Origin of the sequence: Streptomyces sp. NPDC059443 (assembly GCF_042750105.1) — a bacterium.
In the GTDB taxonomy this organism is placed as follows: Bacteria; Actinomycetota; Actinomycetes; order Streptomycetales; family Streptomycetaceae; genus Streptomyces.
In genome coordinates, this window is record NZ_JBHYVM010000016.1 from 20,445 (window position 1) to 75,139 (window position 54,695).

52 protein-coding genes and 1 tRNA gene (1 of these 53 only partly in view) are annotated in these 54,695 nt (G+C 72.6%); 23 read left to right on the forward strand and 30 right to left on the reverse strand.

Annotated features, from left to right (window positions below):
• Positions 1–108: 108 nt before the first annotated feature.
• Together chpH and ACFXDJ_RS17465 are read right to left on the reverse strand one after the other, a co-directional pair.
• The gene (gene chpH / locus ACFXDJ_RS17460; protein WP_356507660.1) at positions 109–342 is read right to left on the reverse strand and encodes a chaplin ChpH; all 234 of its coding nucleotides are present in this window, start codon (positions 340–342) and stop codon (positions 109–111) included.
• Positions 343–479: 137 nt separating this feature from the next.
• The gene (locus ACFXDJ_RS17465; protein ID WP_384662701.1) at positions 480–1,805 is read right to left on the reverse strand and encodes a M20/M25/M40 family metallo-hydrolase; all 1,326 of its coding nucleotides are present in this window, start codon (positions 1,803–1,805) and stop codon (positions 480–482) included.
• A 175-nt stretch (positions 1,806–1,980) separates the two neighbouring features.
• Between ACFXDJ_RS17465 and ACFXDJ_RS17470 the strand changes: the two genes are divergently transcribed.
• Positions 1,981–2,068 (forward strand) — tRNA-Leu (locus ACFXDJ_RS17470).
• Positions 2,069–2,074: 6 nt separating this feature from the next.
• Here ACFXDJ_RS17470 and ACFXDJ_RS17475 read toward each other — a convergent pair.
• Positions 2,075–3,403 (reverse strand): cation:proton antiporter, encoded by a 1,329-nt coding sequence (locus tag ACFXDJ_RS17475; RefSeq protein ID WP_384849456.1) that lies wholly within the window; start codon positions 3,401–3,403, stop codon positions 2,075–2,077.
• 200 nt (positions 3,404–3,603) lie between these two features.
• On the opposite strand from ACFXDJ_RS17475, the gene ACFXDJ_RS17480 reads away from it, so the two are divergent.
• Positions 3,604–4,761, forward strand: a complete 1,158-nt coding sequence (locus ACFXDJ_RS17480) for an aromatic ring-hydroxylating dioxygenase subunit alpha (RefSeq protein WP_384662695.1) — start codon at positions 3,604–3,606, stop codon at positions 4,759–4,761.
• Here ACFXDJ_RS17480 and ACFXDJ_RS17485 read toward each other — a convergent pair.
• The 6 genes from ACFXDJ_RS17485 to ACFXDJ_RS17510 are packed head-to-tail and all read right to left on the reverse strand — an operon-like array spanning position 4,728 to position 10,770.
• A complete protein-coding gene (locus tag ACFXDJ_RS17485) occupies positions 4,728–6,020 on the reverse strand; it encodes a benzoate/H(+) symporter BenE family transporter (protein WP_384849459.1) in 1,293 nt (430 codons plus the stop codon). The two genes, ACFXDJ_RS17480 and ACFXDJ_RS17485, sit on opposite strands and share 34 nt — an antisense overlap.
• The gene (locus ACFXDJ_RS17490) at positions 6,017–7,189 is read right to left on the reverse strand and encodes an acyl-CoA dehydrogenase family protein (RefSeq protein ID WP_384849462.1); all 1,173 of its coding nucleotides are present in this window, start codon (positions 7,187–7,189) and stop codon (positions 6,017–6,019) included. The genes ACFXDJ_RS17485 and ACFXDJ_RS17490 overlap by 4 nt, the downstream gene beginning before the upstream one ends.
• Positions 7,186–7,947: a thioesterase II family protein gene (locus tag ACFXDJ_RS17495; RefSeq protein ID WP_384849465.1), complete on the reverse strand. Its 762-nt coding sequence runs from the start codon at positions 7,945–7,947 to the stop codon at positions 7,186–7,188. The genes ACFXDJ_RS17490 and ACFXDJ_RS17495 overlap by 4 nt, the downstream gene beginning before the upstream one ends.
• Before the next feature lie 40 nt (positions 7,948–7,987).
• Positions 7,988–8,218: a phosphopantetheine-binding protein gene (locus ACFXDJ_RS17500; RefSeq protein WP_384651660.1), complete on the reverse strand. Its 231-nt coding sequence runs from the start codon at positions 8,216–8,218 to the stop codon at positions 7,988–7,990.
• Positions 8,219–8,230: 12 nt separating this feature from the next.
• Positions 8,231–9,796 (reverse strand): amino acid adenylation domain-containing protein, encoded by a 1,566-nt coding sequence (locus ACFXDJ_RS17505; protein ID WP_384651662.1) that lies wholly within the window; start codon positions 9,794–9,796, stop codon positions 8,231–8,233.
• Positions 9,797–9,807: 11 nt separating this feature from the next.
• Entirely contained in the window at positions 9,808–10,770 is a 963-nt protein-coding gene (locus ACFXDJ_RS17510; RefSeq protein WP_384651664.1) for a chlorinating enzyme, read from the reverse strand.
• A 431-nt stretch (positions 10,771–11,201) separates the two neighbouring features.
• Here ACFXDJ_RS17510 and ACFXDJ_RS17515 point away from each other — a divergent pair, with 431 nt between their 5' ends.
• Positions 11,202–11,561, forward strand: coding sequence for a zinc ribbon domain-containing protein YjdM (locus ACFXDJ_RS17515; protein ID WP_384651666.1), 360 nt, complete (start codon positions 11,202–11,204; stop codon positions 11,559–11,561).
• Between the two features lie 77 nt (positions 11,562–11,638).
• On the opposite strand, the gene ACFXDJ_RS17520 is transcribed toward ACFXDJ_RS17515, so the two are convergent.
• The 3 genes from ACFXDJ_RS17520 to ACFXDJ_RS17530 all read right to left on the reverse strand — a co-directional run bounded on the left by ACFXDJ_RS17520 (position 11,639) and on the right by ACFXDJ_RS17530 (position 16,322).
• Complete coding sequence (locus ACFXDJ_RS17520) at positions 11,639–13,183, reverse strand: APC family permease (RefSeq protein WP_384651668.1); 1,545 nt, start codon at positions 13,181–13,183, stop codon at positions 11,639–11,641.
• A gap of 86 nt (positions 13,184–13,269) precedes the next feature.
• Positions 13,270–14,217, reverse strand: a complete 948-nt coding sequence (locus ACFXDJ_RS17525) for a hypothetical protein (protein ID WP_384849468.1) — start codon at positions 14,215–14,217, stop codon at positions 13,270–13,272.
• 449 nt (positions 14,218–14,666) lie between these two features.
• Positions 14,667–16,322: an FAD-binding dehydrogenase gene (locus tag ACFXDJ_RS17530; RefSeq protein WP_384651672.1), complete on the reverse strand. Its 1,656-nt coding sequence runs from the start codon at positions 16,320–16,322 to the stop codon at positions 14,667–14,669.
• Between the two features lie 82 nt (positions 16,323–16,404).
• Between ACFXDJ_RS17530 and ACFXDJ_RS17535 the strand changes: the two genes are divergently transcribed.
• The 8 genes from ACFXDJ_RS17535 (at position 16,405) to ACFXDJ_RS17570 (ending at position 22,308) form a co-directional block, all read left to right on the forward strand.
• Complete coding sequence (locus ACFXDJ_RS17535) at positions 16,405–16,926, forward strand: NUDIX hydrolase (RefSeq protein WP_384651674.1); 522 nt, start codon at positions 16,405–16,407, stop codon at positions 16,924–16,926.
• A gap of 18 nt (positions 16,927–16,944) precedes the next feature.
• The gene (locus tag ACFXDJ_RS17540) at positions 16,945–17,343 is read left to right on the forward strand and encodes a YidH family protein (protein ID WP_384651676.1); all 399 of its coding nucleotides are present in this window, start codon (positions 16,945–16,947) and stop codon (positions 17,341–17,343) included.
• Positions 17,340–17,681, forward strand: coding sequence for a DUF202 domain-containing protein (locus ACFXDJ_RS17545; RefSeq protein WP_384651678.1), 342 nt, complete (start codon positions 17,340–17,342; stop codon positions 17,679–17,681). The genes ACFXDJ_RS17540 and ACFXDJ_RS17545 overlap by 4 nt, the downstream gene beginning before the upstream one ends.
• A 93-nt stretch (positions 17,682–17,774) precedes the next feature.
• Positions 17,775–18,077 carry a hypothetical protein gene (locus tag ACFXDJ_RS17550; protein WP_384651680.1) on the forward strand — a complete coding sequence of 101 codons (303 nt, stop codon included), beginning with the start codon at positions 17,775–17,777 and terminating at the stop codon, positions 18,075–18,077.
• Positions 18,078–18,208: 131 nt separating this feature from the next.
• Positions 18,209–19,120, forward strand: a complete 912-nt coding sequence (locus tag ACFXDJ_RS17555; protein ID WP_384651682.1) for an MBL fold metallo-hydrolase — start codon at positions 18,209–18,211, stop codon at positions 19,118–19,120.
• 138 nt (positions 19,121–19,258) lie between these two features.
• Positions 19,259–20,320 carry a phosphotransferase family protein gene (locus ACFXDJ_RS17560; RefSeq protein WP_384651684.1) on the forward strand — a complete coding sequence of 354 codons (1,062 nt, stop codon included), beginning with the start codon at positions 19,259–19,261 and terminating at the stop codon, positions 20,318–20,320.
• Between the two features lie 10 nt (positions 20,321–20,330).
• Positions 20,331–21,569: an acyl-CoA dehydrogenase family protein gene (locus tag ACFXDJ_RS17565; RefSeq protein ID WP_384651686.1), complete on the forward strand. Its 1,239-nt coding sequence runs from the start codon at positions 20,331–20,333 to the stop codon at positions 21,567–21,569.
• Positions 21,570–21,684: 115 nt separating this feature from the next.
• On the forward strand, positions 21,685–22,308 hold the full coding sequence (locus ACFXDJ_RS17570) for an acetate uptake transporter (protein ID WP_384651688.1): 624 nt from the start codon (positions 21,685–21,687) through the stop codon (positions 22,306–22,308).
• Here the strand turns inward: ACFXDJ_RS17570 and ACFXDJ_RS17575 are convergent.
• Entirely contained in the window at positions 22,305–22,718 is a 414-nt protein-coding gene (locus ACFXDJ_RS17575) for a MerR family transcriptional regulator (protein WP_384651690.1), read from the reverse strand. The two genes, ACFXDJ_RS17570 and ACFXDJ_RS17575, sit on opposite strands and share 4 nt — an antisense overlap.
• A gap of 96 nt (positions 22,719–22,814) precedes the next feature.
• On the opposite strand from ACFXDJ_RS17575, the gene ACFXDJ_RS17580 reads away from it, so the two are divergent.
• The gene (locus ACFXDJ_RS17580) at positions 22,815–23,951 is read left to right on the forward strand and encodes an alkene reductase (RefSeq protein ID WP_384849471.1); all 1,137 of its coding nucleotides are present in this window, start codon (positions 22,815–22,817) and stop codon (positions 23,949–23,951) included.
• Positions 23,952–23,979: 28 nt separating this feature from the next.
• Here the strand turns inward: ACFXDJ_RS17580 and ACFXDJ_RS17585 are convergent, their stop codons facing one another.
• From ACFXDJ_RS17585 to ACFXDJ_RS17595, 3 genes are read right to left on the reverse strand one after another with little or no spacing between them, the layout of a single operon-like run.
• Positions 23,980–24,588: a TetR/AcrR family transcriptional regulator gene (locus ACFXDJ_RS17585; protein ID WP_384651694.1), complete on the reverse strand. Its 609-nt coding sequence runs from the start codon at positions 24,586–24,588 to the stop codon at positions 23,980–23,982.
• Positions 24,589–24,639: 51 nt separating this feature from the next.
• A complete protein-coding gene (locus ACFXDJ_RS17590; protein ID WP_384849474.1) occupies positions 24,640–26,337 on the reverse strand; it encodes a class I adenylate-forming enzyme family protein in 1,698 nt (565 codons plus the stop codon).
• Positions 26,334–27,107, reverse strand: coding sequence for an SDR family oxidoreductase (locus ACFXDJ_RS17595; protein ID WP_384651698.1), 774 nt, complete (start codon positions 27,105–27,107; stop codon positions 26,334–26,336). The genes ACFXDJ_RS17590 and ACFXDJ_RS17595 overlap by 4 nt, the downstream gene beginning before the upstream one ends.
• Positions 27,108–27,223: 116 nt before the next feature.
• On the opposite strand from ACFXDJ_RS17595, the gene ACFXDJ_RS17600 reads away from it, so the two are divergent.
• The 4 genes from ACFXDJ_RS17600 (at position 27,224) to ACFXDJ_RS17615 (ending at position 31,566) form a co-directional block, all read left to right on the forward strand.
• Complete coding sequence (locus ACFXDJ_RS17600) at positions 27,224–28,483, forward strand: exo-beta-N-acetylmuramidase NamZ domain-containing protein (protein ID WP_384651700.1); 1,260 nt, start codon at positions 27,224–27,226, stop codon at positions 28,481–28,483.
• Between the two features lie 111 nt (positions 28,484–28,594).
• Positions 28,595–29,953, forward strand: coding sequence for a serine-threonine protein kinase (locus ACFXDJ_RS17605; RefSeq protein WP_384651702.1), 1,359 nt, complete (start codon positions 28,595–28,597; stop codon positions 29,951–29,953).
• A gap of 153 nt (positions 29,954–30,106) precedes the next feature.
• Complete coding sequence (locus tag ACFXDJ_RS17610) at positions 30,107–30,697, forward strand: hypothetical protein (protein ID WP_384651704.1); 591 nt, start codon at positions 30,107–30,109, stop codon at positions 30,695–30,697.
• A 74-nt stretch (positions 30,698–30,771) separates the two neighbouring features.
• Complete coding sequence (locus ACFXDJ_RS17615; RefSeq protein ID WP_384849477.1) at positions 30,772–31,566, forward strand: 3-keto-5-aminohexanoate cleavage protein; 795 nt, start codon at positions 30,772–30,774, stop codon at positions 31,564–31,566.
• Between the two features lie 25 nt (positions 31,567–31,591).
• Here the strand turns inward: ACFXDJ_RS17615 and soxR are convergent, their stop codons facing one another.
• Positions 31,592–32,035 (reverse strand): redox-sensitive transcriptional activator SoxR, encoded by a 444-nt coding sequence (gene soxR, locus ACFXDJ_RS17620; protein ID WP_384651708.1) that lies wholly within the window; start codon positions 32,033–32,035, stop codon positions 31,592–31,594.
• A gap of 132 nt (positions 32,036–32,167) precedes the next feature.
• Between soxR and ACFXDJ_RS17625 the strand changes: the two genes are divergently transcribed.
• Complete coding sequence (locus tag ACFXDJ_RS17625; RefSeq protein WP_384651710.1) at positions 32,168–32,629, forward strand: MaoC family dehydratase; 462 nt, start codon at positions 32,168–32,170, stop codon at positions 32,627–32,629.
• Here the strand turns inward: ACFXDJ_RS17625 and ACFXDJ_RS17630 are convergent.
• From ACFXDJ_RS17630 to ACFXDJ_RS17640, 3 genes are all read right to left on the reverse strand, one after another.
• A complete protein-coding gene (locus ACFXDJ_RS17630) occupies positions 32,620–33,255 on the reverse strand; it encodes a TetR/AcrR family transcriptional regulator (RefSeq protein WP_384651712.1) in 636 nt (211 codons plus the stop codon). The genes ACFXDJ_RS17625 and ACFXDJ_RS17630 overlap by 10 nt on opposite strands.
• 140 nt (positions 33,256–33,395) lie before the next feature.
• Positions 33,396–33,683, reverse strand: a complete 288-nt coding sequence (locus tag ACFXDJ_RS17635) for a YiaA/YiaB family inner membrane protein (protein ID WP_384651714.1) — start codon at positions 33,681–33,683, stop codon at positions 33,396–33,398.
• Between the two features lie 81 nt (positions 33,684–33,764).
• Positions 33,765–34,916 carry an acyl-CoA dehydrogenase family protein gene (locus ACFXDJ_RS17640; RefSeq protein ID WP_384651716.1) on the reverse strand — a complete coding sequence of 384 codons (1,152 nt, stop codon included), beginning with the start codon at positions 34,914–34,916 and terminating at the stop codon, positions 33,765–33,767.
• Positions 34,917–35,032: 116 nt separating this feature from the next.
• On the opposite strand from ACFXDJ_RS17640, the gene ACFXDJ_RS17645 reads away from it, so the two are divergent.
• Positions 35,033–35,680, forward strand: a complete 648-nt coding sequence (locus tag ACFXDJ_RS17645) for a TetR/AcrR family transcriptional regulator (protein WP_384651718.1) — start codon at positions 35,033–35,035, stop codon at positions 35,678–35,680.
• A gap of 55 nt (positions 35,681–35,735) precedes the next feature.
• Here the strand turns inward: ACFXDJ_RS17645 and ACFXDJ_RS17650 are convergent, their stop codons facing one another.
• From ACFXDJ_RS17650 to ACFXDJ_RS17685, 8 genes are all read right to left on the reverse strand, one after another.
• The gene (locus ACFXDJ_RS17650) at positions 35,736–36,815 is read right to left on the reverse strand and encodes a Zn-dependent alcohol dehydrogenase (protein WP_384651720.1); all 1,080 of its coding nucleotides are present in this window, start codon (positions 36,813–36,815) and stop codon (positions 35,736–35,738) included.
• A gap of 107 nt (positions 36,816–36,922) precedes the next feature.
• Positions 36,923–38,335 (reverse strand): aldehyde dehydrogenase family protein, encoded by a 1,413-nt coding sequence (locus ACFXDJ_RS17655; protein ID WP_384651722.1) that lies wholly within the window; start codon positions 38,333–38,335, stop codon positions 36,923–36,925.
• A 101-nt stretch (positions 38,336–38,436) separates the two neighbouring features.
• Complete coding sequence (locus tag ACFXDJ_RS17660; RefSeq protein ID WP_384651724.1) at positions 38,437–39,900, reverse strand: CitMHS family transporter; 1,464 nt, start codon at positions 39,898–39,900, stop codon at positions 38,437–38,439.
• 73 nt (positions 39,901–39,973) lie between these two features.
• Entirely contained in the window at positions 39,974–42,433 is a 2,460-nt protein-coding gene (locus ACFXDJ_RS17665) for a molybdopterin-dependent oxidoreductase (protein ID WP_384651726.1), read from the reverse strand.
• Positions 42,434–42,637: 204 nt separating this feature from the next.
• Complete coding sequence (locus ACFXDJ_RS17670) at positions 42,638–43,258, reverse strand: TetR family transcriptional regulator (RefSeq protein WP_384651730.1); 621 nt, start codon at positions 43,256–43,258, stop codon at positions 42,638–42,640.
• Positions 43,259–43,306: 48 nt separating this feature from the next.
• Positions 43,307–44,632: a hypothetical protein gene (locus tag ACFXDJ_RS17675; protein WP_384849539.1), complete on the reverse strand. Its 1,326-nt coding sequence runs from the start codon at positions 44,630–44,632 to the stop codon at positions 43,307–43,309.
• 229 nt (positions 44,633–44,861) lie between these two features.
• On the reverse strand, positions 44,862–45,716 hold the full coding sequence (locus ACFXDJ_RS17680; RefSeq protein WP_384849541.1) for a cupredoxin domain-containing protein: 855 nt from the start codon (positions 45,714–45,716) through the stop codon (positions 44,862–44,864).
• Positions 45,717–45,811: 95 nt separating this feature from the next.
• Entirely contained in the window at positions 45,812–48,016 is a 2,205-nt protein-coding gene (locus ACFXDJ_RS17685) for a right-handed parallel beta-helix repeat-containing protein (RefSeq protein WP_384849480.1), read from the reverse strand.
• 620 nt (positions 48,017–48,636) lie between these two features.
• On the opposite strand from ACFXDJ_RS17685, the gene ACFXDJ_RS17690 reads away from it, so the two are divergent.
• The 3 genes from ACFXDJ_RS17690 to ACFXDJ_RS17700 all read left to right on the forward strand — a co-directional run bounded on the left by ACFXDJ_RS17690 (position 48,637) and on the right by ACFXDJ_RS17700 (position 51,505).
• Positions 48,637–49,260, forward strand: coding sequence for a hypothetical protein (locus tag ACFXDJ_RS17690; protein WP_384849483.1), 624 nt, complete (start codon positions 48,637–48,639; stop codon positions 49,258–49,260).
• A gap of 80 nt (positions 49,261–49,340) precedes the next feature.
• Entirely contained in the window at positions 49,341–50,684 is a 1,344-nt protein-coding gene (gene hmgA / locus ACFXDJ_RS17695) for a homogentisate 1,2-dioxygenase (protein ID WP_384663857.1), read from the forward strand.
• Positions 50,685–50,755: 71 nt separating this feature from the next.
• Positions 50,756–51,505 carry a GntR family transcriptional regulator gene (locus tag ACFXDJ_RS17700; RefSeq protein ID WP_384663859.1) on the forward strand — a complete coding sequence of 250 codons (750 nt, stop codon included), beginning with the start codon at positions 50,756–50,758 and terminating at the stop codon, positions 51,503–51,505.
• 17 nt (positions 51,506–51,522) lie between these two features.
• Here the strand turns inward: ACFXDJ_RS17700 and ACFXDJ_RS17705 are convergent, their stop codons facing one another.
• The gene (locus ACFXDJ_RS17705) at positions 51,523–51,687 is read right to left on the reverse strand and encodes a hypothetical protein (RefSeq protein WP_384663861.1); all 165 of its coding nucleotides are present in this window, start codon (positions 51,685–51,687) and stop codon (positions 51,523–51,525) included.
• A 97-nt stretch (positions 51,688–51,784) separates the two neighbouring features.
• Between ACFXDJ_RS17705 and ACFXDJ_RS17710 the strand changes: the two genes are divergently transcribed.
• On the forward strand, positions 51,785–52,963 hold the full coding sequence (locus tag ACFXDJ_RS17710) for a type ISP restriction/modification enzyme (RefSeq protein WP_384849544.1): 1,179 nt from the start codon (positions 51,785–51,787) through the stop codon (positions 52,961–52,963).
• Positions 52,964–52,987: 24 nt separating this feature from the next.
• Here the strand turns inward: ACFXDJ_RS17710 and ACFXDJ_RS17715 are convergent, their stop codons facing one another.
• Positions 52,988–53,938 (reverse strand): hypothetical protein, encoded by a 951-nt coding sequence (locus tag ACFXDJ_RS17715; RefSeq protein ID WP_384849486.1) that lies wholly within the window; start codon positions 53,936–53,938, stop codon positions 52,988–52,990.
• A gap of 130 nt (positions 53,939–54,068) precedes the next feature.
• Between ACFXDJ_RS17715 and ACFXDJ_RS17720 the strand changes: the two genes are divergently transcribed.
• Positions 54,069–54,695, forward strand: the 5' portion of a protein-coding gene (locus tag ACFXDJ_RS17720) for a CaiB/BaiF CoA transferase family protein (RefSeq protein WP_384661125.1). 585 nt of this gene lie beyond the right edge of the window; 627 of the gene's 1,212 nt are visible here — the first part of the coding sequence; the start codon lies at positions 54,069–54,071; its stop codon lies off the right edge, out of view.

The following is a 54,695-nucleotide window of genomic DNA, read 5'->3' on the forward strand; positions in this document are numbered from 1 at the left end:
CCGCCGCGCCGCGGGGGCGCGGCGGCGAGGGTGGCGGCCGCCCCCCCCCCCCCCCCCCCCCCCCCCGCCCCCCGCGCCCCCCCCCCGGGGCCAGGTACTTCAGAAACTTCAGGCGTTGACGCAGGTGTTGCCGAAAGCCGGGTTCAGCAGGCCGATCACGGAGATCGTGTTGCCGCAGACGTTCACGGGAACGTGGACCGGAACCTGGATGACGTTGCCGGACGCGACACCGGGCGAACCGATGGCCGCACCCTGGGCGCCGGCGTCGGCGACGGCCAGACCCGCACCCGCGAGAACCAGACCACCGGTGACAGCCGCAGCAGCGGCAACCTTCTTGAGCATTGTTCCTCCTAGTAGGCAAGCGCGGTCCCAGCCGCGGACCGCACCACCTGTAACGAGGAGGGATCACCGGGGCTACGAGCGTATGAGCGCATTCACTCTTCTCAGTGGAATCCGCACACCTTCCCGATTCCGAGGCGTTAGCTCTCGTCGATGAACCGGTCGAGCACCCGCACGCCGAACTTCAGGCCCTCCACCGGCACCCGCTCGTCCACCCCGTGGAACATCCCGGCGAAGTCCAGCTCCGGCGGCAGCTGGAGCGGCGCGAAGCCGAAGCAGCGGATGCCGAGGTCGTCGAAGGACTTGGCGTCCGTACCGCCGGAGAGCATGTACGGGACCGCGCGCGCGATCGGGTCGTGCGCCTTCAGGGCGGTCTGCATGGCGTCCACGAGCCTGCCGTCGAAGGAGGTCTCCAGGGCCTTGTCCGCGTGGACGTCCTCCCGCTTCACGCGCGGGCCCAGGATCCGGTCGAGGTCGGCGAAGAACTCCTCCTCGTAGCCCGGCAGGAAGCGGCCGTCCACGTGGGCGGTGGCCTGCCCGGGAATGACGTTGACCTTGTAGCCGGCGCCGAGCATGGTCGGGGCGGCCGAGTTGCGCAGGGTCGCGCCGACCATCTTGGCGATGCCGCCGAGCTTGGCGAGCGTGGCGTCCATGTCGTCCGGGTCGAGCGGGGTGCCCAGCGCGTCCGAGAGCTCGTCCAGGAAGTGCCGTACGGTCTTGGTCACGCGCACCGGCCACTGGTGGCGGCCGAGCCGCCCCACGGCCTCGCACAGCTCCGTGATGGCGTTGTCGTTGTTGGTCATGGAGCCGTGGCCCGCGGTGCCCTCCACCGTGAGCCGCATCCAGTGCATGCCCTTCTGCGCGGTCTCCACCAGGTAGAGCCGCAGGTTCTCGTTCACGGTGAAGGAGAAGCCGCCGACCTCGCCGATGGCCTCGGTGACCCCCTCGAACAGCCCGGGGTGCTTGTCGACGAGGTACCGGGCGCCGTAGGTGCCGCCCGCCTCCTCGTCGGCGAGGAAGGCCAGCACGATGTCGCGCGGGGGCTTGCGGCCGCTGCGCATGCGGTCGCGTACGACGGCCAGCGTCATCGCGTCCATGTCCTTCATGTCGACCGCGCCGCGGCCCCACACGCAGCCGTCGGCGATCTCGCCGGCGAAGGGGTCGTAGGTCCAGTCGGCCGCGTTGGCCGGAACCACGTCGGTGTGCCCGTGGATCAGCAGCGCCGGCCGCGACGGGTCCTCGCCCTCGATGCGCGCCACGGTCGAGGCGCGCCCCTTGTGCGATTCGAAGATCTGCGGCTCCAGCCCGACCTCGGCGAGCTGCTCGGCGACCCACTCGGCGGCCTTGCGCTCGCCGGGGCCGGAGTGGTCTCCGTAGTTGCTGGTGTCGATCCGGATGAGGTCCCGGCAGAGGCCGACGACCTCGTCCTCGCCGGATACGGTCCTGCCCGCGCTCGACTCGCTCACGCTGCTTCCTCCCACTGACCACTGATCGGTACCGAACTGCCTCCCATCCTCCCGCTCCGGGCCGCTCTGCCCAAGGCCGGACCCGGCCGTCGGGGGGTGTGATCGAGGACCCCGGAATGTTTGGTAATGTTTTCCACGTCGGAACGGCCCGCGAGGGACGCGAGACAGACACCTTGTCCGGGTGGCGGAATGGCAGACGCGCTAGCTTGAGGTGCTAGTGCCCTTTATCGGGCGTGGGGGTTCAAGTCCCCCCTCGGACACCATCAAGATCAATCGATCTGAGAGAGCCGGTCGAGGCGACGCGAAGTCGCCTCGGCCGGTTTTTTCGTTTCCGATGGCAGCGGATGGACGCGGTCGAGGAGGGGGCCGGTCATCAGGGTCGTGACCACGGCCATGATGACCATGGCCGTGAACAGCCGGGTGTCGATGACGCCCAGGCCCAGACCGACGTTCAGGATGACGAGCTCGGTGAGGCCCCGGGCGTTCATCAGGACGCCGAGGGCCGCGGCCTCCCGGCCCGTGGCGCGGGTCAGCCGGGCCGCGCCCGCCGCGCCCGCGAACTTTCCGGCGCACGCCACGACGAGCACCGCCCCGGCCATGAGCAGACCCCGCCCCCCGAGTCCCGTCAGGTTCACGGACAGGCCGGCGACGGTGAAGAAGACCGGAAGCAGGAGCAGGCTGGTCTGCTCGATGCGCTCCGGGACCTGGGGCGCGGCTGCGTCGATCCGCCGGCGCGGGACGATCGCGCCGAAGGCGAAGGCGCCGAAGACGGCGTGCAGCCCGATGGCGTCGGTCGCCGCCGCCGCGAGGAGCATCCCGACGACCAGTACCCCGTGGATGAGCGCGGCACTGCCCGCCCATCTCCGCCCCGGGTCGAGCAGCCAGGCCAGACCCGGACGGACGAGCAGGAGCAGCACGGCGAGCAGCAGCGCCGACCACAGGGCCATGCGCGCCACCGGCCAGGGTCCGCTCGCCCGGACGACGACCACCACGACGGCGAGCATGCACCAGGCGAGGAAGTCCTGGACGGCGGCGCAGGCGAGGGCGATGGAGCCCAGCGGATGTTTTTCCAGGCCGCGTTCGTTCAGGATGCGGGCCAGTACGGGCAGGGCCGTGATGGACATGGCGGCGCCCAGGAAGAGGGCGGGCCCGAGCGTCCCCCCGGTCTTCAGCTCGGACTGCCGGAGCCAGGGGTGGATCAATACGGCGAGACCCGCGCCCAGGGCGAAGGGCAGGGCGACGGAACTCAGGGAGACCGCCGCGACCTGCCGCTGGGCGGTCGGGCTGCGCAGATGGGCGGCGTCGAACTGGTAACCGACACCGAACATGAAGAGGACCAGGGCCAGTTGGGCCAGCGCCTGGAGATAGGGGACGGTCCCGGCGGGGATCAGTGCCCTGTCGAGGTGGCCCGGCAGCAGCGACAGGAGGCTGGGGCCGAGCAGGATGCCTCCGATGATCTCCCCCATCACGGCGGGCTGACGTGCGCGCTTGGCGAGGCGGGCCAGTACGGAGGCCACCGCGAGGATGACGGCGAGGGCGAGGAGGATCCGGCCCGCGGGCGGCGCCCCGGATTCGGCGAGTAAGAGGGACGAGGGCACGCGATGTCACTCCTGTGGGTAAGAACGGCCTGCGGGCAAGGAGAACGCGGAGGTGCGTTTCCGGGGAACTTCGGAGGAACGGCATCCGATTTCCTCGGGTGCCCTCGGTACGGAAATCCGACTACCGGTCTCATTGAACGCGGAACCACGGGCATAATACCATCACACTCAACACCGTTTACTTTGATGGGAGTTGACGGATGGATCGCGACGAGGAACTCCGGATCCTTGACCGAGCCCTGGAGCATCTTCGCAACAAGAGACTCCCCCTGACCGACACCGACACCCGGGTCGACGTCGACCGGTATCACTCACCCACGTGGTACCAGGCGGAACTTGACCGCATGTTCACCCGACTTCCCTCCATGCTCGTGCACGGCTCGGAGCTTCCCGGGCCCGGCTCGTTCGTGACCATGGAACATTTCGGCCGGCCGTTGATCGTGAATCGCGATGGCGACGGCGTGGCCCACGCCTTCCTCAACGCCTGCCGCCACCGCGGCGCGCGCCTCGAAAGGGAGGCCTCCGGCCTGCGCAGGCAGTTCACCTGCGGCTACCACGCCTGGCGTTACGACACGGACGGGGCCCTTGCCGCCATTCCCAGCGCCCACTGCTTCCCCGGTGTCGAACCGGGCAAGCGGAACCTGGTGGGGCTGCCCGTGGTCGAGGCGTACGGGTTCGTCTGGCTGCTGCCCGAGGACCGGCCCACCCGGGCCGACCTGGACGGATTCCTCGGGAATTTCCGCCAGGACCTCGCCGATCTCGATCTCGACTCCTTCGAGATCTACGGATCGGAGAGCCAGGAGTGGGACATCAATTGGAAACTGGTCGTCGAAGGCACCCTGGAGGGCTACCACTTCCCGTTCCTGCACGCGAAGAGCGCGAATCCGCTCTTCGAGAACAGCACGTTCTTCTTCGACCGTTTCGGGCCGCACCTCCGGTCAATCCTGCCGAAGCGCTCGATCAACTTCATTTCCAAGGTCGAGCGCAGCGAACGGCGGCTGCTCTCGGTCGCCAATGTCATCCACACCGTCTTCCCCAATGAGACGGTCCTGCATCAGTCCGACCATTTCCTCTGGATCACGAGTCACCCGCTCGGACCGGCCCGGACACTGGTGAAATTGCGGTTGATCATCCCCAGGGGTTCGGCGACCGACAGCGGGGTCGGGCAATGGGAGGAAAACAGGAAGCTCACGTACCAGGTGCAGTACGAGGATCTTGAGATCTACCGGGAGATCCAGCTCGGATTCGCGAGCGGCGCCAATAAGGAACACTGCTTCGGTACGCAGGAGTTCGCCCTGCACACTTACCACGAGACGGTGGGGAACTACGTGTTGGGCGCCGAGCCGACCGACTCCTGAGCGCCGGCGGGCACGGCGGGTGCAGAGGACCCGGCGGGCACGGCAGGCACGGCGGGCGGTTCGTTCGCCGTCGCCCGTCGTGGCCGCCAGTGCCGCAGTGCGTGGACGGCGCCTCCGGCGAGCAGCCCCCAGAACGCCCCGCTGATTCCGAAGAAGTGCACGCCCGACACCGTCACCACGAGCGTGACCACGGCCGCTTCCCGGTCCCCGGGATCGGACACCGCTCCCATGAGCGAGCTGCCGAGGGCGCCGAGGAGCGCGAGTCCGGCCACCGCCTGGATCAGGGAGGGGGGCGAGGCGCTCACGAAAGCGACCGCCGCCCCGGCCCCGAGGCCGAGCAGGATGTACGCGGCGCCCGATATGACGGCCGCCCGGTAGCGCTTGCGGGGGTCGGGGCCGGCTCCCTCGTCGGCGCAGAGTGCGGCGGTGATCGCCGCCAGATTGACGGCGTGCCCCCCGAAGGGCGCGGCGAGCAGGGTGAAGACCCCGGACCAGCTGAAGAGGGGTCCCGGCTCGGGTTCGTAGCCGTTGACGTTGAGGACCGCGATGCCGGGGATGTTCTGTGACGCCATCGTCACGACGTAGAGGGGCAGGGCGATTCCGATCACCGCGGCGGCCGAGAACTCGGGCACGACCAGCACCGGACCCGCCCACAGGGGGCCCAGCGCGTCGGCCGGGACACGGGTCGTGGTGATGATCAGTACGACGGTCACGAGCACCGCGGCGGGTACCGCGTACAGCTTCTTGAAGGCGGCGACGCAGGCCCAGGTGACGACGATGGCGAGCCCCAGGACCGGCTCCGCCTGTACGGCCCGGGCCGGGGCGAGACACAGCGGCAGCAGGATGCCGGCGAGCATGGCGTTGGCCAGCGGCTTGGGGATGGCCGAGACCCAGCGACCGAGCGGCTTCCACAGGCCGGTGACCACGATCAGCGCACCCGTGACGAGGAACGCGCCGACCGCGGCGGCGAATCCGCCGCCGACCGCCGCCGAGCCCGCGAGCAGGGCCGCTCCGGGTGTGGACCAGGCGATGCTGGTGGGCATCCGCGATCGCAGGCTGAGGAAGATCGCGCAGGCGCCCATCGCGAGGGAGAGCGCCATCAGGCCGGACGCCGCCTGCGCGCGGGTCGCCCCGACCTTCGTCAGCCCTTCGAGGACGACCGCGAACGAGCTGGAGAACCCGACGAAGGCGGCCACCAGTCCGGCCGTCGAGGCCCGTACGAGATCGGAGCCCGCGCCGGTCGTGTCACGCCTGCTCAATGGAACTCCTCGTATCCGCTGCGGGCCACGATGTCCCGCATGACCTCACTGGCTCCCGCCGCGACGGTGGCCGCCTGGGCGTCGTGCACGATGTGGACGATGCGCGACCCCTCCCGGTACCCCTCGGCTCCGTACAGGTGCCGGCACTCCTCGGCCACGGTCCTGGCCACTTCGGTGGCCTTCAGTTTCACCATGGAGCAGGCGGTGATGGACAGCGGGTCCCGTGCATAGCTCCAGGCCGCGTGGTAGGCGAGCTGGCGGGCCGCCTCCACCTCGGTGAGCAGGTCGGCCATCCGGTGGCGTACGGCCTGCTTGGCGCTGAGCGTCGACTCGAACATGTCGCGCCCTTTGAGGTGGCGCCAGGTGGTGTCGAGGCAGTTGGCCGCGTCGCCGACGGCTGAGATCCCGGCGGCGAGCCGCTCCAGCTGCATGTTCTTCATGATCTGCATGAAGCCGCTGTTACGGCGGCCGATGACGTTCTCCTTGGGGACCCGGACCTCGCGGAAGCTGATGTCGGCGATGGCGGAGGCGCGCCAGGAAACGCAGTCGTTGGCCACGACGTGGACGCCTTCGCTCCCGCGCTCGATGACGCAGAGCGTCAGATCGCCCTGGCTCGCCGAGCCGCCGTCCGCGCCGGAACCGGTGCGGACGGCGGTCACGATGAAGTCGGCGAACCCGCCGTTGACCACGAAGCGCTTCTCTCCGTCGACGACGAGGTCGTCGCCGTCCTCACGGGCGGTCGCGGCCAGTCGGGACAGGTCGGATCCGGCCTGTGGTTCGGTGATCGCGAGTGCGGCGACGAGCTCGCCCGCGACGGCCGGCCGCAGGTACCGCTCGCGCAGATCGGCCGAGCCGTTGGTGGCGAGGTAGCTCGTCGCCATGTAGGCGTGCAGGGCCACGGCGAAGCGCACTCCTCCGAAGCCCGTCCTGCCCAGCTCTTCGAGGAGGACGACCGAGTGGAAGATGTCCTTCTGGCCTCCGCCGGCGTCGAGCGGGTGGTTGAGACCGAGGAGTCCCTCGGCCCCGAGGGCCCGCCAGGCGGACCGTGGCATCGCACGCCGCCGCTCCCATGTGGCGGCGTGCGGAATGATCTCCTTCTCCAGGAAGGTCCGCACACCGCGGCGGAACTCCTCGTGTTCGGCCGTCAGGTACGGCGACGCCGGGGTCACTCCCCCGCACCCGTCGGGGAGAGGACGGCCGCGACCACGGCCGCGACCACGGCTTCCTCGCTCTCGCGGAGGAGGAAGTGGCCGGCGGGGAACGAGCGGATGGCGAAGCCTCCCGTGGTGTGATGGCTCCAGTCGGCCATGGCTTCGTACGGGTCGATGTCGTCGTGCTCCCCGCAGAGCGCGAGGATCGGTGCGCGGACGCGTCCCGGGGACGCGGGCCAGGTCTCGGCGAGCCGCAGGTCCGCCCGCAGGAGCGGTTCGAGCAGCGCCATCAGGTCGGCGTTGGCCAGGACTTCCTCGGGTACTCCCTTCATCTCGCGGAGCCGTGCGGTCAGAGTCGGGCCGTCCATGGAATGCATGGGCGGGAATCGTGCGGGCACCCCGGGCGCCCGGCAGGCCGAGACGATCAGCGCCCGGGGCGGGCGGTGGCCCGCCGCCTCCAGGCGGTGGGTCAGTTCGTAGGCGAGCCGGGCGCCGAGGCTGTGGCCGAAGAACGCGTACGGTCCGCGTTCCGTCTCCGGGGCGACCGCCTCCACGAGCGTGTCGAGCGCCTGGGGCCAGGAGTCGATGGCCCGTTCGCGAAAGCGCTGTTCGCGCCCGGGGAGGCGGATCGCGGTCACACCGATGCCCGGCGGGACCCGCGTCTGCCAGCCGCGGAACACCTGGGTGCCGCCGCCGGCGTACGGGAAGCAGAGCAGCTGTGTCTCGATGCGGGCTTCGTCCGCGGCGAACCGTGCGAACAGTCGCCGGTCGGGCACCGCGGGACTCGGTGGGCTCGGTGTGGGATGCACGGCGGGGCTACGCCATCGCTTCGTCGACGGCCTTCGCCAGGCTGGCGAGCTTGGCATCCTCGTAGAGGGTCTCGGGCATCAGGACGTCCACGGCGAACCGCTCCTCCAGCCTCGACAGGAACCTGATCGCGGTGAGCGAGTTGCCGCCGAGCTCGAAGAAGTCGTCCCCGACCCCTACCTCGGTGAGCCCGAACAGGCTCCGCCAGATCTCGGCGATCGCTTCTTCGGTGTCGGTCATCGTGCTCTCCATTCATTCTTCGGACGTTGCGGCGAGCAGTGCGTGGCGGTCGACCTTGCCGGTCGCCGTCAGCGGGAGCGCTTCACAGAGGTGGACGCGCGCCGGGACCATGTAGGCGGGGAGCCGGCCACGGAGGTGGTCGCGCAGGGCGGGCCCGTCGGTGCGGCCGTCCGTCACGGCGAAGGCCACCAGTGCCCTGTCGTCGCGGGGGGTCACGGTGACGTAGCTCCGCCTGACCGCCGGATGGAGGTCGAGGTGATGGGCCACCTCGCCGAGTTCGATGCGGAAGCCGTTGACCTTGACCTGGTCGTCCTCACGGCCCCGGAAGACGAGCTCGCCACCGGGCAGCAGGTGTCCGTGGTCGCCGGTGCGGTAGAGGCGCTCGGGTACGCCGTCGATCTCGCGCTCCACGAAACGCTCGGCGGTCAGCTCCGGCATGCCCAGGTATCCCGGGGACAGGCCGTCGCCGGCCAGGCAGATTTCGCCGCTGCGCCCCGGTTCGCAGAGGGTGTCGCCGTCGACGACGTAGAGGCGGGTGTTCTGGATCGGCCGGCCGATGGGCAGCGTGGGCGTGGCCGCGCCTTGTTCCAGCTCGTCGACCGGGTGGTAGGTGGCGAAGGTCGTCGCCTCGGTGGGTCCGTACATGTGGACGATGCGGCCCGGCCCGTGGGCCCGTAACGCGTCGGCCATGTGCCGCATGGAGTGGAGCTCGCCGCCCGTCAGGACGGCGTCGACGCCGGCGAGCGCTTCGGGTGCCTCGTCGACCACTGCGTTGAACAGGGCGGTGGTCAGGAAGAGGACGGTGACGCCGTGGGTCCGGATCACCTGTCCGAGCTGTGACAGGCGGACGAACCCGTCGGGGTACAGGACGCAGGTGCCGCCGCGCAGCAGGGCGCCCCAGATCTCGAAGGTGGCGGCGTCGAAGATGACGGGAGCCAGTTGCAGCAGCCGGCTGGTCTCGTCGAGCGGTGCGAACCGCGCGCCGAAGACGAGCCGGGCGATGGACCTGTGCCGGATGGGCACGCCCTTGGGCCTGCCCGTGGACCCGGAGGTGAAGTTGACGTACGCGATGGCGTCGGCGGCGACCTCGACGGCCGGGCCGTGCTCGCTGCGGTCCAGGTCCGGCCGGTGCACGGGCAGGACCCGGCACCCGTCGAGCCGCCGGGTCAGCTCGTCCGCCCGGTCGGTCAGCACCCAGCCGCAGTCGGCGTCGGCGAACAGGCCGCGGAGCCGTTCGTCGGGCCACGCGGCGTCGAACGGCAGGTAGACGCCACCGCACTTGAGGACCGCGAGGAGGGCGACGATCAGCTCCGGTGAGCGGGGCAGGCAGATCCCGGCGGTGGAACCGGGCCCGAAACCCCGCGCCGTCAGGCGCAGGGCGAGCCCGTTGGCCAGCAGGTCGAGTTCGCGGTAGGTGAGGGTCCGCTCGCCCTGCACGACCGCGGGCGCGTCGGGGTTCCGCGCGACGCAGGCCCCGAAGAGCGCGGGCACGGCGCTGTCGCGCGGATAGTCGGCCCCGGTCTCGTTGATCCGGCGGTGCAGGGCCAGCGCCGCCGGTGAGCCGGTCAGCTGCCGCATGAGCGGGGCGCTCAGTCGGCGGGCCGGAACGGAGTCCCGTTGACGGTCCGGTCCACGAAGCGGTTGTGGCCGTACGTGTCCTTCCCCGAGACCTGTACGCAGCCGAACTTGTCGAGGCTCGCCTCGCCGCCGAACTCCGCGAGCGCGTCCGAGTACGGGTACACCTGCACCTGGTTCGGCAGGTAGCGGGCCGCGTATCCCAGACGCATGTGGTCGGTGAGGCCCGCGTGCGGATGCGAGGCGTGCATGAGCGTCGACCAGAAGATGATGAACTGCCCTTGGCGCATGACCATGGACCGGGCCTTCGACTCGTCGGGGCTCCAGTCCGGGTCCTTCTGCAACTGGCGGTAGTCGTAGCCGAAGAAGCCGCGCCGTACTCCGCCCTTCTCCAGCTTGCCGATGGAGTCCGCGTCGTACCCCATGACCTTGGACTCGTCGTAGTTCATGGTCCGGTGCGAGCCGGGGATGAACTGCAGGGCGCCCATCTCGACGCTGGCCTCGGTGAACGCCGACCACACGGTGATGGTGCCGCCGAACTCGGAGTCCTCCGGCCAGACGATCTGCGGGTGCTTGGAGCCCGCGACATTGGAGAAGTTGTCGGCCTGGTGCCAGTCGGTGCCCTCGTCGCCGGGGTACTTCGGGAAGAACTCGGTGCGCCAGCACAGGACGTCGGGTCCGAGGAGGCTCGCGACGCGGTGGACGATCTCGGGGCGGGTGATGTGCGAGGCGAGGAAGTCGACGTCGAGGTGGCGGTCGTAGTTCGCGAGGTTGGTCACCCCGGAGACGGCCTTCTCCTGCCCGTAGATCGCTCGCTTGGTGTTGAGGAGCTTGGGTCGCAGGGCTCGTAAGTTCTTTTCCATCTCGGCCGCTTCGTACAGATCGAACGGGCCGATGTAGCCGTCCTTGTGGAACTGCTCGATCTGCTGCGGGCTGAGTGCGAAGTCGGTGCTCGTGGTGCGGGCCTGTGGGTCCATGTATCACCTCTGAGTAATCGACGTTTCAAGAAGGTGAATGACTGACGTACGGTCAGATTCAGTCAACTCCCGTCTAACTTCGACGAGTTAGGACCTGTCTAGCACAGCCGAGGGGGCGGACGCGCGGATTCCCGCCGCTCGGCGTCGACGCTCCGGGGATGCGCGATATCCCGCAGGCACGCGGACGCGGCGCCATCGAAACCCCACCCCCTCCCGCGCCGGAAAGCGGAGCGGACCGAGGTCCGGCGCGGGGCGGCGGATCCGGTCCGAATCAGCCGAACGCGGTCCGGGCGGCGAGGGGCGCCGCAGCCCGGGGCCGCACCCTCCCCCACCACCAACCGCCACGGAGTGGTCACGCCCGGTCACGCGGCGTGGGGGCGGTTCGGCGGGACGGCGAACCGGGCGCGGCTGACGCGGGCTACCCTTGACCGGTGAATGAGAACCTTCCCCCTTGCCCTAAATGTTCCTGCGAGTACACCTACGAGATGAACGCGCTCGTGGTGTGCCCCGAGTGCGGTCACGAGTGGGTGCCCGCCGAAGACGAGGCGCAGGCCGCTTCGGGGTCCGGGGAGCAGGTCGTGAAGGACGCCGTGGGCAATGTGCTCAGCGACGGCGACACCGTGACCGTGGTCAAGGCGCTCAAGGTCAAGGGCAGCCCCTCGGGTATCAAGGCCGGCACGAAGGTCCGTAACATCCGGCTCATCGACGGGGTCGACGGCCACGACATCGACTGCAAGATCGACGGCTTCGGCGCGATGCAGCTGAAGTCGAGCGTGGTCAAGAAGGCCTGACCGCGAGCGGACGCAGAAGAGAGGGGCCCTGCCGTGGCGGGGCCCCTCTCTTCGTGTCCGGGCACGGTCTGGCGCGGTCAGTCGGCCGGGATGGCCTCGGCCGCCTGGTCGAGGCGGAAGGCCTCGTTGCCCAGGCCGATGCGGGCGTGGACCTCGGGGCGGGAGGAGCGCAGGAACAGGCCGTACGCCAGGCCGGCCACGGTTGCGGCCCCGATGATGCCGGGCAGCGCCCAACTGAGCGCGGAGCCCTCCTCGGCGGCGACCAGGACGCCGAAGTCCTTGACGGTGTAGACGGCGATGGCGAGCAGGGCGATGCCGGCCAGGCCCGCCGCTGCGAGCCGCCAGATCTGGGCGCCCGCGGTTCCGCGGCGGACGAAGAAGGCGATGACGGCGAAGGAGGCGGCGGCCATCAGCAGGGTCACGCCGAGGGCGCCGACGCTGCCCATCCAGGTGAACAGGTGCAGGACGGGCGTGGTGGGGTCGTCGGTCGGCAGACCGTCGGTGAACGCGAACGCGAGGACGACGACCACGGAGATCACGGTCTGCAGGAGCGAGCCGGTGGCGGGGGCGCCGGTACCGGTGTTGGTGCGGCCGAAGGAGGCCGGGAGCAGGCCTTCGCGGCCCATGGCGAAGGCGTAGCGGGCGACGACGTTGTGGAAGCTGAGCATCGCCGCGAACATGCCGGTCACGAACAGGACGTGCAGGGCGTCGGTGAAGGCGGTGCCCAAGCGGGCCTCGGTGAGCTGGAAGAGCAGGCCGGGGCCGGCCTCGGCGGAGGCCTTGACCACCTCGCCGGGGCCGGTGGCGACGGTGAGGGCCCAGGCGCTGAGGGCGAAGAAGAGGGCGACGAAGCCGACGGCGAGGAACATCACCCGGGAGACGACGATGTGCGGCTTGCTGGTCTCTTCGGCGTAGACCGGGGACTGTTCGAAGCCCACGAAGGCGGCGATGCAGAAGCACAGGGCGGTGCCGAGGCCGGCGCCGGTGAGGGTCGAGGGGTCGAAGGCGTGCAGCGAGAGGCCCTCGGGGCCGGGCTTGCCGAGGGCGGCGGCGTCGAAGACGACGACGAGGAGGACCTCGACGAGCAGGAGGACGCCGAGGACCTTGGCGTTGAGGTCGATCTTCAGCCAGCCGAGGGCTCCGGTGAGGGCGACGGCGGCCAGGGCCGGTATCCACCAGGCGAGTTCGGTGTCGAGGTAGGTGTGGAAGAGGCTGGAGACCTCGAAGCCGAGGATGCCGTAGACGCCGACCTGCATGGCGCTGTACGCGATGAGGGCGACGAACGAGGCGCCGGCGCCGGCGGTGGGGCCGAGCCCGCGCGCGATGTAGGCGTAGAAGGCGCCGGCGTTGTGGACGTGCCGGCTCATCTCGGCGTAGCCGATGCTGAAGAGCGCGAGGACGACGCCGAGGATGACGAACAGCAGGGGCTGTCCGACGATGCCCATCACGCCGAAGGTGGTGGGCATGACACCCGCGACCACCATCAGGGGGGCGCTCGCGGCGAGTACGGAGAGCAGCAGCCCGGCGGTGCCGAGACGGTCGGCGCGCAGGGCGCGGTCCTGGCCCTTGTACGTGCTGATCTCGGCCGGGTCGGTGAGCGTGGTGGATCTGCCCGTCGGCATGGCGGGTGGTCCTTTCGGCGGGGAAGTCTTGCGGGGCGGGGACGAGCGGGGCTGCGAGCTCGACCGGGGGTGGTACCGAGCGGAGGTCAGACGGTGCCCAGCGCGGCGCTGCGCGCGGCGAGGAAGGCCTTGTGCGGGTCGAGGTCCGGGTAGGACCAGGGGGCGCGGGTGGCGTGGCTGCCGATGCGGTGGAAGAGGGCGGCGGCTTCGGCGGGGCGGCCCTCGCAGAGTTTGGCGTGGGCGAGGAAGTTGAGGTCCACCCGGTTGCGGGGGTGGTCCTCGCGCTCCCACTCCAGCCACCAGTCGAAGGCGGAGCGCAGCACCTGGCGGGCGCGGCGGCCGGACCAGTGCGCGGCGATGGCGTCGGGGGTGTGCCCGTGGACGGCGGCGAGGACCCGGTAGCGCTCGGCGTGGGCGATGACGGGGAGCACGGCGAGCGGGGAGTCGGCCGGGGACTCCTCGGCGGCCCAGGCGGCGAAGTCGTAGACCTCGTGGAGCGGGTCGTGGCCGGAGGCGGGGTCGCGCTCGGCCAGCAGGGAGACCATCAGGTGGTGGGCGTGGTGGTGCTCGCGGTGGCGGGCCCGCACCTGGTCGAAGTGGCGGCTGAACTCCTCTTCGGTGCCGAAGGCGCGGCTCAGGAGCAGCAGGCCGAGCCAGGGGGTGGGGTCGGCCGGGAACAGGGCCGCGGCCCGGTGGCAGGCCTCCTCGGCGGCCTCGGGGGTGCCTTTGCGGCGCAGGGCGGTGAAGACGGCCGCGCAGGCGAGGAGGGTGACGGCGTCGGCGCTCTCCGGTTCGGCGAGGAGCCATTCGCGCGCCCAGGCGGTGGCGGCCGGGGTCTCGGCGAGGACGACGAGACGGTGGCCCCGGCGGTCCCAGTCGTCGCCGGTGGTGACCAGGAGGGAGCGTGCCTTCGCCCAGCGGCCCTGGGTGAACTGGGTGCGGACGTCGACGAGTTCGGAGTCGCAGAGCGCCGGGTCGAAGAGCTGGGCGTCCCGCTTGCGGGCGCGGCCGAGGGGCGGCGGAGGCGGAGACATCCGCGGATTCCCTCCAAGGCGCGGGCGGTTGGGCGGCGTTGCCGAATGATCACGCACAGCAAAGCGGTACGCACAGCTCCGCGTCAAGGTCCAGTCCACCGCGTGGCGCGTTTCAACTGGTCCGAAAAGCCCATGAGTTGAGTGGACGGACTCTGTCCGCGACCCGCTCCGCGGCAGCCCGGCGCGGTTCGCGGGCGGGCTCTACGGCGGTACCGGGCCGGGGCGGAGCCCCTGTCGGTGGCGGGCGAAGACCATGCGCCGGTGGCCGAATGGCGCTCGTGCCACGGGGAATTCCGGCAGGACCCGGCGGCCCGGCCGCCTCGGCCCGCCCCGGCCCACCTCGGCCCGCCCCGGCCCCGGCCCCGGCCGGCACCGCTCAGGGCACCGCTCAGGGCGCCGCTCAGGGCGCCGCTCAGGGCGCCGCTCAGGGCCGCCGCTCAGGCCGTCCCTCAGCCCACCGCCCGGCCCGCGGCGCGGCCCGCCGCGCGGCCCGAGAAGATGCAGCCGCCGAGGAAGGTGCCCTCCAGGGCCCGGTAGCCGTGGACGCCGCCGCCGCCGAAGCCCGCGGCCTCGCCCGCCGCGTAGAGGCCCGGCAGGGGTTCGCCCGTGTCCGTCAGGACCCGGGAGGAGAGGTCGGTCTCCAGGCCGCCCAGCGATTTGCGGGTCAGGATCGAGAGCCGGACGGCGATCAGCGGGCCCGCCGCCGGGTCCAGGATCCGGTGCGGGGCGGCGGTGCGGATCAGTTTGTCGCCGAGGTACTTGCGGGCTCCGTGGATCGCCGTGACCTGGAGGTCCTTGGTGAAGGGGTTGGCGATCTCCCGGTCCCGGGCGACGATCTCGCAGCGAACCGTCTCCTCGTCGAGCAGCCCTTCCTTCGTCACCGCGTTCATGCCGCGCACCAGGGCGGCGAGGTCCCTCTCGACGACGAAGTCGGCGCCGTTGTCCATGAAGGCCTTCACCGGGCCGGGTACGGCCTGGCGCGCCCGGTCGATGACCCCGCGGACCGACTTGCCCGTCAGGTCGGGGTTCTGCTCGGAGCCGGAGAGTCCGAACTCCTTGCCGATGATGCGCTGGTTGAGGACGAACCAGGTGTGGTCGTGGCCGGTCTTCATGATGTGGTCGAGCGTGCCGAGGGTGTCGAAGCCCGGGAACAGCGGTACGGGGAGGCGCTTGCCCGTCGCGTCCAGCCAGAGCGAGGACGGGCCGGGCAGGATGCGGATGCCGTGCTTGGCCCAGATCGGGTTCCAGTTCTCGATGCCCTCGGTGTAGTGCCACATCCGGTCCTTGTTGATGTGGCTGGCGCCCGCCTCCTCCGCGATGCCCAGCATCAGGCCGTCCACGTGCGCCGGGACCCCGGAGAGCATCCGTTCGGGCGGGGTGCCGAGCCGGGCCGGCCACTGCTCGCGCACGAGGTCGTGGTTGCCGCCGATGCCGCCGCTGGTCACGATCACGGCCTGGGCGCGCAGGGAGAACTCCCCGGCGCTCTCGCGTCCGCTCGCGGTGCCCCGTACGGCGTCGGAGGGGGTCAGGATCTCGCCCGTCACGGTGTCGAGGGCGCCGCCCGTACGCGCGAGCCCGGTGACCCGGTGGCGGAACCTCAGCTGGACCAGGCCCCGGGCCACCCCGGCGCGGACCCGGCGTTCGAAAGGTGCCACCAGGCCGGGGCCGGTGCCCCAGGTGATGTGGAAGCGGGGTACGGAGTTGCCGTGGCCGTTCGCGTCGTAGCCGCCGCGCTCCGCCCAGCCGACGACGGGGAAGAAGCGGACGCCCTGGGCGTGCAGCCAGGGGCGCTTCTCGCCGGCCGCGAAGTCCACGTAGGCCTCCGCCCAGCGGCGCGGCCAGGCGTCCTCCTCGCGGTCGAAGCCGGCGGTGCCGGCCCAGTCCTGGAGGGCCAGCTCGCGGGTGTCCTTGATCCGCATGCGGCGCTGCTCGGGCGAGTCGACGAAGAACAGGCCGCCGAAGGACCAGTGCGCCTGGCCGCCGATGGACTGTTCGGGCTCCTGGTCGAGCAGGATGACCTTGCGGCCGGCGTCGACGAGCTCGGCGGTGGCCACGAGGCCCGCGAGTCCGGCCCCGATCACGATCACGTCTGCGTCGTACGTCATGCGAAACCCGTCCTCCGTCGGTGGTGGGGCGATCCTTTGCTACGGAGCGGTAACCAGTCAACAGGAGTGAGGGGACGAAGGTATGGGCGCGGCCGACGAGGTACTGGACGTGGTGGACCGGGAGGACCGGGTGACGGGGCGGGCCCGGCGCGGCGAGGTGTACGCGGCCGGGCTGCTCCACCGCTGTGTGTTCGTGCTGGCCAGGGACGGGCGGGGGCGGGTCTTCGTGCACCGGCGGACGGCCTCGAAGCTGGTCTTCCCCTCGCACTACGACATGTTCGTGGGCGGGGTGGTCGGGGCCGGCGAGAGCTACGCCGATGCCGCCCTGCGGGAGGCCGAGGAGGAGCTCGGGGTATCGGGGCTGGCGCGGCCGGAGCCGCTGTTCAAGTTCCTGTACGAGGGTCCGGGCGGGGCCTGGTGGTCCTACGTGCACGAGGTCCGCTGCGAGCTGCCGGTCCGGCCGCAGGCCTCGGAGGTGGCCTGGCACACCTGGCTCCCGGAGGAGGAGGTGGTGCGGCGGGTCGAAGACGGCTCGTGGCCCTGGGTGCCGGACGGGCTGGCGGCGTACCGGCGGCTGCGGGAGTTCCGTGCGGACGGCCGGTAGCACAGTAGATTGGGGCGGGTGATCGACTTCGGCAAGGACGTGCGGCTCTGGTTCGCACCGGAGCGGGTGAAGGACGAGGGCGAGACCCCCGACTACCGCTTCTCGCTGGCCAACGAGCGGACGTTCCTGGCCTGGATCCGGACCGCCCTGGCCCTGGTCGGCGGCGGTTTCGCCGTGGACCAGTTCCTGCCCGACCTGCGGTGGGGGGTCCGCGTCGGCATGGCCTTCGCGCTGCTCGCGGTGGGCGCGGCCTGCGCGCTGCGGGCGGTGAACCACTGGGTGCGGTGCGAGCGGGCGATGCGGCGCGGCGAGGACCTGCCGCTGTCCCGGTTCCCGGTGGTGCTGAGCCTGGGGGTGGGCCTGGTCGCGGTGGCGATGGTCGTGGTCGTGCTGCTGGGCTGGACGACGGGGCGGTGAGCGCCCCGGCCGACGCCGCCGACCGCGACGGACCCGGCGGCCGGGACGCGGGGCTCCAGCCGGAGCGGACCCGGCTCGCGTGGCGGCGTACGACGCTCTCGTGCGCGGTGGCGGCCGTACTGGCGCTGCGCCAGGCCCTGCACAAGCACGGCTCCCCGGTGGAACTGGCCGGGGTGGCGGTGATCGCGCTGGTCATGCTGGCGTTCCTGTGGGTGGCGCACCGGCGGATCCGGGAGCTGGCCGCGGGCCGGCCGGCCGGGCTGACCCCGCGTGCGGCGCTCGCGGCGACGGCGTGCACGGTGGCGCTGGCCGTCTTCGCGATGGCGGTCGTCATCTGAGCCGAAGAACCGATGGTCAGCCTTCCCGCGCCACCCGGGCGCGCAGCGGACACAACGGGCGATCCGGGTCGTTCCCGCACTAGCCTCGGCGCCATGACGACCATGCACCGAGAACACCCCACGCACGAGCACTCCCACGCGCACGGCCCCGGCTGCGGCCACACGGAGGTCGAGCACGGCGACCACGTGGACTACGCGCACGACGGCCATCTGCACCGCGAGCACTCCGGCCACTGGGACGAATGCGAACCGGCCGTGCACACCGAGCACGGCGCGCACGAGCACACGCACGGCTCGGACTGCGGGCACGGCTCCGTCCGGCACGGCGACCACGTCGACTACCTGCACGACGGCCACCGGCACGCCGCGCACGACGGACACTACGACGACCACTGATTGATCCACAGACCGGATCCACAGACCGGATCCACAGGCCGGATCCACAGGCCGAACCCCCGCCCTCCCCCCGCGCCGCCGCGACTGGCAGGATGCCGACAGCCCGTCACAGCGACCCGGGGAGAGCGCAGATGCCCGTAGAAGAGCCGTACCTCGTCCAGCCGGCGGAGGGGGTGTACGCCTACGTGCAGCCCGACGGCGGCTGGTGCCTCAACAACGCGGGTTTCGTGACCGGCGGCGGCCGGACCCTACTGGTGGACACGGCCGCCACCGAGCGGCGGGCGCTGGCCCTGCGCGCGGCGGTGGAGGCCGCCGGTGCGCCGCTCCCCCGTACGGTGGTCAACACCCACCACCACGGCGACCACACCTACGGCAACGGCGTGTTCGCCCCCGAGGCGCTGATCCTGGGGCACGACGACGCGCGGTCCGAGCAGCTCGCCGCGGGGCACCAGCTGGAGATGATCTGGCCGGCGACCGACTTCGGCGCGATAGACATCACCGCCCCCGACCTGACGTACAGCGACCGCATGACGTTGCACGTCGGCGAGACCGAGGTCCAGGTGATCCACCCCGGCGTCGCGCACACCACCGGCGACTCGATCGTGTGGCTGCCCCGGCAGCGGATCGTGTTCACCGGGGACCTGGTCTTCGCGGAGGGCACCCCGTTCCTGGCGATGGGCTCCCTGGCCGGGTCGCTGCGGGCGCTGGAACTGCTGCGCTCGCTGGGAGCGGAGACCGTCGTACCGGGCCACGGGCCGCTGACGGATCCCGGCGCCTACGAGGCCACCGAGCGCTATCTGCGGTACGTGGCCGAGCTCGCCCGGGAGGGCCGGGCGAAGGGGCAGACCCCGCTGGAGGTGGCCCGGCAGGCCGATCTCGGCGAGTTCGCGGCCTGGCGGGAGAGCGAGCGGCTGGTGGCGAACCTGCACCGGGCGTACGCGGAGCTGGCCGGTGAGCCCGAGGGCGTGCCCCTGGACATCCTGACGGTGCTGCGGGACATGACGGTGATGAACGGCGGGGCGCCGATCCTCTGCCACGCCTGATTTCGGGTGGATGGCCGGAGGTGTCCTCCGGCCATCCGGAGGTGTTCCTCCGTCCACCCACTGGACGGCATACCGACTGGTCGGCATGATGGGTCGCGTTCGTTCCGTCGTCGTCAACTCCGTACGGAGGTGCGCACCATGACCTCAGCCCCGGGACCTTCCCCGTCCCACCCGCGAGGCCTCGATCTGGAGCAGCTGCGGGGTCATCTCGACCGGGCGCGGCCGGGGCTCGTGACCGGGCCGCTGACCGGCCGGCTGATCGAGGGCGGCCGCTCGAACCTGACCTACGAGGTCGGCGACGGGACCTCCCGCTGGGTGGTGCGCCGGCCGCCGCTGGGGCACGTACTGGCCACCGCGCACGACATGCGGCGCGAGCACCGGGTGATCGCGGCGCTGCACGGCACGGCGGTGCCGGTGCCCGAACCGCTGCTGCTCTGCGAGGACGAGGCCGTGCTGGGCGCGCCGTTCTACGTCATGGAGTTCGTGGACGGGGTGCCGTTCCGGACGGCCGGCCAGCTGGCCGCGCTCGGCCCCGAACGGACCCGGCGGGCGGTACTGGGCCTCGTGGACACCCTGGTCGACCTGCACGCGGTGGACCCGGACGCGGTGGGGCTGGGCGACTTCGGCCGGCCCGAGGGCTTCCTGGACCGGCAGCTGCGCCGCTGGGGCAAGCAGCTCGCGGCCTCCCGGGGGCGGGAGCTGGCGGGGATCGACGAACTGCACGGCTTCCTCGGGCGGACCCTGCCCCGCTCCCCCGCGGCCACGGTGGTGCACGGGGACTTCCGGCTCGACAACGTGCTGATCGGCGGATCCCCTTCCGGCACCGACACGATCCGGGCGGTGCTGGACTGGGAGATGTCCACGCTCGGCGATCCGCTGACGGACCTCGGACTGCTGGTGATGTACAGCTCCGACCTGGGCCTGACCGAGTCCCCGGTCAGTACGACCAGCGGGGCTCCGGGCCATCCGTCGCCCGCCGAGCTCATCGAGCGGTACGCGGCCCGTTCGGGCCGCGACACCTCGGAGATCGCCTGGTACACGGCCTTCGCGTGGTTCAAGCTCGCGGTGATCCTCGAAGGCATCCACTACCGCTTCACGCTCGGGCAGACCGTCGGAGCCGGCTTCGACCGGATCGGCGAGCTGGTCCCGGTCTTCATCGAGCACGGCCTGACCACCCTGACCACCCTCCAGGAAGGCTGAGGAGCCCACGATGGATTTCGCATTCGACGCCCGGACCGAGGAACTCCGCGGACGGCTGCTGACGTTCATGGAGGAGTACGTCTACCCGGCGGAACCCGTCGCCGCCGAGCAGCGCGCACGGCTGGCCTCGCCCTGGGACACCCCGGCCGTGTTCGGTGAACTGAAGGCCGAGGCGCGCCGTCAGGGGCTGTGGAATCTTTTCTTTGTAAATCAGCACAGCTCGCCCGATGCGGAGTACGGCGCCGGGCTGACCAACCTCCAGTACGCCCCGCTCGCCGAGATCACCGGCCGCAGCCCCCACCTGGCGCCGATGGCGACGAACTGCGCGGCTCCGGACACCGGGAACATGGAGCTGCTCGCGCAGTTCGGGAACGAGGCGCAGAAGAAGCAGTGGCTGGAGCCGTTGCTGGCCGGGGAGATCCGGTCGGCCTTCGCGATGACCGAGCCCGAGGTGGCCTCCTCGGACGCGACGAACATCGAGACGCGGATCGAGCGCTCCGCGGACGGCGGCGAGTACGTGGTCACCGGCCGCAAGTGGTTCATCTCCGGTGCCATGAACCCCGACTGCAAGATCTTCATCGTCATGGGCAAGACGGACCCCGACGGGTCCGACCCGCGCCGCCAACAGTCCATGATCCTGGTCCCGAGGGACACCCCGGGGGTCGAGGTCCGGCGCGCGATGACGGTGTACGGGTACGAGGACCACGACCACGGCGGTCACGCCGAGGTGGTCTTCGACGGGGCCCGCGTCCCGGCGGCGAACCTGATCGGCGAGGAGGGCGGCGGCTTCGCCATCGCCCAGGCCCGGCTCGGACCCGGCCGGATCCACCACTGCATGCGGCTCATCGGGATGGCGGAGCGGGCCATCGAGCTGATGTGCCGGCGCGCGATCGGACGCAGCGCCTTCGGCAAGGAGCTGGCCGCGCAGGGCGTCGTACAGAACTGGATCGCGGACGCCCGGGTCACCGTGGAGCAGCTGCGGCTGCTGGTGCTGAAGACGGCCTGGCTGATGGACACGGTCGGGAACCGGGGCGCGCACACCGAGATCCAGGCCATCAAGATCGCGACTCCGCGGGCGGTCGTCGGCATCCTCGACCAGGCGGTGCAGCTGCACGGTGCGGGCGGGGTGAGCCAGGACTTCCCGCTGGCGGAGCTGTGGGCGGCGGCGCGCACGCTGCGGCTGGCGGACGGGCCGGACGAGGTGCACCAGCGCTCACTGGCACACCGGGAGCTCAAGCGGTACCGGTAGCCACCGGCGGGCGTGGCGCGGGACTTCGGTCCTGTGACGGTGGACCTTTGATGGTCCAGACCACCCGGGAAGTCCGATATATTCGGGATATCCCCCCACCGAAAGTGCCTTCGCCATGCCCAGCTCCACCCTGGCCCCCACCGCCGCGCCGCACGCCACGGCCTCTCCCGTCACCGCGCCGCGGGCCATGGCCAATCCGGGCCCGCTCGGCCTGGCGGCGTTCGCCCTCACCACCTTCGTGCTCAGCCTCTTCAACTCGGGCCTGATCTCGAACGCCGCGCTCAGCGCCGTCGTGCTGCCGCTGGCGCTGTTCTACGGCGGGCTCGCGCAGTTCGTCGCGGGCCTGCTGGAGTTCCGCCGCGGCAACACCTTCGGGACCACGGCGTTCGTCTCGTACGGCGCGTTCTGGATGTCCTTCGCGGCCTACGTGAAGTTCGTCGTCTCGACGCTGCCCGCCGACCAGGCCCACGTGGCGACCGGCTGGTTCCTCGTGGCCTGGTTCGTCTTCACCGCGTACATGTCGATCGCCGCGATGAAGCTGGACGTCGCGCACCGCGTGCTGTTCGTCTCGCTGGCGCTGACCTTCCTCTTCCTCGCCCTCGGCGATCTGGCGCAGAGCACGGCGATCGGCCACACCGGCGGCTTCCTCGGCCTGTTCACGGCGGGCGTCGCCTGGTACATCTCCTTCGCCGTCGTGGCCAAGGAGACCTGGGGGCGCGAGGTCGCCCCGCTCGGCTAGGACCTTTCGACGGCTGCGGCTACGGAGGCGGATGCGGCCATCGGCCCGGCGGTGCGGCCCGCCGCCGTGTCGATGACCTCGTCCAGCACCTCGCGGGACCGGATCAGATCGGCGATCAGCCGGTCGATCCGGTCCCGTTCCGTCTTCAGCTCGGCGACGAGCATGGGGGTGGCCCGTACGTTCGGCCCGCCGTCCGTATCGCGCATGCACGGCAGGATCTGCGCGATCTTCGCGCTGTGCAGGCCCGCCGCGTAGAGCTCCTGGATCCGGATGACCCGGTCCACCGCCCGCTCCGCGTAGTCGCGGTGGCCGCCGGGGGTCCGGTCGGAGACCAGCAGCCCCTGCTTCTCGTAGTAGCGCAGCGAGCGCTCGCTGACCCCGGTGCGCGCCGCCAGTTCGCCGATCCGCATGCCCCGCCCCTGTCGTCTCTCCGGACTTCCAGATTTCCGGACTTCCAGACTTCCGGACTTGAATCTGACACTGGTGTCAGGTTTTAGGTTACGGGCATGACGAACTCACAGCAGCTCCTTCCCGCCGTTTCCCGCCTCTTCGACTCCGCCACCCTCGGTGGGCTCGAACTCCCCAACCGCCTGGTGATGGCGCCCCTGACCCGCAACCGGGCGGGCGCCGACGGAGTCCCCGGGCAGCTGATGGCCGTTCACTACGCGCAGCGCGCCACGGCCGGTCTGATCATCGCCGAGGGCACCGCGCCGAGCGCGGTGGGGCAGGCCTACCCGAACATCCCCGGCATCCACACCGCGGACCAGATCGCGGGCTGGCGCCGGGTCACCGACGCGGTGCGGGCGGGCGCCGACGGCCTGGGCGGCGGCGCGGCGATGTTCCTCCAGCTGGAACACGGCGGCCGGGTCGGCCACCCCGACACCAGCGGCCACGTCCCGCTCGCGCCGTCCGCCGTACGGCTCCCCGAACAGCTGCACACCCCCGGCGGGCTGCGGGACGCCGCCGCTCCCCGCGCGATGACGGCCGAGGACATCCGGTCCACCATCGCCGACTTCGTCACCGCGGCCCGCAATGCCGTGGAGGCCGGTTTCGCGGGGGTGGAGGTGCACGCCGCCAACGGTTACCTGCCCCACCAGTTCTTGGCGCAGAACACCAACCTGCGGACCGACGAGTGGGGCGGCTCGGTGGAGAACCGGATCCGGTTCGCCGTCGAGGTGGTCCGGGCCGTCGCCGGGGCCATCGGCCGGGAGCGGGTCGGGATACGGATCTCGCCCGGATCGACCGTCAACAGCATCGAGGAGGGCGACACCGAGGAGATCTACCCGGCGCTGCTGGCGGCCCTGGCGGAGATCGACCCGGTCTATCTCCACATCCTCTACTCCGACCAGGAGCGGCCCCGGTTCCAGGAGCACCGCAAGGCCTGGCCCGGCACGCTGATCGCCAACCAGATGCTCTCCCGGGAGCAGTTCGCGGCCGACGGCGGCAAGAGCGTCGCCGAACGGCTGCTGGCCGAGGGCGCCGACCTGGTCTCGCTGGGCCGGGGCTTCCTCGCCAACCCCGACTTCGTGGCGCGGCTGCGGGCGGACGCGCCCCTCAACGAGCTCCGCCCCGAGTTCCTGATGAACGTACAGGGGGCGGAGGGGTACAACGACTACCCGGTGCTCGCGACCGCGTCGGTGTGAGCGGCGGTGCGGCTCAGGGACGCGCGGCTCAGGGGCGCAGCGCCCGCAGGAGCAGGTCCGCGAGGTGGTCGGCCACCTGCTGCGGGGTCAGCGGGCCGTCCTCCCGGTACCAGGTCGACAGGTGGTGGACGGACCCGAAGTGGTAGTCCACCACCAGGTCCGCCGGGGTCGCGGTGGAGAAAACCCCGGAGGCCTGGCCTTCCTCGACCAGTGCCCGGAACCGCTCGTGGTAGCGCCGGCGCTCCGCCCGCACCTGCTTGAACTTCTCCGGGCTCAGCTGGTGCATCGACCGGAAGAAGATCGCCGCGTCGTCGAGGTTCTCGATGGTGGTCACCACCACGTCGGCGGCCGCGGCCCGCAGCCGCTCCTCCACGGGGGCGTCGGAACCGGCCACCGCGTCGAGCCGCTGCTGCTGGAGCCGCAGCATCCGCGCGTACACCTCGTGCAGCAGATCGTCCTTGGATCCGAAGTAGTGGTAGAGCGCGCCCTTGGTGACCCCGGCCGCCTCGACGATCTCCTGCACCGAGGTGCGCTCGTAGCCGCGCTCGGCGAACAGCCTGGTCGCGACGGCCAGCAGCCGCTGCGGTACCGGGGCCTCGTGTGCGCCGACGGTCTCCGTCGTGGTCCTGGCGGCCATGGCGCTCGCCTTCCTTTCCTGATCCCTCGACCGCGCGGCGTGCGGCTGTTTTCAGCCGCGGTCGCGCAGTTCCCGTCGCAGGATCTTGCCACTGGTCGTCTTCGGAAGAACAGGCAGGATCTCCACCTGGCGCGGGTACTTGTACGCGGCGATGCGGGCGGCGCAGTACGCGGACAGTTCCGCCGGGTCGGCCGTGGTCCCGGGGCGCAGGCTCACGTAGGCCTTCACGCTCTCGCCGCGGTAGGGGTCGGGGATGCCGACGACGGCCGCCTCGCGCACGGCGGGGTGGGTGTAGAGCACGTCCTCGACCTCGCGCGGCCAGACCTTGAAACCGGACGCGTTGATCATGTCCTTCTTCCGGTCGACCACGTAGAGCCAGCCGTCCGCGTCCATGAACCCGACGTCTCCGGTGCGCAGTTCGCCGTCCGGGAAGGCCTTGGCGGTGTCGGCGGGCAGGCCCCAGTAGCCGGGGACGACCTGGGGGCCGCGGACGGCTATCTCGCCGGTCTCGCCGAACGGGACCTCGGCTCCGCTCTCGTCGAGGATCCGTACGAGGGTGTCGGCGCCGGGCAGGCCCACGGAGAGGGTGCCGGAGGCGGGGTCCACGGGGGCTTCGAGGTGCGCGGGCACGGAGGCGCAGGGGGCGGTGCACTCGGTGAGGCCGTAGCCGTTGCGCAGGTAGAAGCCGAAGGCGTCACGGAGGCGTTCGACGAGGGCGGGCGGGAGCGGGGCCCCGCCGGAGGAGATCACCTGGAACGAGGCGAAGTGCTCGGGGGTGACCCCGGGCTGGGCGGCGAGCGCCATGAAGGCGGTGGCGGGTCCCACGGTGTAGGCGGGGCGGTGTTCGAGGAAGGCGTCGAGGACCACGCCGGCCTCGAAGCGGTGGGCGAGGACGAGGGTGCCGGCGTTGGTGAAGCAGGCGGCGAGCTCGCAGACCATGCCGGTGATGTGGAAGAGGGGGGCCAGGGCGAAGTAGCCGGCGCCCTCGGGGAGGGGGTGGCCGGTGACCTGGCGCGTGGCGTTGTGGGTGAGGGCGCCGTGGAGGTTCATGGCGCCCTTGGGGGTGCCGCTGGTGCCGGAGGTGTAGCTGATGAGGGCGGTGTCGGCCGCGGTCAGGCCCGGATCCGGCGGGGCAGGGTGGCCCCGGCCGGCCTCGGCGGCGAGGTCGGCGGCGTCGGCCGCCTGCTCCGGCCGGCCCGGCGCGAGGACCCGTACGTCGTCGCGGGTCTGGAAGTCCAGGTCGGACGCGGTCAGGGTGAGGCGGACACCGGTGCCGTACGCGGCCTCGCGCAGGTACGCGGGCCAGGCGCGGGCGTCGCACACCAGCGCGGCGGCCCCGGAGTCGCGCAGGATGTGGCCGACCTCGCCGGACTTGTACATCGGGTTGAGCGGGACCACGACCGCGCCGGCCTTCCAGGCGGCCAGGACGGCGAGCACGAAGTGCGGGGTGTTCTGGAGCATGACCGCGACCCGGTCCCCGCGGCCGATGCCCCGGGCGGCGAGGTGGCCGGCGAGGGAGTCGGAGAGCGCGTCGGCCTCGGCGTAGCCGAGGCGGCCGTCGAAGTAGGCGAGCGCGGTGCGCCCGGGGGCGCGGGCCACGGCGGCGCGGAAGGCGTGCAGCACGCTGGGCGGGGGCGCGATCGGGGCCCGCTGGACCGGGGTGAGGCGGGCCAGCCAGGGCTTGGCGGCGTAGCGGGAGGGCGGGGCGGCCGGGGCCGTGTCCGGGGTGTCCGTGGCGTCCGGGGTCATCGGGCCTCCCATTTGCGCTGGAGGTGGTTCATGCCGCCGAGCCAGCGCTCCGGATCGGTGGCGCGGGCCGCGTAGAAGTCCGCGACCTCGGGGTGCGAGAGGATCAAGAACCGGCCCTTCTCCATGCCGTCGAACAGCGCGTCCGCGACCGCTTCCGGCTCGATCGCGGTCGGCGCGAGGACCAGCTCGCCCGCCGATCCCGCGGCGGTGAGCATGTCGGTCCGGACCCCCTGCGGGCAGATGGCATGGACCTGGAGCCCGCGGTGGCGGTAGGTCAGCGAGAGCCACTCCGCGAAGGCGAGCGCGCCGTGCTTGGTGACACTGTACGGGGCCGCTCCGATCATGGTCAGCAGCCCGGCGGCGGAGACGGTGGACACGAACCGGCCGCTCCCGCGCTCCAGCCAGTCGGGCAGCAGCTGCCTGGCCGCGCGGACGTGGGCCATGACGTTGGTGTCCCAGGCCGCCTCCCAGACGGCCTCCTCCGCGAAGGCGTCGCCGCCGGAGGCGAGTCCGGCGTTGGCGCAGTACACGTCCACCCTGCCGCCGAGCGCTTCGCGGGCCGCCGCGACGACGGCGGAGGCGTCGCCGGGGACCGCGACGGCGCGGGCGCCGATCCCGTCCGCGACGGAGGCGGCCCTGGCCGGGTCGAGGTCGTTGACCACGACCGTGGCCCCCTCGGCGGCGAACCGGCGGGCGAGGGCGGCGCCGATGCCGCCGCCCGCTCCGGTGACGACGACTCGCTGGTCCTGGAACGCGTTCACGGGGCTCACCCTTCATGGCCGGCTGCCGGCGGGAGATCGCTCAGCGGCCGGCGCACTTCGAATCACCGGCAGACTAACCAGTCGGTATGTCGGGGCGGAAGGGGTCCGCGCCCTACTTTGGCGCGATGACGCTGTCGCGACGCGGGTTGCTGGGTCTGGCGGGGGCTGCGGGAAGCCTGGGCGCGGTGGGGACCGCGGGGGCGGCTACCGACCGGGTCCCCGGCCGGATCCCCGACCGGGTGCGGACCGGCTTCGAGTGCCTCGCCGCCGACGGGTACGCCGTCCTGGCCGGTCAGCGGGTCGGGGTGGTCACCAACCCCACCGGGATCACCGCGGACGCCCGCCACCTGGTCGACGTACTGCACGCCGACGAACGCGTGAAGCTGGTCGCGGTGTTCGGCCCCGAGCACGGCTTCCGCGGCACGGCGCAGGCCGGCGATTCGGAGGGGGCCGGACGGGATCCCGCGACCGGACTGCCCGTGTACGACACGTACGACAAGAGCGGGCAGCAGCTCGCGGACGTCTTCACGGCGGCCGGGATCGACACCGTGCTCTTCGACATCCAGGACGTCGGGGCCCGCTTCTACACGTACATCTGGACCCTCTACGACTGCATGCGCGCGGCCTCCCTCGCCGGCAAGGCGGTGGTGGTGCTGGACCGGCCCAACCCGGTCGGCGGCCGGCGGGCGGCCGGACCCGTCCTGCGGCGCCCGTACGCGAGCGGCGTGGGCCGGGAGCCGATCGCGCTCGCGCACGGGATGACGGCGGGCGAGCTGGCCGGGCTCTTCGCGGGCGAGTTCCTGGGCCCGGGAGCCGTCGGGCCGCGGGTGGTGCGGATGACGGGGTGGCGGCGGGAGTCGTTCTTCGACGCGACCGGGCTGCCCTGGGTGCCGCCGAGCCCGAACATGCCGACCCCGGGCACGGCCCTCGCGTACGCCGGCACCTGCCTGTTCGAGGGGACGAACCTCTCCGAGGGGCGCGGGACCACCACCCCGTTCGAGCTGGTCGGCGCCGAGGGCGTCGACCGGCGGTGGGCGCAGGCCGCGAACGCGCTGGAACTGCCCGGCGTGTGGTTCCGGGAGGCGTATTTCACGCCGTCCTTCTCCAAGCACGCGGGGAAGGTGTGCGGCGGGATCCGGCTGCTCGTGCACGACCGGGAGGCCTTCGACCCGGTACGGGCCGGCATCGGGCTGCTGGTCACGGCGAAGCGGACGTGGAGCGGTTTCGCGTGGCGGCCGGACCAGTGGATCGACCGGCTGACGGGCTCCGACCGGGTCCGGCGGATGATCGACGCGGGGGCCGGGGTGGAGGAGGTCGCGGGCGACTGGACGGCGGACCTGGCGGGATTCGCGGCGGTGCGGGAGAAGTACCTCCTCTATCCGTGAACCGGTCCTCCGTGAGCCGGTTACTCGGTGAGCCGGTCCCTCCCGGGGTCTGGCCTGGTGGCCGTCCCCGCAGGATGCTGTCGGACAGGGACACGGCGTGGAGGGGGCGTCATGGTGGACATCGGCGGACCGGCGGCGCAGGCGGCGGGGATCGGGGTGAGCCCCTACGTGGAACTGACCTTCGACTCCGAGGGCGACGCCGCCCCGGGCGCGCGGGAGGCGCTCTTCGGGATCGAGGCCACCGACCTGCTGGTCTTCGCCCACGGATGGAACTCCGAACGGTCGACCGCGATCCGGCTCTTCGACCGGTTCTACGCTCCCTTCGCAGATCTGGTGGGGAGCGGGGTGCGGCTGGGGTACGTGGGGGTCGTGTGGCCCTCGATCCGGTTCGCGGACGAGCCGATACCCGACTTCGACCCACGGCCCGGCCCGTCCGACCTCCTCGCGGAGCCGGGCTACGGGGCGGCCCTGGGCCCGGCCACCCGGCAGGCGCTCGGCGCGTTCTGGCCCGGCCGGGCCGCGGAGCTGGACCGGATCACCGAACTGCTGGAGGAACGGCCTTCGGAGGAGGGCGCGTTCACCGAGTTCGGGGCACTGGTCCGGGAGCTGGCCGGGGTGGACGGGGTGGGCGCGGGCGACGATCTGGCGGCGGCCTTCGCACCCCGCGAGATCCCCGCCTTCCTCACCGAAGACGTGATCCAGGTCTGCCGGTCCTTCACCGAGGCCCTGGTCGAGGCGGGCACCACGCTCCCCGGGGACTCCCCCGGCGGCGGCTCCGCGGGCGAGGGATTCTCGGTCGGCGGCGGGCTGCGGACGCTGTGGAACGGCGCCAAGGAGGTGCTGCGCCAGGCCACGTACTACCAGATGAAGGCACGGGCCGGGGTGGTCGGCGAGCACGGCCTCGGCCCGGTGCTGGCGGAACTGGCGGGCCGCCGCCCGGCCCTGCGGGTCCACCTCATCGGCCACAGCTTCGGCGGCCGGGTGGTGTCCTTCGCCCTGCGCGGACTGCCGGCCGGGGCCCGCAACGTGAAATCCCTGACCCTCCTCCAAGGAGCCTTCTCCCACTACGCGTTCGCCGAGAGCCTCCCGCACGACCACGGCCGCGGCGGCGCCCTGCACGGACTCCAGGACCGGGTCGACGGCCCGCTGGCGGCCTGCCACTCCCCCTACGACTCGGCGCTCAAGGTGTTCTATCCGCTGGCCTCCCGGATGGCGGGCGATTCGGCCGGTCTCATGGGATTCGACGAGCGTTGGGGCGCGATCGGGCACGACGGGGTGCAGGCGGTGCCGGGCGCGCCGAGGCTGACCCTCGACGCCGCCCTGAGCGACGGCCTCCCGGCGGCGGGCTGCGTCAGCGTCGACGCCGGTTCCGTGGTGCGCAGCGGCGGGGCCCCTTCGGGGGCGCACAGCGACATCTGCCACGAGGAGCTGGCCCGGCTGGTGGTCGTCGCGGGGCGCATGGGGCGCTGAGTTCCGGCCATGTGCCACCCGCACGCCTCGACCGCCCCCGCATGCGCCCACGCCCGGCCGGGCATGTTGGGCGAAACGGCCCGGCGCTTGTAAGGGACACCGTGCGGCGGGCGCGGCGCTCGGTGCTGGGCGCTCGGCGGAGGTGAAGGTGTGATGGCGGGTTTCCGGAGTCTGGCCTACCAGGTGCGCGACGCGCGCAACGACCGTGCCCTGCGGCGCCATTCGCTGCGCCGCTGCCTGGAGCGGTTCGCCCCCTACGGGCACCGCGCGACCTGGTGGCACTTGTGCGACCGGCACGGGATCGGCCCCGAGGACCGGGCGGCCGACCCGCTGCGGCTGGTGGCCGCGCTGGAGGAGCTGGAGGAGGCGCGGGCGGTCTGGCTGGAGTACGAGCGCCAGTTCGCGGAGCGGCGCCGGCGGGAGAAGCACGACGGGCTGCGGCGGCCGGAGTGGGCCTGGGGCGGGAGCGGGGACGCGGTGGTGCGCTGCGCCGATCCGGGGGTCCGGCCGCAGGGGGCGCTGGGCGAAGTGCTGCGGCGGCTGGTGGTGGCGCTGGAGTCGGAGCCGGGCACGGTCTGCCCGGTGTGCGGGGCGCGGGAGCTGCACTGGCCGGCCCCGACGGCGTCCGCCACCACGGGGTGGGCGTGGGACGGCCCGGTGTGCGCGGGCTGCGGAATCGTGGTCCCCAGACCGGCCCTGGCGGACTCGTCCCCGGCCGGCCCCGGCCTGGCGGGCGCGGCGTGAATCCTGCGGAGCGGGGGCCTGGGGAGCCCGGGCCTGCGGAGCGGGAGCCTGCGGAGCGGGAGCCTGCCGGGCCGGTGGACTCCGCGCCGCCGGGGCGCGGGCGGTCCCGGCCTCCGCTGGTGGTGTCGCTGAACGGCTCGCGGGGGGCCGCCGACGGGGCGGCCGTGCCGGTGTCCCCCGGTGACCTGGTGGAATCGGCGCTGGGGGCGGTGGCCGCGGGGGCCGGGGAGGTGCTGGTGCATCCGCGCACCCCGTGCGGCCGGGAGAGCCTCTCCCCCCGGGTGGTGGGACCGCTGCTGGAGGCCCTGCGGGGCGCGGGCCTCGGGTCGGGTCACGGGACCGGCGGCCGCGGCGGTGCCGCCCGGGTGCCGCTCTGCGTGCTCGCCAGTGTCGCCGCCGAGCCCGATCCGGCGGGGCGGCTGGAACGGGTGCGGTCGTGGACGGTGCTGCCGGACCGGGCGGTGGTGCGTTTCGCGGAGCCGGGGGCCCGGGAGCTGGCCGAGGCCCTGCTGGAGCGCGGGGTCGCGGTCGACGCGGAGGTTCCGGTGGGCGGGGCGCCGGAGCCCCTGGCGCGGTTCCTGGCCTGGCCGGTACGGGACCACGCGCGGGTGCGGCTCACCGCCGAGCCGGCCTCCGCCGACCCGGGGACGACGGCGGAACTGCTCCGGCGGCTGCCGCCCGTGCCGGTGCTGCTGTTCGGGCGGGAGGCGGCCTCCTGGCCCGTGCTGCGGCTGGCCGCGCGCTGCGGCACGGGCGCGCGGACCGGCGTAGGCGACGTACTGCACCTGCCGGACGGACGGGCCGCGCGGTCGAACGCGGAGCTGGTCGCTGCGGCGGGCCGGATCCGGAAGGCTGCCGGGCGGCCCTGACCCGGCGGGATCCGGAAGGGACGGCCTAGAGCCGGGAGCCGGTGAGGCGTTCGCCGAAGACGTCGTCCGGGTTGGACAGGGCGCAGTTCTCCAGGGAGAGGCAGCCGCAGCCGATGCAGTCGGTCAAATGGTCGCGCAGGCGGCTCAGTTGGCTGATGCGGTGGTCGAGCTCGGCGCGCCAGCTCTCGGAGAGCAGGGCCCAGTCCGCGCGGTTGGGGGTGCGACCCTCGGGGAGCCGGGCGAGGGCGTCACGGATGCTGGCGAGGGGGATTCCCACGCGCTGGGCGGCGCGCACGAAGGCCACGCGGCGCAGCGCGTCTCGGGTGTAGCGGCGCTGGTTCCCGGCCGTGCGGCGGCTGGTGATCAGGCCCTTGGTCTCGTAGAAGTGCAGTGCGGAGACGGCCGCGCCGCTGCGGGCGGACAGCTGGCCGACGGTGAGCTCGTGGACTTTTTCGGGAATCTGCGGCACACCGCCGAGGGTAGTCGGCCGGACCGACATCGGCTGGTGGACCCGTCGCTGGACCCGTCGTTGACAGATACATACGGCCCCAGCATGCTGAGCTGCTGAGCAAGCGCTTATTCGTCAGGGAGAGGTACGGGCATGTCCGAACCGAGGATCTTCACGTCCGCCGAGGAGCTGACCGCCGGGATCGGCGAGCCGCTCGGCCCCAGCGACTGGCTGGAGGTGGACCAGAAGCGGATCGACCTCTTCGCGGACGCCACCGGCGACCACCAGTGGATCCACGTGGACCCGGAGCGGGCGGCGGCCGGACCCTTCGGCTCCACCATCGCGCACGGGTACCTCACGCTGTCGCTGCTGCCGAGCCTGGTACCGCAGATCATGCGGGTCGAGGGCATGAAGATGGGCATCAACTACGGGGTGAACAAGGTGCGCTTCCCGGCGCCCGTACCGGTCGGCTCGCGGCTGCGCGCGACCGCGCTGATCACGGAGGTCGTGGAGGCGGGCGGCGGCGTGCAGGTGGCGGCGACCGTCACGGTCGAGCGCGAGGGCTCCGAGAAGCCGGTGTGCGTGGCGGAGTCGGTCTCCCGCTACTACTTCTGAGCCCCGGGCCGGGCGGCCACCATGCGGAGCACGAGGCCGGAGTAGAGCGCGCCGACCTCGTCGGGCGTACGGCGGCCGTCCGTGCTGAACCAGCGGGCGACGTCGATGCAGAGCGAGAGGACGGCGAGGGTGGTGCCGGAGACGTCGGGGACGTCGAACTCCCCCGCGGCGACCCCGTCGGAGAGGATGCGGCGGATCGCGGCGTCGCTCCGCCTGCGCAGTGCCACGATTTCGGAGCGGTGCTCCGGAGCGAGAGCATCGAGCTCGTACTGGACCACCCGCGCGGTGGTGTGATGTGCCGCGTGCCAGCGCACGAAGGCCCGTACGGCCTCGTCGAGCCGCTCGGCGGCGGTTCCCGGGCCGGAGGCCGCGGTGTCCAGGATCTCCAGGGCCTTGTCGTGGCCGATCCGGCTGATCCGGTGGAGCAGCTCTTCCTTGGTCTTGTAGTGGATGTAGAGCGCCGCCGGGCTCATGCCGGCCCGGCCCGCGATGTCACGCGTGGTGGTGGCGTGGTACCCGCGCTCCGCGAAGGCCTCGACGGCGGCGATGAGCAGCCGCCGCGCGGCGTCGGGGGTGACCTCCGACCACGGCCGGTAGCCGTCGATCGTCTCCTCCGCGCTGTCCATCGCTCGCTCACCCTCTTCACCCTGTAGGAATGAACAGCTTACCGGAGGGTGAGCAAGCGCTTAGCGATGATGGAAGGACCGGCGGACGGACCGGCGGACGGACCGGCCGGAGGACTGGCCGGCGGACCGACCGCTTCGGCCTACTTCGGCGCGAAGGGGTCGTACTCCGCCATGATCTTCTCCATCCGGGCCTGGTCGACCCGGCTGACGATCTGCGTGACCTCCTGGCGGTCGCGGATCACCTTGGCGAGGGTGAAGGCCGAGGTGGTGAGGTAGAGGACCGCGATGCCGAGGAAGGCGCGGACCCAGCCGTTGACGTCCATGTTGTAGATCCCCACGGCCACCGAGCCCATGGCGATGCCGAAGGAGGCGACGGCCTGGCCGTAGTACGCCCCCGTGTTCTGCTGCTTGACCGGTGTCTCGTTCATGGCCCCAGCATCGGGCGGCGCCCGCCGCGGCGATATCCGCTCGCGTACTCAGCGACGTACTCAGAACTCGGCGATCAGTGATCAGAACGCGGAAACTCCCGTACGGGCGCGGCCGATCAGCAGCTTCTGGATCTGGCTGGTGCCCTCGTACAAGGTCATCACGCGGGCGTCGCGCAGCAGTTTGCCGGCCGGATACTCGTCGACGTAGCCGTAACCGCCGTGCACCTGGAGGGCGTTGCTCGCGGCGCGGACGGCGGCCTCGGAGGCGAAGAGCTTGGCCGTGGAGGACTCGGTGGCGAAGGGCTGCCCGCGGTCGATCAGGTCGGCGACCCGCCAGGTCAGCAGCCGGGCCGCGTCCACGTCCACGGAGATGTCGGCGATCAGCTCCTGGACCAGCTGGTGCTGGGCGATGGGCTTGCCGAACTGCTCGCGCTGGGCGGCGTAGGAGACGGCCGCGTCCAGCGCCGCTTGGGCGATGCCCACGCATCCGGCTGCGACCGACATCCGGCCCTTGGCGAGGGCCGACATGGCCACGGAGAAGCCCTTGCCCTCGGGTCCCAGCATCGCGGAGGCGGGCACGCGGACCCCGTCGAGGGCGAGTTCGGCGGTGGCCTGGCCGCGCAGTCCGAGCTTGCCGTGGATCTCGCGGCGGGTCAGGCCCGGACTGTCGGCGGGGACGAGGAAGGCGGAGACGCCGCGGTGGCCGGGCTCGTCGTTGGTACGGGCGAAGAGCAGGACCACGTCGGCCCAGGTGCCGTTGGTGATGAACATCTTGCTGCCGCTGATGACGTACGAGTCCCCCTCGTGCGTGGCGCGGGTGGTGAGGCTGCCCGCGTCGGAGCCGGTGCCGGGCTCGGTGAGGCCGAAGCAGCCGAGCGCCTCGCCGGCGCACAGCCGGGGCAGCCAGGCCCGCTTCTGCTCTTCGCTCCCCCAGGAGGCGATGGTCTTGGCGACCAGACCGAGGGAGACGGAGACGATGCCGCGGACCGCGGAGTCTCCGCGGCCGAGCTCCTCGGTGACGAGGACGTAGGAGAGGTGGTCACCGCCGGAGCCGCCGTACTCCTCGGGGACGGTCAGGCCGAGGAAGCCGACGGAGCCGAGCTTCTTGACGATGGCCCGGTCCACGCTCTCGACGCGGTCCCATTCGGCGGCGTACGGGGCGATCTCGCGCTCGGTGAACGCGCGGGCGAGATCGCGGACGGCGGACTGCTCCGCGCTGAGCTCCAGGTTCACCGGGCACCTCCGGTCGGACTGCGAGGTCGCGGCGACTTCGCAGGGCCGGCGCGGGGTCAACCAGGAGGTTAACTAGCACCGGTAGTTTATGGCGGGCAGGCCCTACTATGTGGCGCATGGCCAGACCGCGCAAGCCCCTCCTCAGCAGAGACCGCATCGTCGAGGCGGCGGGTGCACTGGTGGACGCGGAGGGCCTGGAGGCCGTTTCGACGCGGCGGCTGGCGGCGGCGCTGGGGGTCAGCGGCCCGTCCCTCTACAACCACTTCCGCACGAAGGACGAGATCCTGGACGCGGTCGCGGACGCGGTGAGCGCCCGGGTCGACTTGTCGATGTTCGAGCCCGGGGACGGACGGGAATGGCGGGTCGCGCTGCACGACTGGGCGCACTCGTACCGGGCCGCCCTGTCCGACCATCCGAACATCGTCCCGGTGCTGGCGCGCGGCCCGGGCCGCCGGCCGGCCGGGCTGCGGGTGGCGGACGCCGTCTTCGGCGCGATGACCGCCGCGGGCTGGCCCCCGGCGCAGGCGACCCGGATCGGCGCGCTGATGCGGTACTTCATCCTGGGCTCGGCGGTGGCCTCGTTCGCCCGGGGTTTCGTGGACGACCGCACGGCGTACGACCCGTCGGACTACCCGCACCTGGGCCAGGCCCACCTGCTGGCGAAACGGCAGCAGGAGGTGGACGAGGGCGCCTTCGAAACGGGCCTGGCCGCCCTGCTGGACGGCCTGGCCCTCCAGTACGCGGCCTTGGCGGAGACCGCGTAACACGGGCGGGCGGACAAGCAGGCGGGCAGGCGGGCAGGCGGGCAGGCGGGCAGGCCTAGAAGACGACCAGTGACCGACCGCCCCTGCCCGCCAGCATCGCGTCGAAGGCGGCCGGGATGCCGTCGAGGGTGATGCGGTCGGTGACCAGGGCGCCGAGGTCGAGCCGGCCGGCCCGGACGTGGGCGGCGATCACCGGCAGGTCGCGGGCGGGGTCGCTGTTCCCGTAGACGCAGCCGGTGAGGGTGCGGGCGAAGTGGAAGATCTCCAGCGCGTGGAAGGAGACCTGCTGCTCCTTGCCGCCGATGCCGACGACCGTCGTACGGCCGCCACGACGGGTGGAATCCCAGGCGCCGCGGATGGTTTCGGCCCGGCCCACGCACTCGATGGCGACGTCCGCCCCGTGGCCGCCGGTCAGGGCGCGGATCTGCTTGGCGGTGGCGTCGGAGGCCAGCACGAACTCCGTGGCCCCGGCCGCCCGCGCCAGCTCCTCCTTGGCCGGGGAGACGTCCACGGCCACGATCGGGCCCGCCATGGCGATACGGGCCGCCTGGAGCGCGGCGAGCCCCACCCCGCCGACTCCGAAGACGGCCACCGATTCGCCGGGGCGGACCTGGGCGCTGTGGTGGACGGCTCCGTAGCCGGTGAGGACGGCACACCCGAGCAGGGCCGCCTCGGCGAGCGGGATCCCGGCGGGGGCGGGCAGTACGCAGTTGGCCGCGACGACCGTCTCCTCGGCGAAGGCGGCCACGTTCAGCCCGGGGTGCAGCTCGGTCCCCCGGGCGTCGTGGGCGTAGACCGCCCCGACCCCGGACAGGGCCTTGGCGCAGAGCCAGACCTCGCCGATCGAGCAGTGGTGGCACTCCCCGCAGGACGGGGCCCAATTGAGCACGACCCCGTCGCCGGGCGCGACATGGGTGACCCCTTCCCCGACGGAGAGCACCGTGCCCGCGCCCTCGTGGCCGAGGACGGCGGGTACGGGTACCCGCATGGTGCCGTTGGTGAGCGAGAGGTCGGAGTGGCAGACCCCGGCAGCGGCGAGCCGCACCCTGACCTGCCCGGGGCCGGGATCGGGCAGCACGATGTCCCGTATCTCCAGCGGTGCTCCGACGGCGGGCAGGATGGCGGCGCGGACCATGATCGATGTCTCCGTGGTTGCGGGGGCGGGAGCTGCTGGGGCGGCTTGAGCTGCTGGGGCGGTTAGAACGGCTGGGGCGGCTGGAGCGGTTGGAACGGCTGGAGCGGCTAGAACTGCAGGGACTTGGTCTGGAGGTACTCGGCGAGGCCGTGCGGGCCCAGCTCGCGGCCCACGCCCGACTGCTTGTACCCGCCGAAGGGCGCGAGCGGGTTGAAGCGGCCGCCGTTGATGTCCACCTGGCCGGTGTCCATCCGGCGGGCGAAGGCCACCGCCGTCTCCTCGTCCGCCGCCCAGACGGCTCCGCCGAGCCCGTACACGGTGCCGTTCGCGATGGCCAGGGCCTCGTCCTGGTCCTCGTAGGAGAGGATCGACAGCACCGGGCCGAAGATCTCCTCCTGGGCGATGGTCATCTCGGGCGTGACGTCGGCGAACACGGTCGGGGCGATGAAGTACCCCTGTGCGTGCGGCGCCTCGGGCCCGCCCGCGACGAGGCGCGCGCCTTCCTCCACCCCCTTGGCGATGAAACCGCGCACCCGGTCGCGCTGCTTGGCGTTGATCACCGGGCCCAGGCGGGTGCCCGGGTCGAGGGGGTCGCCGGAGGGGTACTTGGCGACGGCGGCGGCCGCGAGGGAGACCGCCTCCTCGTACTGGTCCCGGTGGACGAGCATGCGGGTGAGCGCGTTGCAGCTCTGGCCGGCGTTGTTCATGACGTGGCCCACGCCCGTCGCGACGGCCTTGGCCAGGTCGGCTCCGGGCAGGATGACGTTGGCCGATTTGCCGCCCAGTTCGAGGGCGACCCGCTTGACGGCGGCGCCGGCCGTGGCACCGATCTGCCTGCCGACGGCGGTGGATCCGGTGAAGGAGACGAGGTCGACTCCCTCGTGCGCGGCCAGGGCCTGGCCGGCGACCGGGCCGGTACCGGTCACCAGGTTGAAGACCCCGGCCGGGATCCCCGCCTCGTGCACGGCTTCGGCGAAGAGCTGTGCGGTCAGCGGGGTGTCCTCGGCCGGCTTGAGGACGAGGGTGCAGCCGGCGGCGAGAGCGGGTGCCACCTTGGCAACGATCTGGTGCAGCGGGTAGTTCCAGGGCGTGATCGCGCCGACCACACCGACCGGTTCCAGCAGCACGGTCGAGTTCCCGAGCCGCTCCTCGAAGGCGTACGAGGCCCCGAGCTCGGCGAACGAGGAGGCCACCGCGACCGGCGCCCCGACGTGGACCATCTCCGAGAAGCCCAGCGGGGAGCCGAGCTCGGCGGTGATGGTCTCGGCCAGCTCGCTCTTGCGGGAGACCAGCACGTCGCGCAGGGCCCCGATCAGGGCCGCCCGATCGGCCGGAGCCGTGGCCGCCCAGGACGGGAAGGCCGCGCGTGCCGCCCGTACGGCCGCGTCGACGTCCTCGGCCGTACCGGCCGGGACCGAGGCGATGACCTGCTCGTCCGCCGGGTTGAGGACCTCGATGCGGCCGTGGCCGAAGGCGGCCCGCCACTCGCCGCCTATGTACATCCCGTCGTGGGCCTTCATGGCATTCCTCCCGAGCACGCGCGAGCGCATGGACCTGTAGACGTCCCCAACACCCTACAAACTAGCGCCGGTAGTTTTGCGGGCGCCAGGGGCGGACGGGGTCAGATGATGCCGAAAAGCATCCCTGCCCCCAGGACCACCAGGGAGGTCAGAGCCGCCCATTTCACAGTGAAACGGGTGTGGTCTCCGAACTCCACCTTGGCCATGCCGACGAGGACGTAGACGGCCGGAACCAGCGGGCTCGACATGTGCAGGGCCTGGCCGACCAGGGAGGCGCGGGCGATTTCGAGCGGGGACACCCCGTGCGCGGCGCCGGCCTCGGCGAGGACGGGCAGGACGCCGAAGTAGAAGCCGTCGTTGGACATGAAGTAGGTCAGCGGGAGGCTGAGCAGGCCGGTGACCAGGGCCATGTGCGGGCCCATGCCCTCGGGGATGGCACCGACGAGCCAGTCGGCCATGTGCTTGACCATGCCGGTGCCGGTGAGGACACCGGTGAAGACGGCGGCGGCGAAGACCATGCCGGCGACGTTCAGGACGTTGTCGGCGTGGGCGGCGATGCGGGCCTTCTGGTCCGGCATGTGGGGGTAGTTGACCGTGAGGGCGAGGGCCGCGCCGAGGAGGAAGAGCACCGGGATGGGGAGCAGCTCCATGATCATGGCGGTGAGCAGGGCGACGGTGAGGCCCGCGTTGAACCAGTAGAGGCGGGGGCGCAGGGTCGCTCGGTGCGGGTCGAGGCCCTGGAAGCCGCCTTCGTCGGGGGCGGGAACGGATCCGGCGAAGGGGGCCGATCCGGTGGCCGGGGTGGAGGGGGCGGACGGCTCGACCGGCCTACGGGGGCTTCCGGCGGCCCGCCCGGTACCGGCGGCTGCGACCAGGAGCTCCTCGGCCGGGGCCTCGGTCGGGGCCTCGGTCGGCTCCGCAGCCGGCTCCGCGTCGGCGGGGAGCGTCAGCAGGCCGATCCGGCGGCGCTCCTTGAGGCCGAGGACGTAGGAGAGGACGAAGACGAAGACAAGGCCCACCGCGAGCGCCGGGATCATCGGTACGAAGATGTCGGCGGCGTCGAGCTTGAGGGCGGTGGCGGCGCGGGCCGTGGGGCCGCCCCAGGGCAGGGTGTTCATGACCCCGTTGGCGGTGGCCGCGACTCCCGTCATCACCACCAGGCTCATGCCGAGCCGCTTGTACAGCGGGTACATCGCGGAGACGGTGATCATGAAGGTCGTCGAACCGTCGCCGTCGAGCGAGACGATCGCGGCGAGGACCGCCGTGCCGACCACGACGCGCATCGGGTCGGCCTTGCAGAAGCGCAGGATGCCGCGCACGACCGGATCGAAGAGGCCGACGTCGATCATGACGCCGAAGTACACGATGGCGAACATCAGCATGGCGGCGGTCGGCGCGAGCTTGCCGACCCCTTCGATGACGTAGCCGCCGAGCTGCGCGCCCTGTCCGGCGAATACGCAGAAGAGCGCGGGGATGAGGACGAGCGCCGCGATGGGCGACATTTTCTTCAGCATGATCAGGACGAGGAATGTCGCGATCATGGCGAAGCCGAGGAAGGTCAGCATGGGGGGAACCTAGGTGCCTCCTCCGGGGCCCAACAAGACGTCCACGCGTGAGCAATACGAGCAAAACCCCAGCTCAGGGGATGGGTGTCAGTTCGACGGGGAAACCGTTGAGCACCGCCGTCCCGGAGAGCGGGTCGAGCCGGGTGCCGTCGAGGAGCTGGTTGACGTTGGCGCCCGGCGTGGCCGAGGCCACCGAGAGGCGGGTCCCGGAACGGTCGTGGCCCCAACCGTGCGGGAGGCTGACGACCCCGGCGCGGACCGAGTCGGTGACCTCGACGGGGACCTCCAGGCTGCCGCCGTCGGCGGCGATCCAGGCCAGGGCGCCGTCGGCGAGGCCGAGGCGGTCCGCGTCGTCCGGGTGGACCTGGAGGGTGCAGGTGTTGGAACCTCCGGTGAGGGCCGGGACGTTGTGCAACCAGCTGTTGTTGGACCGCAGATGGCGGCGGCCCACGAGCACCAGGGTGGCGGGGCGGTCGGCGAGCGCCGCGCGCAGCCTGGGGAGCTCGGCCGCGATCGGCTCCGGGAGCAGCTCGATCATGCCGCTGCGCGTCTTGAGCAGCCCCGGAAGCCGAGGCCGCAGCGGCCCCAGATCGATCCCGTGCGGCTGCGCCCGCAGCCGCTCCAACCCGAGGCCGGAGGCCGCGCCCGTTCCCTCCAGCCCGAGCCCGGGGGCCGCGCCGGCTCCGGGCCCCGTGCCCGCGCCGGGGTCCCGAACCGCACTGGGGTCCACGCCGGCTCGGGAGCCCGGGTTCGTGCTGGGGCCCGTAACCGTGCCTGCGCCGGTGTCCGTAGCCGTGCCCGCGCCCGGGTCCGTAGTGGTGTCGGGGGCGGAGTGCTCGGCGACGCCCGGGCGCGTGTTCGCGGGCAGGCCGGATTCCGCGCCGAACCGGTCGCCGTACGGGCCGAGTCGGAGCATCAGGTCCAGGCGGCGCTCGGGGCCGCTGTCGCCTGTCAGGAGTCCGGTGAGGCGTGCCGGGTCCTGACCTCGCAGCGGGGAGTGCGGGTCGGCGACCTCCCGGGCGAGGGCGGTCTGGATCGCCAGGTCGTCCACGGCCGCCGGGGCGGCCCCGTGCATGCCGGAGACGGCCAGGACCAGGCGTGCGTGGATCTCGCACTCGTCCATCCGCCCGGCCTCCAGCGGGACGGCGGGCAGCGAGTAGCGGACCTGGTTGCGGATGGCGAAGGCGTTGAAGGCGAAGTCGAAGTGGGCGCTCTGGGAGGGCGGCGGCGGGGGCAGGACCACGTGCGCGTGGCGTGAGGTCTCGTTCAGGTACGGGTCGACGCTGATCATGAAGTCGAGCCCGGCCAGGGCCGCGTCGAGGCGCCGGCCGTCGGGGGCGGACAGCACGGGGTTCGCCGCGATGGAGACGAGGGCGCGGATGCGCCCCTCCCCCGGGGTCTCGATCTCCTCCGCCAGCGCGGCCATGGGGAGTTCGGCCTTGGCCTCGGGGTGACCACTGACCCGGCTGTGCCAGCGGCCGAGGCCGAAGCCCTTGCCGGGTCCGGCCGGCCGGGGTGCGCGGTCGGTCGCGGAGAGCGGGAACAGGGCGCCGCCCGGCCGGTCGAGATTGCCGGTCAGGATGTTCAGCACGTCGACCAGCCAGCTGGCCAGCGTGCCGTACTCCACGGTGCTGCTGCCGATCCGCCCGTAGACGGCGGCGGTGGGCGCGGCCGCGAGAGCGCGGGCGAGGTCGCGGATCTCTTCGGCCGGGAGGTCGCAGGCGGGGGCAACGGCCTCAGGAGTGAAACTACCGAGCGCCTCGGCGAGTTCCCGGAGCCCAAGGACGTGTTCCGCAAGCGCGCCGGGACCGGCCGTCTTCTCGGCGAGCAGGGTGTGGGCGAGGGCGGCGAGCAGCAGCGCGTCGCTGCCGGGCCGCGGCGCGAGGTGGCGGTCGGCGAGCTTGGCGGTGCGGGTGCGGCGCGGGTCGACGACGACCAGGGTCCCCCCGCGGGCGCGCAGCGCCTTGAGCCGGCCGGGGAAGTCGGGGGCGGTGCACAGGGAGCCGTTGGACTCGACCGGGTTTGCTCCGACGACCAGCAGGAAATCGGTGCGGTCGAGGTCCGGGACCGGGATGGCGAAGGGATCGCCGAAGAGCAGCCCGCTGGACACGTGCTTGGGCATCTGGTCGAGGGTGCTGGCGGTGAAGAGGTTGCGGGTGCCGAGGGCTTTGAGCAGCAGCGGCGGGTAGAGGTGGCCCGCCATGGTGTGGGTGTTCGGGTTGCCGAGGACGACTCCGACGGACTGGGCCCCGTACTCCCGGACGAGGGCGGGGACGGCTGCGGCGATCGCCTCGTAGGCCTCCTCCCAGGTGGCCTCCCGGAGCCGGCCGTCGCGCCGGACCAGGGGGCCCCGCAGCCGGTCGGGGTCGGCGTCGAGGGCCCCGAAGGCGGCTCCCTTGGGGCAGATGAATCCGCGGCTGAACACGTCGTCGCGGTCACCCCGGGCGCCGGTGACGGCGGTGCCCTCGATGGTGAGGGTCAGGCCGCAAGTGGCTTCGCAGAGGGGGCAGATGCGCAGGGCGGTGCGGGGCATGGGCCCTCCCAGGGGCGGCAGGCTGCGGCACGGGCGCGCGGGCCGTTCGGCACGCGGGCGGCACCGAGCATACCGACCGGTAGGGACGCTGGGGAGGGGTCCGCGGCATCCGAACGGCGCGAAAGGGCACCGGAGCCGGAGGAGGGCGGAGGAAGCCGGAGTTGGGCGGGGGAAGCCGGAGGAGGGCGGCCGGCGGGGTGGACCTCAGTCCAGGACGCGGGCCAGGTAGGCGTGCATCATCGCGCGGGTCTCCGTGATGATGTCGGGGTCTCCGTCGGGGTCGTTGCGGAAGGCGAGCTGGATCAGGGCGTCGGTGGCTTCGACCGCGACCAGGACGGCCCGCTGGAGGACGGGGTCCGGGGTGAGGCCCAGGTGGGCACCGAGGAGTTCGGTGAGACGGACGGCGACCAGGTGGTTGGGGTCGGAGGCCGGGCCCTCGGGCGGCGGCGCCGGGATCCCGAAGTCGACGAGGGCGAAGCCGGGGACGCTGCGCTTCATGACGAGGTACTCGTCCAGCACCGCGTCCACGACCGGCCGCCAGGCGGTGGCGGGGAGCTGGGCGAGCCGCTCCGCGATGCCGTCGGCGTAGCGGTCGAGATTGCGGTGGGCGAGGGCGATGGCCATGGCCCGCTTGTTGCCGAAGAACCGGTAGACCGAGCCGATGGGCACGCCGGCGCGCAGGGCGACGGCCCGGGTGCTGAGGTTCTCGTACCCGGTCTCGTCCAGGAGTTCGGCGCAGGCGTCGAGGATCCGGGCGAGCCGGTCGGCGCTGCGCTGCTGGATCGGCGTACGACGCAAGGAGTGGGCTGGGGGCACGGGGTCCATCATGCCGCTCCTGGATGTCCGGTACGGCGGCGGTGTCGGTCGGGGCCTTCAGTTCAGGAGCAGGCTGAGGCCGCCGACCGTGTACGTGATCATCAGCGCGAGCAGCGGCAGCTGCCCGGCCACGGCTTTCGCGGGCGGGAAGAGGCGTACGGAACGGTCGTGCGCGGCGATCACACCGAGTACGTGGCCGGTGACGACGGCGATGACCTGGAGGGCGGCGAGAGCCCCCGGACCCAGTGGTGGCAAGGGCTGTGGATCGTTGTCAGTGCCGAATGCCATGATTACTGTGCGTGGTCCTTCGGCTACCAGGAGGGAGAAGTAGTGGGCGACGAGATAGCCGAGCGCGATCGGCACGAGTGAGTGCGCGAAGGCGGTCAGCGGGCCGGGGTGCGGGCCGCAGACGAGGCGGGTGACCGCCGCGCAGAGGCAGTAGAGGACGGCGACGAGGGTGATGGACCCGAGGAGTCCGAGGGTGGCCGCGGGGGTGCGGCCGAGGGGGGAGGTCTGGATCGCGTTGATCCAAGAGGGGTTGTCGGAGAAGCCGTCGTAGGCGGTGGATCCGAGCAGGACGCAGACGGTGGCGACGAGTCCGGGCTGCTCGGGCGTCGCGTCGAGTCCGTGGAAGGGGTTACGGAGAACGACGCGGCCGTCGCTGCGGCGGCCGAGGGGGGAGAGCCCGGCCAGGAGGGCCGAGTACGCCTCGAAGGCGTCTCCGTCGGCGAACCAGCGCTCGCCGAAGCGGGCGGCGAGCAGGAGCTGGACGGCTGCGTAGCCGGTCAGGGCGATCAGGAGGGTGGTGGTGGAGGCGGGATCGGGAGAGACGAGTTCGAGCCAGGTGAAGGCGAACAGCCCGGCGGCGGCGGGCCACTGCCCGAGCCGGGCGGGTAGGGGGCGCGGCGTCGGGTGCCACAGCGGGGTGAGCAGCCGGTGCAGGGCGCGGAGCGGGCTGAGGAGGCGCCAGGCGGGACCGAAGAGGAGGGAGGCGGGGACGAGACCGACCCAGAGGAGGACGTAGACGGCACCGGGAGCGGGGTTGCGGGCGGGGTCGTCGGGACCGAGGAGGAGATACAGGAGGACGGCGAGCGCGCCCGCGAGGCCGAGCCCTCGCAGGGCGTTGCGGGTGGCCGGCGCGTCGGCCACCCGCTGGAGCCGGGCGGGCAGGGCGAGGCCGGAGCGGTCGCCGCGGAAGCGGGAGGCCGACCAGAGGAGGCCGAGTGCGAGGAAGGAGACGAACAGCGCGGTGAAGGCGCCGGCGAACGCGTAGAAGGGAGAGATGGGCAGATCGTGCTGGGAGCCGATGCCGTGTGCGAGCACGGTGAGCGGATCGGCCGGGTGAAGGACCACGCCCTGGCCGTAGCCGCCGCCGGACGGCATGTGCGGAAGGTTCCCCGGCGCGGGCCGGGGCGCGAGCGGAAGCCCGGCCGGCCGGACGGGGGCCACGGCGCCGCTCTCGGCCACCGTGGCCATCGCGGCCGAGAGCGGGGTCACCACCGGACCGCCGGGGCCGGGGCCGGGGCCGGGCCGCCGCCCGCCGGGAGGCGGGCGGGGGTTCCGGGAACGGCACCCCGGGCGGGTGTCCGGGGTGGCGCGGAGCGGGCGGCGGTCATCGGACGAGGAGCTGGGTCAGGACGAGGTCGGACTCGTGGGTCTCGATCTCGAAGAGGCCCGTGCGGTCGGCCGTCAGGATCAGGGTGGCCTCCTGACCTGCCGGCAGGGCGAGTTCCTTGTCGAAGCCGTGGACGTGCAGGGTGTCCGCGCGGTCGCTGGTGACGCGCAGGGCAACGCGTTCGCCGCGCTTCACCTCGACGCGGCCCGGGGCGGGCGTGACCTTCGCGTCCCGGATGGTGATGGTGACCGTGCGGTCGGCCTGCGCCTGCGCCTCCGGGGACGGAGACACGGGTGAGGCCGAGGGCTCGGCCGAGGCCGAAGGCGAGGCTGAAGGCGAGCCCGGGGGGTGGCTGTGTCCGGTCTGGCCCGGGGGTGCGGTGAGCTGGAGGGTGCCTTCGACCGGCTTGCCCGCGACGGCCCAGGCTGTGTGGTCGTCCGCGTAGAGGCGGACGGTCAGGGTGTGCGCGCCCTCGGGGACCTGCGCCGCGGGCAGGTGGAACCAAGGGCCGTACAGGCGGGCCAGTTTGTGGCCGTCCAGCTCCAGGTGCGCGTGCCCGGCACCCGGGAGGGCGGCGCCGCCGACGCTGTCGGGGGTGAACCGGAAGTTCTTCACCGTCACCTGGAGGTTCCAGCCGTCCTCGGAGTCCGGCCGGGCGGTGAGCTGGACCTCCGGCGCGCCCTCGGCCGGGACCTCGCGGAGCCGGTGGCCTGCGCCGTCGTCGGTGGTGAGCAGGGTGCCCACGTTGCCGGAGGCCTGCTCGTGGCTGGTGCCGGGCTTGTGGTGGGTGGTGGCCCGCCCGCCGCAGCCCGTCACCGCACCGCCGGCCAGGAGCACGGCCAGGGCGAGCAGTGCGGCGGTGCGGCCCGCCCGCCGGTTCCGGCGCGGCGGCGGGGCGCAGCCGTCGCACCGGAACCGGAGGTCGGGGCGGTCGCCCGGGGCGCTGCTCACCGCTGCTCCCCCGCATCCGCGGCCGCGCCGGACTCCGGACCGGCCGCGGCCGGGGTGCCGGCCGGGGTCGCGGCCGCAGCGTCGGCCTCGGCTTCGGCCTGCGCGCGCAGGGCCGGGGCCGGGCCGGCCGGTACGGGGACACGGTCGCCCGCCGGGTCGCCGCCCGGGCCTGCCGGGCGGGCCGGGGTGCCGCCCGGCCCGGCGGAGGCGATGACGGCCCACAGGGTCCACAGCACCGCGACGAGGCCTCGTATCCAGGCGGGGCTGAGCGGGATCCAGGGGATCATCAGAACGGCCTTGTCGAAGGCGTCGAGGAGGGTGAGCGCGCCCAGGAGCAGGGTCAGTCGGGCCAGCCAGGGCCGGGTGGGGCGCAGGGCGAGGCCGGTGCCGGTCCACCACAGGCCGAGGCAGAGCAGCGCCAGGGCGGGTACGAAGGTGGCCACCAGCCCCATGGTGGATCCCGCCACGTCCAGGACCAGGCCGGCGAGGCCGAGCAGGGCGGCCGCCGTGGCCAGCCTGGAGGCGCGCAGGCGGCGCCACCACAGGAGGCCGCCGACCAGGAGCAGGACCGCCGCGACGGCGAGGGCGATCTGGGTCTCCACCCGCTGGAGACCCCGGGCGCCGTACCAGTCGCAGCCGGCCGGGAGTTTGCGCGCCTGCACGTTGTAGTCGGCGCAGACGAGGAGCTGGGCCAGCTTCACCGGTTCGCCGGCCAGCCGGGCCGAGCCGCCGGAGACCGCGCCCCGGCTCTCGCCGCACTCCGGGAGCGTGCCCGGGGTGGAGCCGTCCGGGCCCTGCTGCCAGCAGTTGCCGCGGCCCTGGCCGTCCCACCACACGTCCATGCCGTTGGGGCGGGAGGCGCCGGACTTGTCCTTGCCGAGGACGTTGGCGGCGTAGCGGTTGTGGTGGGAGGTGTCCGCCTGCTTGGACAGCTTCTCCTCGCCCCGGATGAAGGCGGGCACGGCCGTGAGGAAGAAGCCCGCGCGCTGCTGCCCGTACACCCAGTTGTTCTCGTAGAGGTTCCAGTTGCCGCCGGCGGTGATGATGCCGGTGCCGGGGGGCATGGAGATCTGCGGGCAGACCACGCCCTGCTCGTAGCCGCGCTCGATCGGCGGTTTGGCGCAGGTGCCGTCGGCGACGTAGTGGTAGTAGTCGGCGTTGTTGTCGTGGATCAGGTTGCGCTCGAAGTGGGCGTGGTTCTGCGGGAGTCCGGGGTGACCGGGGAAGGCGCTGTCCATCGAGGCGCCGCCCATGTTCTGGTCGAACTCGTTGTCGTGTACCCACACCGAGTCGCCCGCGGTGCCGGAGTAGCCGACCATGTTGTGATGGCTGTGGCAGCCGGTGATCTCGATCGAGTAGCGGGGGACGTCGTAGCCGCGCCCGTCGTTGATGTTGGAGGCGCTGCCCGGGTAGATGCCGGAGTCGCCGTTCCCGTAGGACTCGCAGTTCTTGTACAGCCCGTGGTCGCTGGCGAAGGTCAGGAAGCCGTACTCGTCGTTCCAGCGGGTCAGGACGTCGTCGATGACGAAGCCGTCGCCCGCCAGCACGTACAGCGAGTTGAAGGTGGTGCGCTGCGCGGTGAAGTTGCGGAAGTAGATGCCGTTGGACTTGTCGGCGCGGATCGCGTTCAGCTTCTGGTACTTGGCGTCGATGACCACGTCCTGCCGGGAGGCTCCGGTGCCCTCGATCTGCAGGTTCGTCTTGCCGAGGATGGCGACGAGGTTCTGGTTGTGGCGGCAGGCCGCTTGCTGCTCGTAGCTCAGGATCTGGTAGCCGAGCGAGGAGTTGGGGGCCTTGAGCGAGGCGCACTCCCCCGTCGGCTTGGGGAGCGAGGGCTCCTCCTCGTAGAGGCCGGGGAGGATCGCGATGTTCATGCCCGGCCGGTCCACGGCGTCGACGGCGGCCTGGAGGTCCCGGTAGCCGTTCTTCTCGCAGCGCTCGTAGAGGGCGAGGTTGCGCTGTTTGAGGTCGTCCGGGAAGCCGGATATCCGGCGCTCGAAGGCGGGCCGGTCCGTCTTGCAGACGATCAGGTCGGGCTCGCCGGCCCGGTACTGGGGTACGGAGCCGGTCCCGTCGGGGAGCTCGACGGGGCGTTCCTCGTGCGCGCTCGCGACGGGCGTGGCGACGAGGAGGGACAGGAAGGCTAGGAGGGCGGCGAGGAGAGCCGCCGGCACGGCAGGGAACCTGCGGGTCCACGACATGCGCGTGAGAGTAGAGGATTGTTCATCTTTTGGGATCCCCTCGTGCGCGAATCGGCAGCCGACTGGCCAAGTCGTAACCCGGGCCGGCGGCTCGGGGCGGGCGCGGCCGCCATGGCCGGTGGCCCGGGCCGGGGGCGTCCACCGTGGCCGGCGGACCGGGGCGGCGACCCGGAGGCAGTGGCCAGGGCCGGCGGCCAGGGCCGGGGGCCCGGGGGTGGTGGCCAGGCGGCGGTGGCCAGGGCCGGGGGCCCGGGGCGGCGGCCCGGGGCTGCGGCCAGGGCCGGTGGCCAGGGCGGCGACCCGGGCGGCGGCCCGGGGCGGGGGCCCGGGGCAGGGCCAGTGGCGGAGGCGTCCGCCGTGGCCGGTGGCCCGAGGCGGGCGCGTCCGCCATGGCCGGTGGCCCGAGGCGGGGGCGCCCCCCGTGACCGGTGGCCCGAGGCGGAGGCGTCCCCCGTGGCCGGCGGCCCGGGCGGGCGCGTCCCCCGTGGCCGGTGGCCCGGGGCGGAGGCGTCCGCCGCCCGCGGATGACGGGGTGCGGGCGCCGCCTCCCCCATCCGGGGGAAGCGGCAGAGACCGCAGAACGACGCGGCGGTGGCGGCGCCGCGGGAAGCATGGGCGGCATGCTGAGAATGAGCGCACTGCCCGATGTGCCGCGCTGGGCCACACTCACCGCCCACGCCGTCCCCCTGGTCACCCTGCCCTCGGGGCTGTGGAGGATCGCCCTGGCCATCGGGCTCCCGGTGACCGCGGAACCGGTCCGGACCGCCGGAGGGGCGCTGTACGTGCTCTCGCTGACCGTGGTCTCCGAAGCCCTCGCGCTGCTGACGCTCGGCCTGGTGCGGCCGTGGGGCGAGACCGTGCCGCGCTGGATCCCCCTGCTCGGCGGCCGCCGGGTGCGCCCGCTCGCGGCGGCGATCCCGGCACTGCTCGGCGCGACCGCGCTCTTCGGCCTGTGCGGCCTGGTCGGATACGTCCAGGCCGCGAACCTGGCCGCGGGCACCCTCACGGACACGCCGGCCCAGCAGGCGCTCCTCGTCCTCTGCTACCTGCCCCTGCTCGCCTGGGCCCCGCTCCTGGCGGTGTCGGCGATCGCCTACTACCGGCGCCGGACGGCCACCGGACCCCGCCCCGGCCGCCCCGCCCGCCGCGACGACCTCGACCGCCCCGCCCGCCGCGACAACCTCGCCCGCCCCGCCCGCCGCGACCACTCCACCCGCCCCGCCCGGGCCGTATCGGCCGACTGACCGGGATCTTCCCGTTGACGTGCCGCCGAAGGAATCCTACTGTAAGCCATAGGATTCCTTTCATAGATCGGGAGCGGGCAATGAGCGGCGACGGCGGTAGCAGTGGTGGCGGCACGGAGCAGGCCGGGAAGACGGCCGAGGGGCTGTCCTACCTGACCGGCTTCGGCAACGAGCACAGCTCGGAGGCCGTGACCGGAGCGCTGCCGATAGGCCGGAATTCGCCCCAGCGATCCCCCCTCGGCCTCTACGCCGAGCAGCTCAGCGGCAGCGCGTTCACCGAGCCCCGCTCCCACAACCGCCGCTCCTGGCTCTACCGGATCCGCCCCTCGGCCGCGCACCCGCCGTTCACCCGGACCGACAACGGCGCCCTGCGCACCGGGCCCTTCACCGAGGCCCCGGCGGACCCCAACCGGCTCCGCTGGAACCCGCTGCCCGACCCGGCCCCCGGCACGGACTTCGTGGCCGGCCTCTGGACCCTGGGCGGCAACGGCGACGCCACCCAGCGCACCGGCATGGCCATCCACCTCTACTCCGCCAACTCCCCCATGACCGACCGGGTGTTCAGCGACTCCGACGGCGAGCTGCTGATCGTCCCCGAGCGCGGCGGCCTGCTGCTGCGCACCGAGTTCGGGCTGCTGAGCGCCCGACCCGGCGAGATGGCCCTGATCCCGCGCGGGGTCCGCTTCCGCGTGGAGCTCCAGGACGCGACCGCCCGCGGCTACGTCTGCGAGAACTACGGCCGCCCCTTCGAGCTGCCCGACCTGGGCCCGATCGGCGCGAACGGGCTGGCCGCCGCGCGTGACTTCCGGGCGCCCGTGGCGGCGTACGAGGACCACGAGCGCCCCACCGAGGTGATCAACAAGTTCTGCGGCAACCTCTGGACCGCGACCTACGACCACTCGCCGCTCGACGTGGTCGCCTGGCACGGCACGCACGTCCCGTACGTGTACGACCTGCGCAGCTTCAACGTCATCGGCTCCATCAGCTACGACCACCCCGACCCGTCGATCTTCACCGTGCTGACCTCGCCCTCCGACACCCCGGGGCTGGCGGGCGTGGACTTCGTCGTGTTCGCCCCGCGCTGGCTGGTCGGCGAGGACACCTTCCGCCCGCCGTACTTCCACCGGAACGTGATGAGCGAGTACATGGGCCTGATCGAGGGGGCCTACGACGCCAAGGCGGAAGGTTTCGTCCCCGGCGGCGGCTCGCTCCACAACATGATGTCCGCGCACGGACCCGACCGGGAGACCTTCGACCGGGCGAGCGCCGCCGAGCTGAAGCCGCAGAAGATCGACGACGGCCTGGCCTTCATGTTCGAGACCCGCTGGCCGATCACCGCCACCGACCAGGCCGCCGGAGCGGACCACCTCCAGAGCGGATACGACGACGTCTGGCAGGGTCTCCAGCGCCACTTCCGCGCCTAACATCACGAGCACGCCGCGCGGGCGCGCCCACCGCACCCACCGCGCCCACCCCGTCCTACGGAGAACCACCCGTGACCGCCTTCGCCCCCGACTCGCTGGTATTGAACCGGAAGCTGCCGCTCTGGTACCAGGTCTCCCAGTCGCTGCGCGCCTCGATACTCGGGCGCACCGCGGACGCCTCGCTGCGCCTGCCCACCGAGGAGCAGCTCGCCGAGCACTACGGGGTGAGCGTGCTGACCATGCGGCAGGCGCTCAAGGAGCTGGAGGCCGAGGGGCTCATCAGCCGCCACCGGCGGCGCGGGACCTTCATCGAGCCGGCGGCGATGCGCGGCGCCCCGGTCCGGCTGCTGGGGTCGGTGGACGCGATCGTGGCCCAGCAGTCGGGTGACCGTACGACGATTCTCGGCCATGCGCGGACGCCGGTGTCCGGGGAGCTGCTGGAGCACTTCCCGGACACGCCGGAGGTGGTCACGTACCGCAGGCTCCGCCACGACAGCGAGAGCGGCGAGCCGACCAACTGGGCGGAGAACGCGGTCCGTCCGGAGCTGGCGGAGGTCATCGACCTTGCGGACCTGGAGCGTTGGCCGATGACGAAGGTGCTCCGCGACATCGCCAAGGTCGAGATCAGCCGGATCACCGACACCGTCGAGGCGCGGCTCGCCGACCCGGTCACCGCCGAGCTGCTCCAAGTGCCCCTGCTGAGCCCGATCCTGCACTACACGGGCGTGACGTACGACAAGGGCGGCCGGGTGGTCGACGTGGCGCGCATCCGCTACCGCGGCGACCGCTTCTCCTTCACGGTGACGGTCGACGCGCACTGACCGCTACTTCTTGACCGCTACTTCTTCTCCTCGTCCTCCGCCCCGCGCTCACCCTCCGCCTGCGAGGGCGTGGTCCGCATGGTCTGGGCGTGGCGCTGCTTCTTCTGCTGTTCGTCCATGTCCTCATCGAGCCGTTCCCCCTCGGCCTGCGACGGGGTCGAATACTCGTCGTACTGGCTCATGACCGCCTCCTGCGTCTCCGGGCCGGTGCAGATCCGTACATAAGGAGCCTAACTCTCCGGCCTGGACGCGGCCCGCCCGCCAGGTGGCGTCGCTACCATCGGCCTGGTGAGCGACGACACCCCGCTGCTGGACGATCTGATGCCCTGGGCCGTGGGCTCCCTGCGCCTGGGCCGGGCCTGGGTGGCGGCGCCCGACCCGGCGGCCCTGCGGGCCCGCTGGGCCGCCCTGGCGGGCGCCGCCGGGGCCGAGCGGGAGCGGCTGTTCCGCCCGACCCGGGCCCGGACCCCGGCCGCCGGAGCCGCCGCGCTGCCGGGCCAGCGCGCGGGCTCGACCGCCCGTTTCGCCGATGTGCCCGGCCCCTGTCCGGAGCCCGTACGGATCCTGCGCGAGCCCTTCGACGAGCAGTGGCTGCTGCCCGACCAGCGGCTCATCGACCTGGCCCGTCCGGAGCTGTGGCGGGTCCTGGACGAGCACCAGCTGTTCGCCATGGAGCCCCCGCAGAGCGCCGGGCCGCCCCTGGTCACCGCGCACCTCCCGGCCGGCCGGCTCGGCCGGATCCGCCCGCTGCACCGTCGGCCGGGCGGCGCCGAGCCCAATCTCGCCCCCGGCCTACTGCCGCTGCTCGGCGAGCGCTACGGCACCTGGGTCACCCCCGAGGACGTGCTCTGCTGGATCCTCGCCGCGGGCCGCCCGGGGCCCCGGGGGTACGAGGTCCCGCTCACCGCCGACCCCGAGCGCTGGCGGGCCGGGCTGGAGCTGGGCCACCGGCTGCTCTCCGTCCAGCTGCGCGGGGCCCGCGGCGGCGAGCCGCCCCGGCTGCCCGGCGGACGCCGGCCCTACGTCCGCTCCGCGCTGCCCGCGTGGCCGCGCGAGCTCTCGTACGGCCCGGAGGCCGAGACCCTGGACATCGGCGGCGGGACCGTCTCGCCCGTCCCGGCCGGTGCCTGGGAGTACGAGGTCCAGGGCGTCCGGGTCCTGGAGTCCTGGTTCGCTGCCCGGCTCGCCCACCGGGACCCGGAGGCCGACGGACTGGACGCGCTGGGTCCGGCCGAGTGGCCGCAGAGCTGGACCTCGGAGCTGCTGGCCCTGGTGACCACCCTGGCGCTGCTGGCCGACCTGGCGCGGGAGCGGGCCGCGTTCGAGACGGGGCCGGCGCTGGACACCGCCGGGCTGCGCGCGGCCGGGATCCTGCCGCCGCCGCACTGGGCCCGGCGCCCCGCTTCGGTGCTGGACCACCAGGAGGAGGGCCCGGGCGGCCAGTTCGCGCTGCTGTGAAGCCCGCCGGGAAGCCGGCCGCCGCTACGGGACCGGGGACACCGGCACCTGGACGGTCCGCTGGACGGACACGGCGCCGCCCGCGTCGAGCGCGTCGGCCACGTGGAGCTGGACGTTGGCGGTGAACCGGCAGCCGATCACGGCGATGCCGCACACCCGGTAGCGGACCACGACGCCCTTCTCGGTGCCCGCGGGCACCGCGCCGACCGTCTGCGGCACCGGACCGAGCCGGGTGACCGCGGGGGTGGTCGGCAGGGCGTCGGTCAGGGCCACGTCGAAGGCGTCGCCCGGCCCGGTGTTGCGGATCCGGTACTCGACGCTCAGGGTCCGCGAGAGGTAGTTGAACGGGCCGCCCCAGAAGGCCCGGTGGGTGACGGTGAGCGCGGGCTGGAGGACGCTGACGGTACCGAAGAGCTGCAGGGTCCACGCCCCGCCGGCGCCGACGGCAATCCCCGTGTTGAGGTTGAAGGTGCCCGAACCGGTGGTCTGGCGGTAAGAGTTGCCAGGGGTGGTGTCGGCGACGACGGTCCAGGTACCGGAACCGCTGACGTTCGTACCGCTGTTGAACATGCTCGGGAAGGCGCAGCTTCCGCTGCTCAGGGCCAGCGTCAGGCTGCCGCGGGCGTTGGTGAGGGTGACCCGCGCGTCCGTTCCGCGCAGCGCCGCCTGGGTGGCGCCGAGCAAGACAGGGATATCGAAGGACAGTTGGCTCGGCAGCGAGGAGAAGACGCCCGCGGGCACCGACTGGCTGCCGGTGACGCGCCGGGTCTCCGCGAGGGGGCCGCTCGTGCAGTCGGAACCGACGCTCGTCACGTTTCCGTTGGTGTTCGAGACGGAAACGTTCAGCGACTGCGGAGCGAAGCCCGCCGCCGGCGCCGGGGCGGCTCCCAGCACCAGACCGGCCAGCAGCGCTATCACCACGACCGCCGCCCGCCGGATCGGGGAACGCGGATGCGGTGCGGTCGAACGCCTCATGGGCAACCCTTCGGACGGGTCGATGGACGGAGAACCCGACATACCATACGCAGATAAATGCCATATAACGTGGGATCTCGGACACACCGCGTGGTGACAGGCCCGGGTCCGAACCGGTAGGGAGGGCTCCATGACTCCCGACACCCGCGCCACCGACCCGCTCCCCCTCGACGGCATCACGGTCGTCTCCGTCGAGCAGGCCGTCTCGGCCCCCTTCGCCACCCGTCAGCTCGCCGACCTGGGCGCACGGGTCATCAAGGTCGAGCGGCCCGACGGCGGTGATTTCGCGCGCGGCTACGACACCACCGCGCACGGTCTCGCCTCGCACTTCGTGTGGGCCAACCGGGGCAAGGAGTCGATCGCGCTCGACCTGAAGGATCCGCGCGGCCGCGAGGTGCTGCACGGGCTGCTGGACGGCGCCGACGTGTTCGTGCAGAACCTCGCCCAGGGCGCCGCCGCCCGGCTCGGGCTCGACTCGGCGGCGCTGTGCGCGCGTTACCCGCGCCTGGTCGCCGTGGACGTCTCGGGATACGGACCGGAAGGCCCGTACGCCCACAAGCGCGCCTACGACATGCTCGTCCAGTGCGAGGCGGGCCTGGTCTCGGTGACCGGCACCCCGGAGCGACCCGTCAAGGCCGGCATCCCGGCGGCGGACATCGCGGCCGCCATGTACGCCTTCTCGGGGGTGCTCGCGGCCCTGCTCCGGCGCGGGACCACGGGGCGCGGGGGCCGGGTGGAGGTGTCGATGCTGGACGCG

Bases quoted from the DNA above. Each gene is read 5' to 3' on its own strand.
- ACFXDJ_RS17555 (WP_384651682.1), top strand. From the start codon at position 18,209: ATGCCCGTAGAAGAGCCGTACCTCGTCCAGCCGGCGGAGGGGGTGTAC.
- chpH (WP_356507660.1), bottom strand. From the start codon at position 342: ATGCTCAAGAAGGTTGCCGCTGCTGCGGCTGTCACCGGTGGTCTGGTT.
- ACFXDJ_RS17670 (WP_384651730.1), bottom strand. From the start codon at position 43,258: ATGGACCCCGTGCCCCCAGCCCACTCCTTGCGTCGTACGCCGATCCAG.
- ACFXDJ_RS17535 (WP_384651674.1), top strand. From the start codon at position 16,405: ATGGGCGCGGCCGACGAGGTACTGGACGTGGTGGACCGGGAGGACCGG.
- ACFXDJ_RS17590 (WP_384849474.1), bottom strand. From the start codon at position 26,337: ATGACCCCGGACGCCACGGACACCCCGGACACGGCCCCGGCCGCCCCG.
- ACFXDJ_RS17505 (WP_384651662.1), bottom strand. From the start codon at position 9,796: ATGCGGCAGCTGACCGGCTCACCGGCGGCGCTGGCCCTGCACCGCCGG.
- ACFXDJ_RS17565 (WP_384651686.1), top strand. From the start codon at position 20,331: ATGGATTTCGCATTCGACGCCCGGACCGAGGAACTCCGCGGACGGCTG.
- hmgA (WP_384663857.1), top strand. From the start codon at position 49,341: ATGAGCGGCGACGGCGGTAGCAGTGGTGGCGGCACGGAGCAGGCCGGG.
- ACFXDJ_RS17625 (WP_384651710.1), top strand. From the start codon at position 32,168: ATGTCCGAACCGAGGATCTTCACGTCCGCCGAGGAGCTGACCGCCGGG.
- ACFXDJ_RS17665 (WP_384651726.1), bottom strand. From the start codon at position 42,433: ATGCCCCGCACCGCCCTGCGCATCTGCCCCCTCTGCGAAGCCACTTGC.
- ACFXDJ_RS17660 (WP_384651724.1), bottom strand. From the start codon at position 39,900: ATGCTGACCTTCCTCGGCTTCGCCATGATCGCGACATTCCTCGTCCTG.
- ACFXDJ_RS17635 (WP_384651714.1), bottom strand. From the start codon at position 33,683: ATGAACGAGACACCGGTCAAGCAGCAGAACACGGGGGCGTACTACGGC.
- ACFXDJ_RS17705 (WP_384663861.1), bottom strand. From the start codon at position 51,687: ATGAGCCAGTACGACGAGTATTCGACCCCGTCGCAGGCCGAGGGGGAA.
- ACFXDJ_RS17520 (WP_384651668.1), bottom strand. From the start codon at position 13,183: ATGCCGACGGGCAGATCCACCACGCTCACCGACCCGGCCGAGATCAGC.
- ACFXDJ_RS17530 (WP_384651672.1), bottom strand. From the start codon at position 16,322: ATGACGTACGACGCAGACGTGATCGTGATCGGGGCCGGACTCGCGGGC.
- ACFXDJ_RS17510 (WP_384651664.1), bottom strand. From the start codon at position 10,770: ATGGACCCACAGGCCCGCACCACGAGCACCGACTTCGCACTCAGCCCG.
- ACFXDJ_RS17560 (WP_384651684.1), top strand. From the start codon at position 19,259: ATGACCTCAGCCCCGGGACCTTCCCCGTCCCACCCGCGAGGCCTCGAT.
- ACFXDJ_RS17550 (WP_384651680.1), top strand. From the start codon at position 17,775: ATGACGACCATGCACCGAGAACACCCCACGCACGAGCACTCCCACGCG.
- ACFXDJ_RS17480 (WP_384662695.1), top strand. From the start codon at position 3,604: ATGGATCGCGACGAGGAACTCCGGATCCTTGACCGAGCCCTGGAGCAT.
- ACFXDJ_RS17525 (WP_384849468.1), bottom strand. From the start codon at position 14,217: ATGTCTCCGCCTCCGCCGCCCCTCGGCCGCGCCCGCAAGCGGGACGCC.
- ACFXDJ_RS17610 (WP_384651704.1), top strand. From the start codon at position 30,107: ATGGCGGGTTTCCGGAGTCTGGCCTACCAGGTGCGCGACGCGCGCAAC.
- ACFXDJ_RS17685 (WP_384849480.1), bottom strand. From the start codon at position 48,016: ATGTCGTGGACCCGCAGGTTCCCTGCCGTGCCGGCGGCTCTCCTCGCC.
- ACFXDJ_RS17630 (WP_384651712.1), bottom strand. From the start codon at position 33,255: ATGGACAGCGCGGAGGAGACGATCGACGGCTACCGGCCGTGGTCGGAG.
- ACFXDJ_RS17690 (WP_384849483.1), top strand. From the start codon at position 48,637: ATGCTGAGAATGAGCGCACTGCCCGATGTGCCGCGCTGGGCCACACTC.
- ACFXDJ_RS17600 (WP_384651700.1), top strand. From the start codon at position 27,224: ATGACGCTGTCGCGACGCGGGTTGCTGGGTCTGGCGGGGGCTGCGGGA.
- ACFXDJ_RS17655 (WP_384651722.1), bottom strand. From the start codon at position 38,335: ATGAAGGCCCACGACGGGATGTACATAGGCGGCGAGTGGCGGGCCGCC.
- ACFXDJ_RS17715 (WP_384849486.1), bottom strand. From the start codon at position 53,938: ATGAGGCGTTCGACCGCACCGCATCCGCGTTCCCCGATCCGGCGGGCG.
- ACFXDJ_RS17675 (WP_384849539.1), bottom strand. From the start codon at position 44,632: ATGCCGTCCGGCGGCGGCTACGGCCAGGGCGTGGTCCTTCACCCGGCC.
- ACFXDJ_RS17575 (WP_384651690.1), bottom strand. From the start codon at position 22,718: ATGCGGATCGGCGAACTGGCGGCGCGCACCGGGGTCAGCGAGCGCTCG.
- ACFXDJ_RS17570 (WP_384651688.1), top strand. From the start codon at position 21,685: ATGCCCAGCTCCACCCTGGCCCCCACCGCCGCGCCGCACGCCACGGCC.
- ACFXDJ_RS17650 (WP_384651720.1), bottom strand. From the start codon at position 36,815: ATGGTCCGCGCCGCCATCCTGCCCGCCGTCGGAGCACCGCTGGAGATA.
- ACFXDJ_RS17605 (WP_384651702.1), top strand. From the start codon at position 28,595: ATGGTGGACATCGGCGGACCGGCGGCGCAGGCGGCGGGGATCGGGGTG.
- ACFXDJ_RS17500 (WP_384651660.1), bottom strand. From the start codon at position 8,218: ATGACCGACACCGAAGAAGCGATCGCCGAGATCTGGCGGAGCCTGTTC.
- ACFXDJ_RS17585 (WP_384651694.1), bottom strand. From the start codon at position 24,588: ATGGCCGCCAGGACCACGACGGAGACCGTCGGCGCACACGAGGCCCCG.
- ACFXDJ_RS17645 (WP_384651718.1), top strand. From the start codon at position 35,033: ATGGCCAGACCGCGCAAGCCCCTCCTCAGCAGAGACCGCATCGTCGAG.
- ACFXDJ_RS17580 (WP_384849471.1), top strand. From the start codon at position 22,815: ATGACGAACTCACAGCAGCTCCTTCCCGCCGTTTCCCGCCTCTTCGAC.